Below are 57671 nucleotides of genomic sequence, written 5' to 3' on the forward strand. Positions count from 1 at the left end.
GGCCGCCCGTTCGCCCCCCCCCCCCGCGGGCCCCGGGGGGGCCCCGCCCCCCCCCCCCGCGCGCCCCCCCCCCCCCCCCCCCGGCCGGGGGGCCCCCCCCCCCCGGGGGGCCCCCCCGCCGCTCGTGTTCCCCCCGGACCGGCGTCCCCGCGAGTCCTCCCGCGGGGAGGACTCCGTCACCCGTTCCTGGATCCTGCGGGTCCCGTCAATCGGGGCGTTGCCGCCCTGTGACGTCCAGCTCAGAACCTCCCGCGCGCCGGAGGCGGCAGGGTCGTAACCGTAAAAGGTGCGTCCGATGATCTCGTGGGCCGGCTGCGCCGGAGGGGACGCGGTCCGCACCGGCGAGGCCACAGCACCGGCGTCGGGTGGGCCGCGCCCGGTCAGAGGCCCAGGAGTCGTTCGGCGGTGCCGTGGGCGATCCGGTTCTTGTCCTCGGCACTCAGGTCTGCCTCCTCCAGGAAGGCCGCGGCGCCTTCGTTCCCCACGAACGGGTAGTCGACCGCGAGGACGATGCGGTCGGCGCCAAGCGTCTCCACGCAGAACCGCAGCTGCGCCTGGTTCCACATCCCGCTGGGCGTGATGTGGACGTTGTGCCGGACGTAGTCCGCGAAGGGCCGGTCCAGCTTCGTGATCCCCTGAGGCAGCAGCTCCTCGATCCTGTCGAGGTAGAAGGGGATCATTTCTCCCCAGTGGCCGAGAATGATCTGGAGGTCCGGGTACCTGTCGAAGACTCCGGAGAGCACCATGTGGATGAAGTGCTCCGCGGTCTCCACGTGCCACCCCCACGCCGCGGTCTGCAGCCGGCCGGTCACGAGGGGGGAGAGCCCCCCGTAGCTGGCCTCGGTGACGGCGCGCGGCGGCATCGAGGGGTGCAGGTAGACGGGCACCCCGAGTCGGCCGGCCGTGGCGAGGACCGGGTCGAATCGCGGGGCGTCCAGGAACTCGCCCTCGGTCCGTCCGTTGATCAGCGTCCCGACGAAGCCCAGTTCGGTCACGCAGCGGTCCAGTTCCCTGGCGGCGGCCTCGGGAGCGGCCGTCGGCAGGGCGGCGAACGCGGCGAAGCGCCCGGGGAAGGCCCTGACCGCTTCGGCGGCGGTGTCGTTCGCGGCGTGGACGAGTGCCGGCGCCACGTCGGCCGGGGCCTGCTGCGCCCACAGGCAGGACAGGACCTGGGTGGTGATGCCGTTCCGGTCCATGTCCGCGATGCGCTTCTCCCCCACGTCCAGCAGTACGGCCTCACTCTGCAGCGAGCCCGCGAACCCGCTTCCGGGGGCGTAGGTCGCAGCGAAGTCGGGGGCGAGCAGGTTGATGGCCGGACTGCTCGCCGCGGTGAGCGCGGGGTGGGCGAAGTGTTCCTCGAGCGTAATGATCTTCATGGCGGCGGCCCCAAATAGAGGACAAGTTAGTTTCTTATCTGTACGGTACCGCGCCGCCCGACGTGCCGCGGGCCTGAACGAGGGGCTATAACGGGGAGGATGAGCCGCTCCCCCTCCACCCGCCCGAAGGCCCGTGCGGCCGGCGCCGCCGGACCGTCCACACGTCGGCGCGGCACAGAGCTGACCCAGGCGATCTTCGAAGCGACGCTGCGTGAACTGGCGGAGAAGAGCTTCGAGGAGCTGAGCTTCGACTCGATCGCGCCGGCGGCGGGCACGGGGAAGTCCGTGCTCTACCGCCGCTGGAGCACCACCGCCGAACTCGTCCTGGCTGCGCTCAAGGACCACGAAGCCGGTCTGGGCAGGCCCGTGGTGCCGGACACCGGCACGCTGCGCGGAGATCTGATCGTGATCCTCTCCACCCTCGCCCGGATCCTGGACCAGCCGCGCGGGCGTGCGCTGCGGCCCCTGCTGGCCCAGCGCGCCCGCCACCCCGAACTCTTCGAACAGATCATGGACCAGGTCGTCCGCCCCCACCGGGCCACCATGCTGGAGTGCATCCGCAGCGCCGCGGACCAGGGCCAGGCCGATCCGGCTCGGGCCACGGAGCGCATCGCAGCCGTGGGGCCGCGCCTGATCATCGCCGAGTGCCTTGAGACGGGGAGCGTGTCCGATGCCGACGTCGTGCTCGTCGTGGACGAGGTTCTGCTGCCCCTGCTGACGCCGTGACACCCCGAGGGCGCGTGGAGGATGCGCGCGTCGCTCCCTGTGATGCGGCGTGCCGGTCCGGGGCGGGCACCGCCGATGCCGGCGTCCGGCACGGCCGCGATCATCTGCCCGGCCGGTGCGGGTCCGAGGGCCGGTCACCCGGCCGGTGGGGCAGAACGGTGGGTGGCGAACGGCCGTGGAGTCGCGGATATGACAGGTGAGCGGGCGGTGATCGGCCGTCAGGCGGAGACCGCCACTGTCCTGCGCCTGACCAGCGGCGTCCTGGTGGTGACCGGTGAGGCCGGTGCGGGCAGGACCACCCTGCTCGACGTCGCCGCGGAGGCCGCCGCGGCCGGCGGGAGGGTTCTCCGGGCGACCGGTAGCCGCGGGGAGTCGAACCTTCCGTTCTCCGGCCTGCACCAGCTGCTCAGGGACGTCCTCGGCGATGTCGATCGGCTGCCCGAACGGCAGCGCTCGGCGCTGTCGAGCGCAATGGGCACGGAGACCGGCGTTCCGGAGCCGATGATGGTGGGGCTCGCGGCGCTGACGCTGCTGTCCGAGCTGAGCGAGGGGTCTCCTGTCCTCCTCGTCGTGGACGACATCGGTCTGTTCGACGACTGCTCGCGCGACGTGCTGGCGTTCGTGGGCCGGCGTATCGGCGGGGAACCGCTGGCCATCCTGGTGGCAGCACGTGACGAGGCACAGTTCCCCGGATTCGGCTCCCTCGCCCTGAGCCCCCTTGAGCCACTGGCCGCCGTCGAACTGCTCGACGCGCAGCCGTCGCCTCCCACCGGAAGGCTGCGTGCCCACGTGCTGGCGCAGGCGGCGGGAAACCCACTGGCCTTGATCGAGCTGTCCCGAGCCGGATGCGACGACGACATCCTTCCCGTACCCGATCGGCTCGCACGCATCTACGCCGCCGATCTCGACAAGCTGCCCTCGGAGACCCGGTCGGCTCTGCTGCTCGTGGCTGCCGACACGGCCGACCTCGTAGCCGGCATGCGGCCGGATGCCCTGGCTCCCGCCGAGAAGGCGGGGCTGATTCGGCTCGCCGGTGGCCGGGTCCGGTTCCGGCACCCTCTTGTCCGCTCGGCCGTGTACCACTCGGCACCGCTGGCTGAGCGCCTCGAGGCACATCGCGAGCTCGCGGAGTTGCTGGCAGGCGAGCCCGATCGCCGCGCGTGGCACCTTGCGGCGTCCACCGTCGGCCAGGACGAGGGCATCGCCGCCGCGCTGGAGAGGACCGCGGCCCGCGCCCGCGCCCGCGGCGGCCACGCGGCCGCCGCAGCGGCGCTGGAACGGGCCGCGCACCTCAGTCCCGCGCGCGCCAGCCGAGCGCGACGGCTGCTCGCGGCGGCCGAGGCGGCGGCCTGGTCGGGGCAGGCCACGTGGGTCGAACAGCTCGCCGGCGAAGCGCGCAGCCTCACCGACGATCCGTCGTTGATCGCGACCGCTGCACTTCGTGTGGGACACGTCCTCAGCCTGACGCCCCGACACGAGGCCTCGGTGGGCCTGCTCATGCGTGCCGCGGAGGACCCGGCGCTGACCGGGCAGGCACTCTTCTCGGCCGCGGTCAGCGTCTTCCACTCCGGTGACGAACGGGATCGGGCGACGGTGCGTGCGCGGGCCCGGGACGATCCTTTCGCGAGCGCACTCGTCGACCCGTTCGCGGCTCGGAGCCGGTTTGCGGCGCACCTGCCCGAGATGATCGAGCGGGCCGGACCGGATCCCGCGGCCCTCACCTCGACCGCCGTGGTGGCGTGGGTCCTCGGCGAAACCGCCCTCGCCGTACGGACCTTCGACGGTGCGCGGGAGCGCCGACGCGCCGCGGGCAGGGCGCCGACGGCCCTCGACTGTTCGCCGGCCTGGGCGTATTGGGACCACGGGCAGTGGGCGCAAGCCCGACTGGCGGCGGCCGGAGCCAGGACCTCCCTGGCGGATGCCGGCTTGCCGCAGCTGGCCGCCGGCCACCTGGTACTCGAGGCCACCGCCGCCGCCCATTCCGGAAGGACCGTTTCCGCGCGCGAACTCGTCCACCGCGCACTGGCGACGATCGACCCACAGACCGGTCGTGCCCTGTTCGTGCGGGCAGGGTGGGTGCTCGGCACGGCCGCCGTGGCGGACGGCGACCACGTCACGGCGTACCACGAGTTCCGTCGGCTCTTCACCGCCGACGGGGAGCCGGTCCACTACTACTTCTCCTCCCTCGCCGTGGCCGAGCTGGTCGCCGCGGCGGTGCGCACAGGCCAGGGGGCCGAGGCGCGCGAGGTCCTCGCGCGGGTCGAGAAGGAGCTGACGGGCAGTTCGTCGGCCCGGGTGCACGCCCTGCTCCGGCGCAGTCACGCCCTGCTGGACGGCCACGACGCGGAGGGGCATTTCCGGGAGGCGCTCGGCGATCCGGCGACGGAGCAGTGGCCGTTCGAGCGCGCTCAGGTCCAGCTCGACTACGGGGAATGGCTTCGGCGTCGTCGGCGGGTCCTGGAGGCACGCGCGACGCTGGCGGCCGCCGGCCAGGTGTTCAGGCGACTGGGTGCCCTTCCGTGGCTCGAGCGGGCCGAGGCGGAGTCGAGGGCGACGGGGGCCGATGCCGGGCCCACAGCACCGCACGCGTTCACGTCCCTCACCCCACAACAGCAGCAGATCGTCAGGCTTGCGGCGCGCGGGTTGACGAACCGTGAGATCGGCGAGCGCCTGTTCCTGTCACCCCGCACGGTGAGCTCCCACCTGTACCGGAGCTTCCCGGTGCTGGGCGTCGGCAGCCGCGCCCAACTCCGGGACATCGTCGACCGCGCCCCCTGGCCGGGATCCGCCGCAGCGGACTGACCGCCGGCGGTTGACGTGGACGGGCGTCCGGCAGGGTGCCGATCCGGGCTTCCGCGCTTCCGTGCCAGGTCCAGTCACATGACCGATACCGCGCGAGCGGGGGGGGCGACGAGGCTCGAGGACATGGAAACTCTCACGCTGGGCGACATCGACATCACTCCCGTCGTCGATGTGCCGCCGTCGCCGGTCCCTCGCAGCTTCGTCTTCCCGGACGTCCCCCTCGATGCCTGGCAGGCACAGGAGGAACTGCTGGTCCCCGCGCACTGGATCCCGGATCCGGACGTCATCCGTCTCGTCATGCGGACGTGGCTGGTCCGCAGCGAGGGCAGGACGATCCTGGTGGACACCGGGGTCGGCAACGGCAAGGACCGGCCGAACCTGCCCTTCCACGCGAACCTCCGGACGGACTTCCTCGCCAACCTCTCCGGCACGGGGGTGCAGCCGGAGGATGTCGACCTCGTCGTGCTGACGCACCTGCACGGTGACCACGTCGGCTGGAACACCTCCTTCGACGGCGCGGCCTGGGTGCCGACCTTCCCGAACGCCCGCTACGTCGCGCCTCGGGCGGACTTCGACTTCTTCAACCCCGCGAACGGGATCGCGAGCCGCTGCGCCCCGCTCATGGTGAACGTCTTCGAGGACAGCGTCGCCCCGATCCGGGAGGCCGGCCAGCTGACCTTGTGGGAGGAGGAGTACGTCGTCGACGGCGGTCTCCGGATCCGGCCGGCGCCGGGCCACACCCCCGGCTCGTCCGTGATCACCTTGACCTCCGGGACCGACCGGGCCGCATTCGTCGGCGATCTTCTGCACAGCCCGCTGCAGCTGTCGGAGCCGGACTGCTGTCCGATGCTCGACGAGGACGAGCCCCGGGCGACCGCCACGCGCCGCCGGCTGCTGGGCTGGGCCGCGGACAGCAACGCCCTCCTGCTGCCGGCCCATCTGACCGGCTCCGGAGCCATGACGATCGAGCGGGACGGCGCCGGCTTCGCGGTCAAGGACTGGGCCGGCTTCTGAGCGGACGGCGGTGCCGATGGTGCGCGCTCCCCCTCCGGCTGCGGGGCGCACGTTCTCCGAGCGCCCCTCACCGCGGCCCCGCCGGGGCCCGGAAGCTCCCGACCCGTCGTCCGCCACGCCCCCGGCGTCCGTACGACCCGGCGCGGGCGGCGGTCTCCGACCGACATCACGGTGACGTCAGTGCCTGACATCAGTGCTACGGTTATGTCAGGCACTGACATAAGGGCCCCGCCCTCCGGTGGTGAGCCCGCAGCAGGAAGGCGCTGACCATGCGCGTATTCGTCACCGGAGCCTCCGGGCACCTCGGCTCCGCCGTCGTTCCCGAACTCCTCCACGCGGGACACCAGGTCGTCGGCCTGGCCCGCTCGGACACATCCGCCGCCGCGTTGACGGCTGCCGGAGCCGAGGTGCACCGAGGCGACCTCGACGACCTCGACGGCCTCGCCGCTGCCGCAGCCGCGGCCGACGGCGTCATCCACCTGGCCTTCAAGCACGAGGCCATGTTCGCCGGCGACTTCGACAGCGCCGTCACGGCGGATCTGCGCGCCGTCGAGGCGCTCGCAGACGCGCTCGCCGGCACCGGCAAGCCCCTGGTGGCCACCTCGGGAACCATGCTGCTCGCCTTCGCGGGGCTCCAGGGCGCCGCCACCGAGGCCGACGTGATGGACGCGGGGCCGCGGATCGACGCCGAGAACGCGGTGGTCGCGCTCGCGGAACGCGGCATCCGGTCGTCCGTCGTCCGGCTGTCCCCGACCGTGCACAGCACGCTGGACCACAAAGGCTTCATCCCGACCCTGATCTCCCTCGCCCGGTCCAAGGGGGTCTCCGCCTACGCCGGCGACGGGGCCAACCGCTGGCCCGCCGTGCACACGCTCGACGCGGCACGCCTGTACCGGCTGGCGCTGGAATCCGCGACGGCCGGGTCACGGCTGCACGGCGTCGACGACCAGGGCGTCCCCTTCCGGGAGATCGCCGAGGCCATCGGCCGCGGCCTGAACCTGCCCGTGGCCGGCATCCCGGCGACCGGGGCCGACGCCCACTTCGGCTTCCTCAGCGGCCACGTCACGGCCGACAACCCGTCCTCGAACGTGCTGACCCGGGACATCCTCGGCTGGAAGCCCGTCCAGCCCGGCCTCATCGAGGACCTCGGCCAGGGCCACTACTTCGAGGTCCCGGCGACGCCCGCAGGCTGAGCCCGCCCCCCAGGCCATCCCCCTCCCGTGCCCGCCCCTGCTCGGCCGGTCACCGAGCCACTCGGGCCTGCTCGAAAGACGTCGCTGCGGCGGCCACCCCGTCGCCCCGACGGTCCGACCACCCTCCCGTTCCCTCACCCAGAACACCCCCAAGGAAGTGGAACCGTGCCCCGCTCCCGTCCCGCGATCGACCGCGAACTGGCCGCAGCGCTCCAGGCCATGCCGATCGGCCCGAACGGCGTCTTCGACCTGACGGACATCGCCGCCACACGCGAGGCCGTCCTCGCACTCGCCGAAACCGTCGCCGCCACCATCCCCGACGAGCCCACCGTCACCGCCCACGAGATCCAGGTGCCGCGCGCCGACTCCCCCGACGTCCCCGTCCTGCTGCTGCGTCCGCGGAAAGCTCCCGGACCGCTGCCGGCCGTCGTGTGGTTCCACGGCGGTGGGCAGCTGCTCGGCTTCGCCGCCCAGGACGCACCCTGGCTCAAGCAGCTGTCCGCGGCACTCGGCTGCGCCGTCGTCGCCGTCGACTACCGCCTGGCCCCGGAGACGCCCGCGCCCGGCGCCGCCGAGGACGGATACACCGCCTACCGGTGGATCAGCGACAACGCCGCCGAGCTCGGCCTCGACCCCACCCGCATCGGCCTGGCCGGCCAGAGCGGGGGCGGAGGCATCGCCGCCGCCACCGCGCTCCTGATCCGCGACCGCGGCGCAGCGCCCCCTCTCTTCCAGCTGCTGCAGTACCCGATGCTCGACGACCGCAACACGACCGACTCGAGCCGGGAGATCACCGACATCGGCATCTGGGACCGCGCGACCAACCTCCTCGCCTGGCAGGCGATCCTCGGCGACCGCGCCGGCACCGAGGACGTCCAGCCCTACGCCGCCGCCTCCCGGGCGAGTGACCTCGCCGGCCTTCCCCCGGCTTTTATCGGTGTCGGCGAACTCGACGTCTTCCGCGACGAGAGCCTCGACTACGCCGCGCGCCTGCGCGCCCACGGCGTCGACGTGGAGCTGCACCTCTACCCCGGCGCCTACCACGCCTTCGACCTCTTCGCCCCGCAGTCCCAGCTCGCGGAGAGCTTCCGCCACGCCTGGAACAGCTACCTCGCCCGGCACCTCACGAAGGCCCCGGCGACGCCGGCTGCCGCGTAGACCCGCAGGCCCGACGGCGTGCCGGCGGTCCGGAACCCCACCGGCGCCCCCGAGCCGATCGCCACCCCGCGCGGCTCGAAAGCGCCTCGCGGGTCAGGTGAAGCTGCTGGGCGGCGGCTACCTCCCGGTGGTGGTCCAGGAGGAGACGCCCCACAGTCGTCCGGCAGCTGCGCGAAGGCCACCGCCCGCCGCGTGGCCGCGCCCCGGGCGCAGGCCCGCGTCCACAGCGCGCCGGACAGGCTGCCCCGGGGGCGGCGTACCGCGCGACCGCCCGGACCCCGCCGGGGGTCAGCCGGCCTTCTTGCGGGTGGTCTTCTTGGCCGCCGTCTTCTTCGCGGTGCGCTCGGCCGGCTTCTTCTTCGCCGGGGGCCGGCCTTTCATGGGGTGGACCTGCGCGTCCTCGCCGCGGTCGGCGCGGGCCTGCTCGGTCGCGCGCTGGAGCGCGGTCATCAGGTCGGTGACGCCGGCTTCCTCGCGCTCCGGCTTCTCCGGGGCCGGAGGGGCCTTGTGCCCGGCCTTCGCGGTCAGCAGCTCCTGGACCGCGGCGGCGTACTCGTCGTGCATCTCGTTCATGTCGACGTCGCCGACGGCGCCGATGTAGTCCAGCGCCGCCTGGACCTCGTCGTCGGACAGGTCGACCTGCCCGCGGGGCGCGGCGTCTTCGGCCGAGCGCAGCTCGTCGGGCCAGTGCAGCCGGTGCAGCACCAGCACGTCCCCCTGGGCGTGGACGACCGCCAGCGTCTCACCGGTCCCGCGGAAGGCCAGCTTCCCGACGGCGCCTTTCCCGGCCCGGGCCAGGGCCTCGCGCATCAGGATGTACGGCTTGTTCGCCGCCGGGCTCGCCGGCGCGAGGAAGTAGGGGGTGCCGAACTGCTCACCCGGCACGTTGCCGAGATCGACGAAGCCGCTGACCTCGACCGTCTTCGCCGTCGGCAGCGGGAGGTCGTCGAGTTCCTCGTCCGAGACCGGCACCAGCGTGCCGTCCGGGGTCTCGTAGGCACGGCCGATCTCGTCCGGTCCCAGCGGCTGCGCACCGTCGTCGAGCTCGAGCTCGCACACCTTCCGGTACCGCACCCGCCCGTGGTCGTCCTTGTGGATCTGCCGGAAGGCGGCCTTGTGCGAGTGGACCGCGGGCTCGACCCGCACCGGTATCGCGACCAGCCCGAAGGTGATCGTCCCGCTCCAGATCGGCGGCATGGGGTGGTCCTTCCCGTCGGCGGCCCCCGCCTCGCAGGCTAGGCTGCACGCGCGCGCCCCGCAGGCCGAACAGGGGCCCCACCGACCCGGCGGCACCGGCCGCGCGCCGCCGCGCCCTCCGGGGCGAGGGCCGCGGGGCCGAGGGGCGGGCGGTGGAGCTGCTGTTCGCGTGACGGCCGGCCGGTACGGCAGACGGGTGACGACGGTGCCGGCAGTCCCCCGTCGTTTCCGGCCCGGGGGCGGAGCCGGCGAAGCATCGGCTCGGCGTGCGCCAGTGGCACCGGCTCGGCGAACGGACCGGCAGGCGGCCGCTTCGTTCACGTCGCGATGGGCTGACTCCGCTCGCCGTCCCGTCGGGCATCCCCGGACAGGCCGGGCCTCGTCGCGCCCGGCCGCTCACGGTATGGCCCAAGGCGCTGCGCCGGAGGTCAACCGCTGTGCGCGGACGGTCAATGCGGGGCGTCCCCGCCGGGGCGAGGATCGGTGCACCCGTCGTACCTGGACCGAGCGGAGGCGGTGCGCGGTGCGGATCGTGTACGTGGACGAGGACGGCGAGCGGGACGCGGAGCTGCGGTTCGGGCGGCCGGACGCGACACTGGGCGATCTGGCGGTGGCACTGGGGCTGCCCGGGCGGGTGCTGGCGGTGGACGGGCGGCTGCTGCCCGAGGACACGGTGCTGGGCGAGTCCGGGCTCCTCAACGGCTCCCGGGTGGCGGGCACCGCGCGGCCCGGCGCTCTCGGGCTGCGCAGGCCCGGGGCCGTCCTGCGGGTGGTGGGCGGGCTGGAGGCCGGGCGGGAGGTGCCCCTGGCCGCCGGCCGTACCGTCGCCGGCCGGGGCCGGGAGGCCGGCCTCCGGGTCGACGCGACGGGCGTCTCGCGGCGGCACGCGGTCTTCGAGCTGCTGCCCGGCGGGCGGGTGACCGTCACGGACGCCGGCTCGGCGAACGGCACCGACGTCAACGGCGCCCGGATCGGCGGGCAGGCGGCTGTCGGGCCGGACGACCTGGTGTGCCTGGGCGGCGAGGTCCTGGTCCGCGCCCTTCCGTCCGGCCCGCCCGGCACCGTCCAGTCCTTCGACCCGGTCCGGCAGGCGGGTTCCGCCGGGACGCTGCCGTTCAACCGGGTGCCGCGCGGCGGCCTGACGCCGGAGCCGGCGCCGCTCGGCGTCCCGGAGCCGCCGCCGCGCAGGGACAGGACCCCGTTCAGTGTGTCCGCCATGGTCGGGCCGCTGCTGCTGGCCGCGGCCACGGTGGTGCTCACCGGCGATCCGCGGTTCGCCGCCCTCGCGGCGCTGACGCCCCTGATGTTCCTGGGGAACTTCGTCGAGGAGCGGGTCCGCGGCAGGGCCGGCGGCAAACGGGGCCGCAGGGACTACGCGGCCCGGCTCGCCGGGTTCGCGAAGGCGGTGGACGAGCGGCGGACCGCGGAGGCCGGTCGTCGGCGGTCGGCGGTCCCCGATCCCGCGGAGGTCGTCTTCCGGGCGACCGCCCCCTGCGTCACGCTGTGGGAACGGCGGCCGGGCGCCGAGGACTTCCTGCGGCTCGCGGTGGGGTGGGCGGATCTGCCCTGGACGCCGCCGCTGGCCGACGGCCGGGCCGGGCCCGCCGCCGAACCGGCCGCGATCCTGGCCGGGCGCGCGGTGCTGCCGCAGGTGCCGGTCGTGGTCACGGTCGGGGCGGGGCGGGCGGTGGGGTTCGAGGGTGAGCGGGCCGCGTCACTGGCCGTCGCCCGCTCGCTGCTCTGCCAGGCCGTGGTGGGCAGCGGACCCGCGGACGTGACGGTGGCGCTCTTCACGGACGCCGACCGGCTCGCGGACTGGGACTGGACGAAGTGGCTGCCGCACGGCGCCGACCCGGGGCCGGGGGCGGCCCGCCTCGTGGCCGTCGGCACCGAGCAGAGCGACGTGCTGGCCCGCCGGCTGCTCACCGCCGGGCCCGCGGACGCGGAGCCCGGACCGGCCCGGGCCGCGGACGGCACCGGGAGGGCCGGGCCGGTGACCCTGGTCGTGGTGGACGGCGCGGCCCTGCTGGAGGGCCGCCCGTGCCCGCTGCGGGAGCTGATCGCGGGCGGGGCCGTGCGCTGCGGGGCGCTGGTGCTGACCACCCGGCTGCCCGCGCTGTGCACGACCGTGGTCACCGCGTCGGCGCCCGGCGGCGGCCGGGTCCGTGACGTCGCGTCGGGCGAGGTGGTGGCCGGCGTGCTGCTGAACGGCATGCCGGTGCCGCAGGCGCGGGAGACGGCCAGAGCGCTGGCCCGCTTCGAGGACCCCGAGCTGGGGCTGCCCGGCGCGGGCCTGCCCGACCGGGTGTCGCTGCTGCCGCTGCTCGGCCTGGAGCGCGTGGACGGGGCCGCCGTCGCCGGGCGGTGGCGGCGGCGGGCGCCCGCGCTGCGGGTACGGGCGGTACTGGGCGTCACCGAGCGGGACGTCTTCGCCGTCGACCTCGACGACGACGGGCCGCACGCGCTCATCGCCGGAACGACCGGTTCGGGCAAGAGCGAGCTGCTGCGCACGCTCGTCGCCGGCATGGCGGTGGACGCCGACCCCGAGCACCTGACGTTCGCGCTGGTGGACTACAAGGGCGGCGGGGCGCTGGACGAGTGCGCGGCGCTGCCGCACGCCGTGGGCCTGGTCACCGACCTCGACGAGCAGCTCGGCGAGCGGGCCCTGCGCTGCCTGGAGGCCGAACTGCGCCATCGCGAGCGGCTGCTGCGGGACACCGGGCTGAGCCACGTGCGCGACTACCAGCGGCTGCGCGACAGCGGCCGGCCCGAGCTGGAACCCATGCCCCGGCTGGTCGTGGTCATCGACGAGTTCGCCACGCTGGTCAAGGCCCTCCCGGACTTCGTGGACTCGCTCGTCGGCATCGCCCAGCGCGGCCGCAGCCTGGGCGTGCACCTGGTGATGGCCACCCAGCGGCCGGCCGGCTCGGTCAGCGACGCCATCAAGAACAACGTCAAGCTCCGGATCGCCCTGCGGCTGGAGAGCGTCGCGGACTCCCAGGACGTGATCGACGACCCGGCTGCCGCCACGATCGGCACCCGGCAGTGGGGCCGCGCCTACTACCGGCTCAGCGCCCGAGAGGTGCTGCCGGTGCAGACCGCCCTGTCCACCGGCGTCACGGCCGCGGCCGGTGCGACCGCCCCCGTGACCGCCGTGCCCTTCGTCCTGGGGCCGCCCGCGGCCGGCCAGGAGGAGGCGGACCCGGACGGCACCACCGACCTGCAGCTCCTGGTCGCGGCGGCGCGCGACGCGGCCGCCCGGTCCGGCTTCGCGCCGCCCCGCCGCCCGTGGCCCGATCCGCTGCCGCCGGTGGTGCCCGCCGCCGGCCTGCCGCCCACGGCGGAACGCGGCCTGCAGACCGACGCCGCGGACCTGCCCGCGTACGCCCTCGCCGACGACCCCGACCAGCAGCGGCAGTACCCGGTCGGCTGGGACCCGGCGGCCGGCAACCTCGCGGTCTACGGGGCGGGCGGCGCCGGCACCTCCACCGCGCTGGCCGCCCTCGCCCTGGCCGCGGCCGCCGCCGCGCCGCCGAACCGCTGCCAGCTGTTCGTCCTCGACCTGGGCAAAGGTGCCCTGCGGCCGCTGACCGGCCTGCCGCACACCGGCGCCCACGTCGGTCCGGCCGAAAGGGAGCGGCAGATCCGCCTGATCAGGCTGCTGCGCCGCGAGCTCGACACGCGCAAGGGCAGCGGCATGTCCGCCGCACCCGACTGGCTCGTGCTGGTGGACGGCCTGGGAGCGCTGCTGTCGGACTTCGACAAGGACATCGCCGGGATGAACCTGGTGGACGACCTGGCACGGGTCTACGCCGACGGTCCGGCGGTCGGCATCCGCTTCGCGGTCACCGCCGACCGCTCCGGGGCCGTGCCGTCGTCCTGGGCGGCGCTGACCCAGCAGAAGCTGCTGATGCGGCTGGCCGACGCGGGCGAGTACGGCTACTTCGACGTGCCGCGCGCCGCCGTCCCCGGCTACGTGCCGGGCCGGGCCCTGGTGGCCGCGACCCGCCAGGTGATCCAGATCGCCTGGCCCGGCGACGACCTCGCCGCGGCCGTCGCCGCTGTCGCCGCCCTCCGGCCCGGGGCGGCCCGCACCGCGCCCGGGGTCGGCCTGCTGCCCACCGACCTCGCCCTCACCGGTCTGGACGCGCCGGCCTCGGCCGGCGCCGAACCGTGGTCGCTGCCCCTGGGGCTGGACGACAGGACGCTGCACCCGGTGGGCCTGCGGCTGTACGAAGGTGACCACGCGCTCGTCGCCGGGCCGCAGCGGTCGGGCCGCAGCACCGCGCTGTGCACGCTCGCCCGCATCGCGGCGGCCGCTGCCGACCCTCCCGCCGTCGTCGCGTTCGCTCCCCGCCGCTCCCCACTGCGGGAGATGCCGGGGCTCACCGCGCTCGTCACCGACTACGCCGAGCTGGCCCCGGCCCTGGCCCAGCGGTCCGGGCCCGTCCTGCTGCTGGCCGACGACGCCGACACCGTTCCGGACGAGCTCGGGGTGCTCGGCCGCTGGCTGGCCGAGGCAGGGCCCGGCGCCCACCTGGTCGCCGCAGGCCGCTCCGACGCCCTGCGCCGGCTGTACGGCCACTGGACGCAGGTCCCCCGCGACAGCCGCTGCGGGGTGCTGTTGTGCCCCGACCACGACCTCGACGGCGAACTGCTGGGCACCACGCTGCCCCGGCTGGACCGCATGGCCGCGCTGCCCGGCCGCGGCTACCTCGTGGTCGACGGCGTCGCCGGCGGCGTGCAGCTGGCCCGCTGACGGGATGTGCGCCGGGCGTCAACGACGGTGCGCTGTACGTCAATGACCTTCCCCGGCGGGGCCGGAAGACTGCAGGGGACATACCGCAGCACCCGAGGGGAGAAGCACCATGACCACGGTGAAGTCCACCGACCTGGCGCACCAGGAGGCCGCGAAGATGCTGAGCCTCGTCAACAGCCAGCTGCCGGGGCTCATCCAGCAGCTGAACGCCCACGGCCAGACACTGAGCGACCCGAACAACTGGGACGGCCCGCTCGCCCAGCGGTTCCGCGGCGAGGTGTGGCCGCAGGCCAAGGGCGACCTGGACCGGATGAGGGCGTCGCTGGAACAGCTCCAGCACCAGGTGCAGAACATCCTCACCAACATCTCGCACGCCGGCGGCGCCTGACCGGCCCTCGGGCGGCGCTGCCAGGACGGCCGATACGGGAGCGGAGGGGGAGGTTCACCGTGGCGCACATGTCCGGCCCGGGCGCGGGTCCGGAAGGGGGCGGGGGTCCCGGGGCGGCCGGTGTCCGGGAGCTGGGCGCCGCCGACCTCGACGTGCTCGGCGCGCGGGAGCTGCGCCGCTCCGACCCGCCGCAGGCCGGGCCCTACCGGGTGCTGGCCCGGCTGGGCGGCGGCGGGATGGGCCGGCTGTACCTGGCGCGCGAGGCGACGCTCACCGGCCCGTACCAGGCGGGATCCCTCGTCGCGGTCAAGGTGATCCGCCCGGAGTACGCCGAGGACGAGCGCTTCCGCCGCCGTTTCTCCCGGGAGATCGAGGCGGTCCGGCGGGTGCACGGGACCTACACCGCCGTCCTGCTCGGGCACGGTTTCGAGGACGACGAGCTGCTGTGGATGGCCACCGCGTACGTGCCGGGGCCGAGCCTGGCCGACGCCGTCGCCCGTGCCGGACCGCTGCCGCCCGCGTCCGTCTGGCGGCTGGCGTACGAGATCGCGCAGGCACTCACCGCGATCGCCGCGGCCGGCATCGTCCACCGCGACCTGAAGCCGTCCAACGTGGTGCTGGGCCCGGACGGCGCCCGGGTGATCGACTTCGGCGTCGCGCACACCGCCGACGCCAGCGCGCTCACCATGACCGGCCAGCAGCTGGGGACGCCGGCCTTCATGTCGCCCGAACAGGCCGAGGGCCGCCCCGTCGGCACGCCCTCCGACGTCTTCTCCCTCGGCTCGGTGCTCGCTCTGGCCGCCACCGGCTCCCCGCCCTTCGGAGAGGACTCCACCGGCGGGACCGTGCACCGGGTGATCCACGCCCCTCCCCGCGACGAGGTGCTGGCCGAGCTGGCGCGCCAGGACCCCGCCATGGCCGAGACGGTGAGCCGCTGCCTGGACAAGGACCCGGCCCGGCGGCCGAGCCCCCAGGACGTCGCGGACACCGCCCGGGCACGTGCCGGGGCCGCCGGGCCATGGCCGGAGCCGGCCGCCGGGGTGATCCGGGCCCGCGCGGGCTGGGCCGGGAGGGCGGTCACGGTCCCCGTGGCCGACCAGGAGACCGTCCTGCGGCGCGCCCCCGTCCCCGACGCCGGGCCGCCCGCCCGGGTACGCCGCCGCCGGCCGCTGATCGCGGCGGCCGGGGTCACCGCCGTCGCGGCGGCCGCTGCGACGGCCCTGCTGGTCCCGGGCGGCGGTTCCGGACAGCACGACGGCTCCGGCACCACCCGGGCGGGCGCTACCGCGGCCCCGGCCCCGGTCACGTCCTCCGGCCCCCCGCGCGCCCACCACCGCGACGCACGGGCCGCCGGCCCGGCGCACCCGAGCTCCGCCGCCACGCCCCGCCCCGGACCCACCGCGGGCGACGGCACCTCGGCCCGCACCTCCGGAGGCGTGACGGGCGGCGCCGGCGCCGGTTCGTCCGCAGGCGCCACGGGCGCCGCCACCGGTGGCGCGTCCGCGGGCGTGGGGGACGCCGCTTCCGGCGGCGCGTCCGCGGGCAGCTCCTCCGGGGGCGCCGCGAGGACCGCGCCGCCGCCGGCGACCACCCCGGCGGCCCCGGCGCCCGCCAGGTCCCCCGCGGTGTCCAGGAGCTGCGGCGGCTGGAGCCACCGCGACCCGAACCCGGGCACGTACGGCTACATGGCCGGCACCTTCCACCTGGACGCCGGCCCGTACGCGAACTGCCCGGACGTCGTGCTGGTGCGCTCCGGCCAGATGGTCTGGTACCACTGCTGCGTCAGCAACGCCTACGGCCACAGGTGGTGGTACGTGCGGATCGCGGGGACGCACACCGCCGGGTGGATGTCGGCGGACAACCTGCGGGGCCAGACCGGCCCGAGCACCCGCTGCTGACCGGCCCGGGGCTCCCGGAGGGCGGCGGGCCCCGGTCCGTGCGGAGGTCAGAGCCGGCGGCGGCGGTACTCGCCGGGCGGGACGCCGTACGCCGCCTTGAAGGCGCGGCCGAAGACCGCCGCGTCGGGGAAGCCCCAGCGGGCGTGGATGCGGCCCACGCTCCAGTCGGCGAGGTGCGGGCTGGCGAGGTCGGCGCGGCAGTGTTCCAGGCGCTGGGCCCGTACGTGGCCGCCGACCGTCAGGCCGTTCCGGCGGAAGAGGTGGTGCAGGTAGCGCACCGAGATGTGGTGGGCGGCGGCGATACCGGCCGGGGACAGCCCGGGGTCGTTGAGGTGGCAGTCGATGTAGGTCTTGATGTCGAACAGCAGCGCGGCTCCGGGCGAGGGCCGGTCCGGCGCGTCCCGTAACAGGTCGGTCAGGAACGCGGCGCACAGCTGGGCCACCGCCGTGCCCAGCCGCATCGCCTGCGGCGGCGGGACGTCGCCGGCCGCCTGGCCGGCCAGGGTCTCCACGAGACCGGACAGCAGCGCGCCGGGCCCCTCGTCGGCGGGCAGCGGAAGGGACGCGAGGTGCTCCAGCGCCCGGTCGGCGACCGGGACGGAACCGCCGGGCAGATGCACGACGACCACCCGGGGGGACGGGCCGTCGGCGTCCGCGCCGGCCCGGCACGGCCGGGACGGCTCCCACAAGGCCAGCTCGCCGGGCCGCAGCCGCGTCGTGCCCCGCTCTCCGCGCAACACCAGCGGGCCGCCGAAGGCCAGCGCCAGGCGCCAGGCGCGCGGCCACGGGCGCACGGGCAGCACCGCCGGGGGGCGCAGCTGCGACAACCGGACCGGCCCCAGGTCCAACTCGGTCCAATGACACGTTCCCTTGCCGTTCCCCACCCGGGCGGCCGGCGACTGTGCACCGTGCATGCGCGGTCGTGCCTTTCCCGGGGTCCGCCCGGCTGGCACCGGACTCCCCCGTGCGTTCGGCGGCGGGCCCCGCCGGCCCCGGCCCCGTACACGGTCCGGTCCGGCACGCCTCACCTGGACACCCACGAGGCTAGGCCGGGGCCGGCCGCGGGCGCGCCGTGCAGCGGGTGGACTTCCCCGTCGAACCCCGGCGGTAGCCCGCGCGCGGGTAAACCTGCGCAGTAGGCGCACGGGACCGCGGAGCCGGACGCGCTTCCCGTGGACGAGCCGCGCGGGCACGCACCCGGCGGTCACTTGAAGTTCGCCCCCATCGCGGCGAGCAGCATTTCGAGCCGGTGACCGGGACCCGTCCGCAGCGCCTGCCTACGCGCCCACGCCTGGCCGGCCGGATCCGGCCAATCGCCGTGCCCGGCCGAGGACAGCACGTGCGCCAGCCCCGGGTCCTGCAGGATCTCCGGCAGCGTGCGCTCCCCGAGCCCACCGCCGTACGTCCGCAGGACGAGGGCCAGGATGGCGGCTTTGTACAGGTAGTTCATCGGGGCGTGCTCCGCCGTGGGGCCGCCGGGTCCGGTGGACCAGCCCACGAGGCGGTCGATCAGGGACTGGAGCGTACCGGCCGTGCCGCCGTACACGCCGTTGAGCACCACCGCCGCGGCCCCCTCTCCGGGCAGCGCGGTGCCGAGGGCGCCCAGCACGATGTTCTCCACCAGGGCGTGCAGCGCCTGCTGGTCCCCCTGGTGCTCCTTGTAGATGTTCTCCAGCCACGTCACGTAGTGCCCCATGGTGTCCCCCAGCACCCGGCCGTAGCCCTCGGCCCACGTGAAGAGCGCGGGGAAGTAGTTCTCGTCCGGCTTGCGCGGCGGCAGCTCCGGCAGGGCGCGGCCGGCCCCGGCGGTCAGGAACGCCTGGAACGCCCCTTCGACGGAGCGCTCCTGCGACAGGTCCAGGTGCGGCAGCTCCGGCCAGACCGCGGCGAGCAACCCCTGCACCTGCGCCGGGTCCATGACCGTCACGGCCTTGGAGAACATCAGCAGGGCGTCGCGCAGGCCGTCGGTGCCGCCCTGCAGGACGGTCTTCATCTCGCCGGGGTGGGCGGACAGGTACCGCGTGAAGGCCGCGGCTGCGCGCGGGTCCGCGGCCAGCCCGGTCAGGATCGCGTGCGACGCGCCGGGCTGCGCGCCGTACCGGATCTCCTGGACGAGCCGGGCCCTGGTGCCGCCGGTCAGCAGCCCGCCGGCCATCGCGGTCGCGAGCGCCTGCACCGTGGCGCCGTCCCACGGGACGGCGTCCAGTTGTGCGGGGGTGAGGGCGTTGAAGAAGCCCGAGCTGAACAGCGGATCGTCGGCGTGCAGGGCCAGTTCTCTCAGATCGGCCGGGTTCGCCGGGTCGAAACCGTGTGCCAGCCCGGCCCCGAACCTGATGTCGAGGGCCACCAGCGTCCCGTCGCTGGTGCGGACGACACCGTCCTGCGCGCCCGCGAACGGGGGCAGGTTCCCCTCGGGGAGGCCGGTCAGGGGGCCACCGGAACCGACAGCCCGGAACAACTCGCCCACCTGGCGTACCCGGCGGTCGGTGTAGTACGCCGACGCGACGTGCCGCATGACGTCGCCGCCCAGGCCCTCGGCGAGGCGCGACGCGGCGCCGACGTCCACGGCCTGGAAGCCGGGCCGGGCACCCGCGCCCTGCAGGAAGGCGTGGACGGCGGGAACGAAGACCGCGCGCACCCAGGCCTGTACGTCCTGCGCGGCCTTCGTGGCCTGGTCGGAGTAGCTGAGCAGGTGCGCCGGGTCGGCCGACGCCTGGCCCTTCTCGGTCACGGCGACTCTCCCCTCACGTCACTTGTCGGAGTCGGCAAAGAGGATCTTCCTGGCCATGGCCGTGGCGTTCTCCGTCGCGGTGTCCACGTGCGCCATCAGGGTCAGGGCCTGATGGGCGAGTGAGTCCAGGGCGCGCTGCTCCCGGCCGTGGTCGCCGTCGAAGGCCTCGCGCTTGCCGCCCGTCCAGGAGTCGGGCCGGTCGTTGAGGTAGGTCGCGACGCCGGACGCCCGCACCCGGACCAGCCACGCGATCTTGTCGTGGAGCTGGCGGCATTTCGCGCTCAGGTCGGAGGCGGCGGCGAAGTCGTAGGCGACGGCTTTCGGTTGTGTCACGGATCCGCCCTTGTCCGAGGGAAGTGGCTGTACGTCCTCCGAGTGGACCGCACCCGCCCGCGCCCGGTCATTGACGCTGGGCGCACCGCCGTTGACGCCTGGCGCACTCCCGCCCGGCAGGGACTCCGGTCGGCAGCGCGCGCCTGCACACGTGCGGCCGGGCGGCGGTCCGTCCGTCCTCTCTCCAGCGCCCGGGCCGGCAGTCCTGCGGGAGCCGACTCCGTTGTCACTGGGGGCGCCTAGAGTCTCTCCCACTTGTCACGGTGCGTTGCCGTCGACGGGTTTCATCAGCGTGCCGCCGGTTCGGCGGCCGTTAGGGACAACGGGAGAACAGCGCATGGGGTGGGTTCCGGCGGGCGACTACGAAGTCGCCCTGGAAGCGGGCAAGGTGGTCTGCCGCAACGGGAAGGGCCGGCGGCTGAAGTCCGTTCCGGCCAGGTTGAGGGACGACCCGGCGGTCGTCGGGCTGCGGCAGTTGACCGAGTGGCTGGAGCGGCACGAACACCGGTGCCTGACCGACGTCGAGCAGTGGATGGTGCGTTCGTTGCCCGTCCCCACGGCCGTGCTCGCCCGGGTCTGGCCCGACCCCGCGTGGCAGGCGGCCCTGCGGGACGTGGTGGTCACCGGCGCGGACGGCGGGGTCGCCGGGTTCCTGCGCGACGTCGACCCCGACCGCGGTCTCGGACTCGTCGACCTGGACGGGGACACGGTCCGCATCACCCCGGACGTCGTCAGCGTGCCCCACCCCGTCCTCCTCGAAGACCTCGACGAACTGAGGGAGTTCGCCGTCGAGCTGGAGGTGCGCCAGAACGTGGAGCAGTTGTTCCGCGAGGTGTGGCGCCGCCCGCCGGGCCTCGCCCCGGACACCACCTCCGTCGCCACCTACGCCGGCGGCGCCTTCAAGGAACTGCGCTTCCTGCACGGCCGTGTCACCCAGCTCGGGTACCGGTCGCGCGGCGGATACGCGGTCTGCCCGGTCGTCGAGGACGGCGCCACCGTCGAGGCGCGCATCTGGATCGGCGAGCACGACGGGTACGGCGAGTACGGCACCGAGACGGGCCCCCTGGGCTGGACCGACCCCGCGGGGCGCGCGCTGACGGCCGCCGAGGTCGGCCCCGTCGCGTGGTCCGAGGGCATGCGCATGGCGGCGGCGCTCTACGCCGGCCGCGACGTGGAGGACGAGGAGCGGGCGGCATGAGCACCACGACGACGAACACCACCGCGGGCACGGCGGCAGCGGGCACGGCGCTCCTCGCCACCCGGGCCCGGGGCAAGGGCGCGCCCACCCCCGCCGCCGAGGCACGCGCGGCGGCCCTGCTGGACGCGGGCGCGATCCTCCCGGCCGGCACCACCGACCGGGACGACGCCGACGCGCTGACCGCCCGCACCTACGCGCACACCGCCCTCGGCGACCGCCCCGTGGTCCGGCTCGTACCCGGCACTCTCGGCGAGGCCGAGGACCTGGCCCTGGAGTTCCTCGGGCTGGCCCGGACCGCCGAGGCCCCCGTCGTGGGCCAGGTGCGCCGCGAGACGCTGGGCTTCCCGGCCTGGGCGCTGGTCAACGACCCGGCCAACGGGCACCACGCCCTGGCCCTGGTCAAGGACATCGAGCGGCTGGGCCGACAGGCCAGAACCCGTGCCGGAGCGGCCAAGGAGGGCTTCGACGCGCTCGGCACCCGGCTCGGCCGGGCCGTGCCCCACTTCCTCCCCACCTACTACGAGCAGGTGGCACGCCTCTTCCTCCAGGCCGAGAACACCGGCTACGCCGCCTCCTTCTTCGGCAAGGCCCGTGAGGCCGAGCGGGTGCACGGGCTGGCCGTGGACGAGGACCGGCAGCGGGCGGTCTTCCTGGAGTTCGCCTTCGCCGGCGCGCTGACCGTCAAGGCACTGCGGCAGTACGTGCGGGACCTGGCGGCCCGGCTCGCACCGGCGAACGCCTGGGCGCAGTTCCGCCGTCTGCTGGTCGAGCGCTGCGCGGCGGGCATGCCGCCGTATGCGGCGCTGCCGCAGGACGTGCGCGCGCTCGTCAAAGCCGCCGGGCTGGACCGCGAGGCCGCCGAACGCGAGCTGGTGGCCGATCTGATCGCTTCCCCGGGGGTCGTCCGCGCCCCCGTCTCGTTCTGGGCGACGTACCGCTCCGCGCTCGTCGCCCTCGCCCGGCGGGACGCGGCCGTACGGTCCCGGCTCCTCGGCTTCTTCCCGGAGACCTTCAGCGAGAGCGGCCAGGACACGGACGGCGAATCCGGGTGGCTCGCGCTGCTGGCCGAGTCCGGCGCCGAGGACCTGCTGACCGCCCTCCCGGACACCACCGGCGGTGCTCCCGGCGACCCGTCCGTCTCCCCGGCGGACTGGATCGCCCGCTGGGAGGCACACCGCCGGCGCCGCCGGGCCGTCCCGGGCCGCAGCCCGCAGACCCTCGACCTGGCCGCACGGATGGCGGACCGGCTGCGCGCCGACGGACGCCCCGTCGAGCTGTTCCAGGGCCGCTGGCAGCGCAACGCCGACCTGGATCTTCTCGACCTCTTCCTGGCCTGCGGCGTCCCCCTCGCCGAGCCGGACGACCAGGACGCGGGCAGCGCGTGGTCCCCCGGTCTCCCGGTGGGCCCGTGGCTCACCGACACCGCGCCGGGCGCGCGGGATCTCGCCGCCGTCGCCGAACGGCCGTCCTTCCGCGCCCTTCTCCTGCAGAGCGTCGGCAGTCTCGGCGGCGGTCACCAGCGGCTGGACGACGCCGGCATGGCGAAGCTGGCGGCGCACCCGGTGCTCTCCGGCATCCTGCGGGAGTGGCTGACCGCCTGCGCCGAGGAGTACGCGGCCGCACGAGGGCTCCCCGGCCTGTACACCGCCCTCACCAGGCTCTCGGCGTTCCGCGCCGTGGTCGCGAACGTCGCCCCGGAGGCCGTACGGCTCCTCAGGGGCCGCGACGTCGTGCCGCTGCTCGCTGCCACCCTGCGGACCGGAGTCCTCGACGAACTGGGCTGGCCCGCGCTCGACGAGACCTACGCCGAACTGGCCGCCGAGGCCGCCACCGCGCGTCAGCGGCACCACAGTTCGGAGAGCGTCGGTGTCACCGGCGCCTGGCCCGCCCTGATCCTGAACACTTCCGAACGGGCCGTCGTCATCGGCCCCGAAGGCGTTCTGCTGCGGCACACCCTGCGGCTGCCCACCACCGTCGACCGCTGGCGGACGCCCGCCTTCCGTTACGTCGACGGCGAGTTGCTGGTCATCTGGTGGGAGGAAGGCACGCAGCGCGGCTACTGGTCGCACCGCCCCGCCGAGGTGTTCACCGTCGGCGGCGAGCAGGTCCCCCGCTGGGGCGGTTCCGGCCCCTCGGACGACGTCTGCCTGCCGCTGCCCACCGGCGGCCGCGCCACCGGCGGCAAGGCCCTGCACGCGGGCGACACCTCCCTCCCGCCCCAGCGCGCCGTCATCTCCGACGGCACCGGGCACTGGCGGGAAGGCCACCAGGGCACGCAGCGGGTGTGGCTGGAGTACGACCCGGTCAGCGGCACGCACGGCCGCGCATCCCTTCCCGCCTTTCTCCGCTCCGGGGTGCAGGACGGCACCCGGCTGCTCACCGAGGTGTGCCAGGTGCTGCCCCTCCAGCCCGGTCTGGAGACCACCCCGTTCGGCACGGACGGCACGGTCCTCGGCCGCTGGGTCCGCCGCACGGTCGCCGAGCCCGGCACGGCTGCCCCCGCCCACGGGCACCGGATCGTCGCCGGCACCCCCGACGGTCACACGGTCAGCCTGCCGCACCCGCTGCCCGGCGGCAGCTCCGCGGTGCCGCTCGGCGCCCTCACCCTGCCCGGCGGATCACGGCCGGTCGTGACCCTGCACCACGGCTGCGTCGAAGCGCGCCCGGCGGACACGGACGGCACGGGTGGCGGCCTGTGGTCCGTCACCCCCGGCTCCTCCGGCGGGAAGGACGCGGCGGGCACTCCCTACGTGCCTCCCGTCGCCTACTGGCACGCCCTGCGCCCGAGGGACGAGCGGGGGTCCTCCGCCCTGCGGAATCTGACGGACTCCCGGGCGGAGGAGCTGTTCCACGAGGTCGCCGCCTCGGTTGCCCGGCACCTGGAGGCGTTCCGGGCTGTCAAGGAGTACACCGGTCCCTCGTCGTGGGAGCTGAGCCGGGAGGCCGTCGCCCGGGTGCTGCCCGAGGTGACCGACGCACGGCTCCTCGCGGGCGTCACCGCGCTCGTCCGGAACGCGGTGGACCGGGCTGCCGCGGCGGCGCGGTATCTGGAACCGCCCGCGCCGGTGCGGCCGGCCACTCCCCTGGACGCCGCGCACACCCAGGGCATGTTCTTCGACCACGAGCCCGAGCACGGCGACGACACGACCCTGCGGAACGCCTCCGCCTGGGGCTCCGAGCGCATGCAGGGCTGGTGGGGATTCGAGAACCGGTGGACCGTGATCCGGCAGATCCTCGCCGTCAACCATGTCTTCGGCGGTGAGCCGGCGTTCGGCCCGCCCACGCCGTCCAAGGCCCCCTTCACCCCCGTGGACGGCTGGCAGCGGGACGAGCGCACCGTGCCCGGCAACTCCCTGACCTGGACCTCCCTCCTCGACAAGCTGCCCGAACTGGCCTACCGGGCCGCCTCGGCGACCACCTCCCCCGAGCACCGCACCGGGCTCCTCGTCCTGCTGGACGCCCTCGCCGCAGGCCCGCTGGCCGGCCCCGCGGGCACGGTCCGGCAGGTGGAGCTCGTCGAGCCGATCGGCGCAGGGGCACCCGGGCCGGGACACCACGAGATTGTGCACCGCCTCGGCCAGGTGCTGCGCAGGGGCCCCCGCACCGTCGTGGTCATCGCCGGCCGCGGCCGGAACTCCCGGGGCGACGCGGCACGGTGGCTTGCCCTGGACCACGACCCGACCGGCGCCTTCGGCCCTGTTCCCGGCTTCACCCTGGACCACGAGCACGTCTACCGGCAGGGCATCGCGCGCGACCGGCTCACCAGGCTCACCGCCCTGATACGGGAGCAGGGCCCGGCACCCTGGCGTCCGGAGGCCGCCGAGGCGTTCCACACGGCCACCGGAATCGGCCCCCTCCAGTCCGCCGCCCTGCTGTCGGCGGCTGTCGAGGAGCCCGGCGCCGAGGCGCTCGCGTTGCTCGGGGTGAAGACACGTGCCTTCGTGGCGGCCCGGGCCCGGGTGGACGCCCTGCCCCGCGACGACCGGCGTGCCCTGCTCCGCGCACTGCTGCCCGCGGACCCGGCCGAGCTGTGGTCCACGGGCCCCGACGTCCGGGCCGCTGCCGGGGTCTGGCAGGAGCGCCTGGCCTCCCTCGTCCGCGTCCCCGAGGAACTGGACCTCGACCTGTCGGGCACCAGCCCGGGCTCCGTCGACCTGATCCTCAACCCCGGCTCCCGGACCTGGCTCGCCCACGGCACCGGCATCCAGGACGGCACCGGTCGCCCGGGCCTGCGCCTGGTGGGCGCGCACGGTGCGGTTTCCTCGGCCCTGACCGCCCTGCGCACCCTCGCCTACACGTTGCCGTACGGGCACCCCCTGCGGGCGCACCTGCCCGCCGGGCTCGCGGCCCTGCGTGGCCCGCTCGCCGACCCGGACCTGGTGCTGGACCTCGGTCTGGAGTGGACCGAGTCAGGGGGCTCCATCGGCACCGCGGTCCGCGCCGCCCACGGGCTCCCCGAGTCCGGCGGCGCCGGCGCCGACGGCCTGGTCCGGGCCGGCACGGCGCTGCTCCTCGCACCCGGCCACGGCAGCAACGAGAAGCTGCTGGTTCGCCCGGCCGGACTGGCGGGCCCCGACGACCCGGCGTTCGGCCTTGTCGAGGGCATCGCGGGCCGCTACGGCACCGGCGATCTGCTCGCCCTGCGCGCACTGCTGGACGAGCAGATCGACGCCCTGGCCTCGGCCGGCGCCCCGGACGGCTCCCCGCACCACCCGGCCCAGGACCCGACCCGTGCGGTGCCTGACCTGCTGGCCGAGGCCGCCGAGGCCCTCGGCCTGAGCGCGGACGCCGCCGCCCTCTACCTGATGCTGCTCGCCCTGCCCGACCCGACGGACCGCAACTGCGTCCGCTGGACCGGGTGGACGCCGGCACGGGCCAAGAAGGCCCGGGCGGAACTCGCCGCCACCGGCCTCGTCGTGGAGGCGAAGCGCTCCCGCGCCGGACGCACGCTGTTCCTCCCCTGCGGCTGGCTCGAACGCGGCGCCCCCGGACTGCCGCTGGAGACCTGGAAGGAACGCCTCTACCCCGTGGCCGGATCCGCCCGGGTCCTGCCCGACCTCCCCGTTCCCGCGGTGTTCGCAGCCGCCTGGGCACGGGTCCGCGGCGGCGACGCCCCCGCCTTCGAAGAGCTGGACACCCGCGCACCCCGGAAGGGCCGCCGCCGATGACGACCGACACCACGACCACCACGGACGGCACCGCCCCGGGCGGCGTCCCGGACCAGGCGACGGCGTCCGGCCGCAAGCACCGCCAGGTCACGCCGCCGGAGGACCGGTACGCCACCGAGCTGGCCTTCCTCGCCGCCCACGACTCCGGGCCCCGCCCACCCGGCTGGCTGCTGACCCCGCGCGCCGTCGTCACCTTCGTGACGGGCAGCGCGGGCGAGGCGCTGAGCCTGCCGAAGGGCGCCCGGCCCGGAGCCGGGGTGCCGCGCCGCCTGGTGATCGAGCAGAAGTTCGTCGGCGAGCGCGCCCTGGTCGAACGGTGCGTGGTCACCCTTGCCGGAGAACGCGGGCTCCTCCTCGTGGGCGAGCCCGGCACCGCCAAGTCCATGCTCTCCGAGCTGCTGTCGGCGGCCGTCTGCGGGACCAGCGCGCTCACCGTGCAGGGCACCGCGGGCACCACCGAGGACCAGCTCAAGTACGGCTGGAACTACGCGCTGCTGCTCGCCCAGGGCCCCACCGAGGAGGCCCTGGTGCCCTCCCCCGTGCTCGCCGCCATGACCCGGGGGGCCGTCGCCCGCGTCGAGGAGGTCACCCGCTGCCTGCCGGAGGTCCAGGACGCCCTCGTGTCGCTGCTCTCCGAGCGGCGGATCGCGGTCCCCGAACTCGCCGGCAGCGAGGGCGCCCAGGTGCACGCGGCCCCCGGGTTCACCCTCATCGCCACCGCCAACCTGCGGGACAAGGGCGTCTCGGAGATGTCCGCCGCCCTGAAGCGGCGCTTCAACTTCGAGACCGTGGGCCCCATCGGGGACGTGGACGCCGAGACCGCGCTCGTCCGGCGCCAGTCGCGGGCGGCCGTCGAACGCGCGGGCGCCACCTGCCAGGTGGACGACGCGGTCCTCGAAGCCCTGGTCACCGTCTTCCGGGACCTGCGCGAGGGCCGCTCCGCCGAGGGCTGGGAGGTCGAGCGCCCCTCCACGGTGATGAGCACGGCGGAGGCCGTCTCCGTCGCGGGCGCCCTGGGGCTGGCCGCCGCCTACTTCCCCGGCGACCGGGACGTGCTGTCCCTCCTGCCCGGCCACCTGCTCGGCGTCGTCCGGAAGGACGACCCCGCCGACGCGGCACGGCTGCTGGGGTACTGGGACGGGCCGGTGCGCAGGCGCGCGGAGCAGGGGGCGGCCACCTGGCGTGCCCTGTGGGACCTGCGCGCGGTGCTGGAGAACTGACGGATGAGCGAGTCGACCACCCCTGAGCCGCGGTCCACCACCGAGCTGCCGGCAGCCGCCGGTGCACCGGCCGTTCCCCCGGCGCAGGGCCCGGCGGCCGGGCCCGCCACCCCGGAAGCAGCGGTGGCGGCCCTCGCGGCGACCGGACCCGGGGTGCCGTTCCTGATCGGGGTACGCCACCACGCACCCTCGCTGGCGGCCGCCCTCCCGGCGCTGCTGGACGCGGCGGCCCCCGACGTCCTCCTCGTCGAACTGCCCGCCGAATTCCAGCCCTGGCTGGACTGGCTCGCCCACGAGGAGACAGAGGCCCCGGTGGCGCTGGCCGCCGTGCCCGCGGACGGGCCCGGTGCGACAGGCGAACGGGAGCCGGCCTTCTACCCGTTCGCGGACTTCTCGCCCGAACTGGTCGCTCTGCGCTGGGCGGCGAGAAACGGGGTTCCGGCTGTGGCCTGCGATCTGCCACTGGCCGACCGGGCGTGGGCGGGGAGCGGTCCGGACGCCCCCGCCCCCGCCCCCGGCGCCGGCTCCGTACCCGTACCCGTACCCGGGGAAGGGCACGGGCTGTCCGCCGCGCTCCGGGCCCGCCTCACCGGCCGACCCGGCGACGACCTGTGGGACCGGCTGGTGGAGGCACTCGCGCCCGGTTCGACGCCCGAGGCGCTCCGCCGTGCCGCCCTGCTCACCGGCTGGGCGCTGCGCCGCGAGGCCGAGGCGGGGGGCGGGGTGCACGGGACGGACCTGGTGCGCGAGGCGTGTATGCGCGGACATCTCGCCGAGGCCCTGGCGGGCGGGCGGCGGCCCGCCGTGGTGGTGGGAGCCTTCCACACCCCGGCGCTGCTGCCGTCCGCCGCCGGCGGATCCGCGCCGGCCGCGTCCGAACCGGGGGCGTCCGAACCGTCGGCGTCCGATCCGTCGGCGTCCGATCCGTCGGCGGAGGGCCACGTGAACGACGCCGCCCCGGCAGCGGCGGTCACGGTCTCCCTCGTCCCGTACACATACCCGTTGCTCGACTCACGGTCCGGCTACCCGGCCGGCATCCGCGATCCGGAGTGGCAGCACACGGTCCTGGACGCCGCCGGGAGCCCGGCCGCGCTGCACGAGGCGCTGATCCGCACCGCGGTACGCATCTGCGTCGTCCTGCGCGAACAGGGCCACCCCTACGGCCCGGCGGACGCCCGGGAGGTCGTCAGGGTGGCGGGTGACCTGGCCCGCCTGCGCGGCCTGCCCGCCCCGGGCCGCGGTGAACTCCAGGAAGCCGTGCAGACGGTGCTGGGGCGCGGCGAGACCTACGGCACGGGCCGCGCGGTCGCCCGGGCCCTCGAACACGTACTCGTCGGAGTCCGCACCGGACGGCCCACGCGCGCCGCTCCGCGCAGCGGGCTGGGCCCCGCCGTCGAGACCGAGACCGCGGCACTCTCCCTCCCGGGCCCGGAGGACGCGCACGAGAAGACACCGCGCGACCTCCGGCTCGACCCTGCGCGCTCCCCCCTGGACCGGCGCCGCGAACTGCTGCTGCGCAGGCTGACGGTGTGCGGCATCGCCTACGCGCAGGAGCAGGAGGTGACCGGCGCGGCGGGCGCGGAAGGACTCACGACGCGCTGGCAGGTGCGGTGGACCCCGGCGACGGCCGCGACGCTCACCGCGGCAGGGGCCCGCGGCGTCACCCCGGCCCAGGCCGCCGAGGGCGTGCTGCGGCAGCGGCACGCGGCCGAGCGCGCGGACGGCGGCCCGACGGCCGCCCAGGTCATCCGCGGCCTCACGGAGGCCGCCGGGTGCGGGCTCCCCGCCCTGGCCGACGAACGGCTGACGGAACTGGCTGCCGTACTTCCCGCGAGCGGCACGCTTCCCGAACTCCTGGCCGGGCTCGACCTGCTGGACCGCGTCGACGCCGGCCACCTTCCGGGCCTGGCCGCGCCCGACGGCCCCGCGGCCCCGGAGGCCACCGCCTCCGCCCGCGCCGCCCGCACCGCGCGCGCGGCCGAACTCCTGACCTCGGCTGCGGTCCGCCAGGTCGACGGCCTGACCGGCTCCGAGGAGCCCGAGGACGCCCGGGCGCTGCTCGAACTGGCCCAGCGGGCCGATCGGGTGGGCGGCATCCGGCTCGCCGGCGCCCTCGCCCGGCTGGCCGCCGACGGCACCCCGCTGATTGCCGCGGCCGCCGGAGCGGTCAGGGTGCTCACGGGCCACGAAGAGGCCGGCGCCTTCGGGGTGCGCGTCGCCTCCTGGGTGGACGGAGCCGTGGACGGCGGCTCCCGGGCCGCGCTCACCGCCCGCCTCACCGGCGTCCTGACGGTGGCGGGCCCGCTCCTGACCGTCGGCGCCGGCGCCCTGGACCCGTTGCTGCACCGGGTCGTCGAGCTGGACGACACCGCCTTCCTGGCCCGGCTGCCGGCCCTTCGCGGTGGCTTCGACACCCTGAGCCCGGCTGCCCGGGACCGGTTGCTGGACACCGTCGAGGAACGGCTGGGCGAACGGGTGGGCACCCTCGACGCGGACGACCCGGCGGAACTGGCCCGCCGAACGGCCGCCGACCTCGCGGCCCGCGAGCTGCTGACCGGACTCGGCCTGCCCGTCCCGCCCCCCGCGCACGACGACGGATTCCCACCGCCGTCCGGCCACCCCGCCGGCACGCGTCCCGCCGGCACAGCCGCCACCGCACCCTCCACCGGGGCCGCCCCCGCACGGACCCTCGGGCCCGCCGACCGGTGGCGGCTCGTGCTCGGCCGGCGTCCCGGCCGGCTGCCCCCCGGTGCAGCCCGCCTGGCGACCGCTCTGGACGAGCTCTACGGCACGGGACGCGGCGAGGGTTCCCGCAGCGGCCTGCCCGGCCACGGTGGCGGCTCCGGAGCGCGCGGCGGCCGGGAACCGTCGTTCCCCGGCGTCCGCGAGTGGTCCGAGGAACTGGCCGCGCTGTTCGGCCCCGGCATCCGGGAGGAGGTCCTCGCCGCCGCGGCCGCGACAGGCCGGCAGGACGTCCTCGCCGAACTCGACCCGGCGGCCGCCACCCCCTCCGTGGAGCTGCTCAGGACGATCCTGCAGTACGCCGGCGGCCTGCCCGAAGCCCGCCTCGCGGCGCTCCGGCCCCTGGTCCGCCACCTGGTCGACGAGCTGACCCGGCAGCTGGCCACCCGGCTGCGCCCCGCCCTCACCGGCACGGTGTCGGCCCGGCCCACCCGCCGCCCCGGCGGTCGGCTGGACCTGGCGCGCACACTGCGTGCCAACCTGGCCACCGCCCGCCGGACGGCCGGCGGAAAGGTCCAGGTGGTCCCCGAGAAGCCGGTTTTCCGCAGTCGCGTGCGCCGGTCGGCCGACTGGCGCCTGATCCTGGTCACCGACGTCTCCGGATCCATGGAGGCATCCACCATCTGGTCGGCGCTGACCGCCTCCGTACTCGCCGGCGTACCGACCCTGAGCACTCACTTCCTGGCCTTCTCCACGGAGGTCGTCGACCTCACCGGCCATGTGCACGATCCCCTCTCCCTCCTGCTGGAGGTGAGCGTGGGCGGCGGCACGCACATCGCCGCCGGACTGCGGCACGCCCGCAGCCTGATCACGGTGCCCGCCCGCACCCTCGTCGTCGTCGTCAGCGACTTCGAGGAGGGCGCGCCGCTCGGCGGACTGCTGGCCGAGGTGCGGGCCCTGGTGAACACCGGCTGCCACCTCCTCGGGTGCGCGAGCCTCGACGACGCCGGCCGGCCCCGCTACTCGACGGGCGTCGCCGGCATGCTCGTGGCCGCCGGCATGCCCGTGGCGGCACTCAGCCCACTCGAACTGGCCCGCTGGATAGGGGAGAAGACCGCGTGACCGCCACCCAGTTGCCACCCGTCGCGCCGGAGGTCACCGCCACTCTGGTGGAGGGCCTCTCGCCCCGGCTGCGCAAGCGGCTGGACGCGACGGCCGCCAAGCTCGGCGCCCTCCCGACGCAGCGTGCCGGGGACACGGTGACGATCGCGCTCGACGACGAGACCGAGTTGCGCCTGCACGCCCCGGGCGGCGTGGTGGTGACGGCGGACGCCATCGCCTGCGGTTGCCTCCTCGCCCCGGCGTGCGTCCACCGCGCGGCCGCCGCCTGCGCCGCCCCCACGGCGGACCCGGCACCGGAGGTCGGCCGGGCCGCCCAGGAGATCCCCGAGCCCGCCCCCGCAACGGGCCCCGCACCCACCCCCGACTCCGCCTCCCCGCCCGAAGTGGCGAGCCCGGCCCAGCGGGCCGCGGCCGGCGCCCTGTGGGCGGCGGGCACCGCCGTGCTGGAGGCCGGTGTCGACGGGGCCGGCGCCGTCACCCAGTCGGCCCTCCTCCGTGCCGCCCACACCGCTCGGCTCCAGCACCTGCCGCGCGCCGCGGGCGCCGCGCTGTCCGTCGTCACACTGCTGCGCGCGGCCCGCGCCGGGGACCCGGCCTACCGCACCGCCGACCTGGTCACGGCCCTGACCGAGCTTCTGGACACCGCACGCCGGGTGGGGACGGCGTCCGGGGCCGAGCTGGCCGCCGTCAAGGGCCGCGCGCGCCGCCCGTACAGCCCGGACGGCTCGCTGCGCCTGTACGGCCTGTTCACCGAACCCGTGGTCACCGACTCGGGGCACGGCGGCGTCCGCACCTGGGTCGCCGGAACCGACGGCCGCCTCTGCACGGTCGACGACGTGGCGCCCGGAGGTGTCGGGCGCGCCCTGGGCGTGGCCGACCGGGCCGTACGCCTGGGGGACAGCGCGCTCACCCACCGGGAGCTGGGCCGGGCCGGCCTGGCGGTCTCGGGGGCGACGGTCTCCCCGGACGGCAGGCTGGGCGCCGGCAAGGGCGTCAAGGCCGTCACCGCCCGGGGCGCCGCGTGGACGGAGCAGCCGCTCGCCGCCCTGTGGGAGACGCCGCCGTCCGAACAGGCCGCCCGCGCCCTGCGATCCACCTCCCGCGACGCGGACCAGGACGGGGGCGGCAGCGACCTGCTCTTCCTCGACGTCGAACTCCTCGGCCCCGTACGGGAGTCGGGCGGCACCTGCCTGCTCGCGCTGGGGACGGGAGGCATTCCCGTCCGGCTCACCGCCGCCGGCGACGACCCCGCGCTGGCCCACCGCGACAACCTGATGCTGCTGGCCACGGCGCCGGGGACACGGCTGAGGATCATCGGCCGCCTGGTGCCCGCCCCGCACCCCCGGCTCACCCTCCTCGCCTGCTCGCACCCCACCGGCGAGGGCACGATCGACCTCGGCCTCGACCGCCTGCGCCGCGCCGACCTCCCGGGCGCGGCTGCCCCCGTGCACCCCGCCCCACCACAGCACGAGGAGTCCGGCGCCCACTCACCCCTGTACCTCCTGGAGCGCCGCGTCGAACAGACGGTCCTGGCGGGCCGCGCCGCCCTCGGCATGCTCGGCGACGTCACCGCCGAAACCGGCCGCATCCGCCGCGCGGGCCTCCCCACGGCAGCCGGGCTCCTCACCGCCCTGTGCACCTCGGCGGCCCAGCGCGAACGCGACCACTTCGGCCGCCTCCTCCCCGCCGACACCGATGGATTCGCCACCTACTGGCTCAGCGCCGCCCGTTACACGGCCGCCGTGACCGAAGCCCTGTGCGCGGCAGCCTGGGAACCGGCGTAGCCGGGGCCGGCCGCAGCGCCACCCGTCCCGGACCAGGAGCCGGAACGGGCCCGGGCGCGCGAGCCGCGTCTCCCCCGGCGGCGTCAGCACCCGCCGCCCAGGACGCCACGCGGCAGAACACCCCGGCGATCCCGACCGACCGGCCCGACCGGGTGCCACACCATGACCGCGTCCTGGACGTGGCGACCGCCGAGGACGGCGCCGTCTCCGAGATGGCGTTCGTGTCGAGGACGATCACCCGAAGTCCACCGATCGCGCGGAATCCCTGCGCCCAGGGATCGGCAACGCGTCGACGCCCCCGACCTCGCGAGCGGCCCGCAGGAGCGCGAGCCCGGCATGCGGCCGGGACGCGGCACGCGTGAGGATGTCCCGGACCTCGGCCTCCACGGAGAGCCCGTGCGGGCCGAGAGCGCAAAAAGGCCCCGCCGCCCACCCCGTGGGAAACGGGGGGGACGGCGGGGCCGGGGGCGGTCAGCTGATCGCGGCCGCCAGGTCGGGCAGCAGCTTCGCCGCGTTGGGAGTGCCGAGGCCCGTGACCGGGTCCCAGCCGGGACCGGCGGAGTAGCCGGGGACGGTCGGGTCGGTCTGGTTGTTGCCCACCGTCACGTCGTTGAAGTCCGCCGCGTACGTCGCGGGGTTGGCGCCGAGCCGGTACAGGGCGGCGTTGATCGGGCCGAGGCCGCCGCCGTGGATCTGGTCGGCGATCGCGACAAGGCCGGCCCACTCCGGGCAGGCGAGCGAGGTGCCGCCGATGTCGTACCAGCCGGTACTGCACGGGCTGGTACCGCACTTCAGGCCGCCCTGGCCGTCCGGCGGCAGGCTGAGGAACACCAGGGCGCCCGTGCCGGGAGCGGCCTGCAGGCCGATGTCGGGGACACCGCGCATCGTGCCGATGGCGGTGCTGCCGGCCGGGAGGGCGCCGCTCTGGAAGTCCGGCTTGGCGAAGACGTGGCTGTAGCCGCCGCCGGAGCCGACCCACGCGGTCTCCGCCTGGCCGGGCGTGGTGCGGCAGGCGGCCGCGGACGTGCTGTCGACGACGCGCGAGGTGGTGTTCTGGGGGGCGGTGCACAGGTTCGTGCCGCCCACGCCGGTCACCAGCGGATCGGAGGCCGGCCACTCGACGGTCGGGTACGGGAGGTCGCTGCCGCCCTTGCCGACCGGCGACTTCACGGAGTTGGCGGTGCCGCCGTCACCGGAGGAGCCGAGGACGGTGACGCCGTTCGCGGCCGCGTCCTGGAAGGCGTACCGCAGGGACTCCAGGGAGTTCGCGTTGTGGAAGGCCTCCTCGGACGAGGCGAAGGACTGGGAGATGACCGTGGCCAGGTGGTTCTTCACCACGTAGTCCTCGGCTGCCATCAGCTGCGGGAAGCCCTGCACGCCGAGGGTCTCGGCGGTCGGGGTGGTGACCAGCAGGATGTTCGCGCCGGGCGCCATGGCGTGGGCCGTCTCGACGTCGAGCGCCACCTCCAGGGCCCAGGCGCTCTTGTCCTCCTGCCCGGTGCCCTTGCTGGTGGGCGGCGGCGCCTTGGTGGCGGGGCTGCCCTGGACGTGCAGTTCGCTGAAGGTCGGCATGCCCGGCGCGCACGTCACGCCTTCCTCGCCGCACATGGGCGCCACACCGAACGCCTGGTCGAAGACGTGCAGGTCGTGGGCCATCGTGTCGCTGCCGTACGCGTCGATGATCGCGATCGTCTGGCCGCGGCCGTCGAGCCCCTGCGCGTGCAGCGGACCCACGTTGTACGACGCGCGGATCGCCTGGGGCGAGAAGCAACTGCGGTTGACCGATGCGCACTGAGCCTGGGTCGGCGGGGTGTCGCTGGTCGTGAGCTGGGTGAAGTCCGCCACGGCCGGCCTGACGTGTGGAAAGGCGGCCTGGGCCGTGGCCGGCACCGCGAGGGTGCCCGCCGCGGCAAGGGCGAATATCCCCGCCCCTGTGGTGAGCCAACGTTTGACGGTTTGTGCCATTCTTGTCGGTCCTTCCGGGGAACAGCCGGAATGCTTCGGAGAAGATCATGTGTCCGCGTTGGCGGGAGATGGGGGGATCGCGTGACACAACCGGTGGTGCGGACGGCCAGAGCGTAGTGTCGGCGTACCTCGCGGACAAGGGGTGGCACCACTCGGCGTGGTGGCAGTCCTCCCGGGGTAGGCGGGGAAACGGAGCGGGTCGTACCGGCGTCAGTGCCCACCGGTCGCGTCGCCGTCGTCCGGGAACACGAGGAGAGGTCCCTGCCCGACGGGCGGCAGCCCGCGCGGTGACGGCCGGCACGCTCGCCGAGGGACCGGTCCCGCGTGCACCATGGGCGCATGGCGGTGACGAGTGCGGTGATCGGCCGGTCGCCGGAAAAGGCCGGGACGGCCTCCAGCAGTTTGTGCGACCTGTTCGGCCTGGAGCGGTTGCGCCCGCGCCCGCGGCAGTCGCCGGGGCGGATGCGTGCCTCGGCCGACTGACCACACCAGCAGCGCCGTAGGGCGCCCACCGGGGTGCCGGGACGGGCATCATGGGCCGGCAACCACCCGCACGCCACAGGAGGGGGCCGGATGAACCCGGGGCTGACCGTGGAGGAGCACCAAGAGCTGGCCTCGGCGCTCTCCGGTGTTCGGGCAGAGCTGCAGAAGCGGAGTGCCCAGCTCGCCGCGGCCTACCCGGACGCGGGACCGGAGGCCGTGCCGGAGCATCTGCTGACGGAGGCCCTGAGGATCCTCGAGTCCGTGCGATACGAACTCGACGCCATCGTGGGCCGCGAGCATCCGGATGACGACACGCGTGAGGTCTACTACCCGGGAGACGGGCAGGGGGAGACCTGGCGCCCGATCAGGCGCCCGTAGTCCGCCGGACCGATCACGACCGGGTGGGGTCGCTCTCCACTCGCGGCTGTCCTCACCGGCCACGAGGGCTTCCGGCCCACCGCAGGAGTGGCCCGCGGTGGCACCTCGGCCTGGGTTGCCGTCGGGGTGGCGGCTGCGGGCGGGGACGGGCGCCCGGCGAAGCCCCGGGCCCTGCGCACCCTTGCCGGATGCCAGGGCCCGTGCTCCTCGGCGCCACGTCGGTCACTGAGGCGTCATCCGCGCGGCGACAGCTTCAGGATGATGTACTCGTAGGCCTGGCTGTTCGGCGCGGGGTTGATGTACGGGTCCGCCTCGGTGGGCCAGCCGGCGAAGTGGGTGTCGTTGTACTCGTACCAGGCAGCGCCGTAGAAGAGGGGGACGGCGGGCACGTCCTCGGACATGATCTTCTGCAGCGTGTTGAGCGCCGCCTGCTCGGCGGCCGGGTCGGCGGCCGTCTCGAAGGCCTTCACCGCGTCCGTCGACTTCTTCGGGTCGTACTTGCTGAAGTCGCCCGCCGCGACCTTGCCGGTCTCGGCGCCCATCCGCGGGTCCAGCACGTACTGCAGCCGCTGGTACGGGGTGTTGCCCTGGCCCCAGTGGATCGCGGCGTCGTACTTGCCGGTGGTGATGGCGGTGTTCCAGCTGTTGAAGTCGAACGCGCCGTTGGCGCTGACCTCGAAGCCCTGGGCGTTGAGGTCCTTGGCGATCGCCTGCGCCCCGCACCAGTAGTCGGTGAAGGAGTTCGGGTCGATGACCGTGAACTTGATCTTCTGGCCGTCCTTGGTCCACTTGCCGCCGGTCTTCGTCCATCCTGCCCCGCTCAGCAGCGAGTCGACCTTGGCGGAGTCGGCCGCCGGCTTCAGGTCGTTCTTGAGCGAGGGCTCCAGCGCCTTCTCGTCGGTGGGCAGCAGCAGACCGCCGGAGGAGGTCGCGGGCAGCGCGTAGTCGGTCTCGCACTGGCTGGCGTACGACTGGCGGTTCATGGCCGCGCTGATCGCCTGGCGGACCGCCGGGTCGGCCAGCGCCGGAGCGGTGCTGCTCTTGGTGTTGAGGAAGAGCGCGGCGGTGTTGGCCGCCGGGAAGTACGGCGCGCCGTTCTGGAACAGGTGGTGGTGCTGGGGGTCCTTGGCGACGAAGGTGCCCTGGACGTTGCTGATGTTGTTGCCGGTGAGGTCGATCTGGCCGGAGCTCAGCGCCAGGGTCGCCGCGTCGTTGGTCGCGTACGCCGGGAAGGAGATCCGCTTGACCTTCGGCGTCTCACGGAACTTCGGGTTCACCTTGAAGGTGATGTTCTGGGCGGTGAACTTGTCCAGCAGGTAGGGGCCGGTGCCGACGAGCTGGTCGGCCTTGATCACCGCGGTGGCGGGCTCCTTGACGCCCTCCCAGATGTGCTTGGGCACGATGAGCTGGTTGGCGATGCCGACGAAGTTGGCCTTCTGCGGGCCGTCGAACTTCATCACCACAGTGGTGGCGTCCGGCGTCTCGATCGAGGTGGGCAGCGGCGCGCCCCCGCTGTTGGCCGCCGGGTTCGCCTTCAGCATCTCGAAGGTGAACTTGACGTCGTCCGAGGTGAAGGGCTTGCCGTCGCTGAAGACGATCCCCGGCTGGAGGGTCAGCTTCAGCGACGTGTTGCCGTTCGACCACTCGTAGCCCTTGGCCAGCCACGGAATCGGCGGCTGTTCGGGCCTGAGGCTGTTGATCTGGAACAGCGGCTCCCACACCAGCGAGCGGGCGTTCTCGACGCTGACGAAGGAGTTGCTGTCGAACGGGTTGTAGTTCTCCGTGAAGGACGGGACCGGGTTGGACTCCACCACCAGGGTGGCGTCCTTGGAGCCCTTGCCGGAGTCCTTCGCATTCGAGTGGGAGGAGTCGGTGCAGGCGGTCATGCCGAGGCCGATCGTCGCTGCCAGGGCGACGAATCTCAGAGCGGTGGTACGGCTCATCGTGACGTGATCCTTCTCTGTCGACGCAGACGCAAATGCGGACGCCGATGTCCGGGGGACACGCGTCCGTCGGATGTGGACGGGACGGGTGGGCGCCGTACGCGGGTGTACGGGGTCGGTGGGTGCCACGAGCGCGGCCGCCGTCATTCGGCGGCGGCACCCTCGGCGGGCCGCGGTCCGGGCCGGTGGTCCGGGCTCAGCAGCCAGCAGGAGGCGACCTGGTCGGGTCCGGCCGGAAGCGCCGGCGGTGCGGTCTGCGAGCAGACCGGCATGGCGAGCGGACAGCGCGGATGGAACCGGCAGCCGCTCGGCGGGTCGATCAGGCTCGGGGGGGCGCCCCTGCCGCGCAGGACGACCGGACGGTCCCGGTCCGGGTCGGGCGCCGCGCTGAGCAGCAGTTGGGTGTACGGGTGCGCGGGCGCGTCGGTGATCTGGACCGCCGGCCCGGACTCCACGACCTCCCCCGCGTACATCACCACCACGGTGTCCGCCAGGTAGCGGGCCGAGGCGATGTCGTGGGTGACGTAGAGGATCGCCAGCCGCTCCCGCTCCCGCAGTTCGTCGAGCAGGTTGAGTACGCCCAGGCGGATCGAGACGTCCAGCATGGAAACCGGTTCGTCGGCCAGCAGCACCCGCGGGCGCACCGCAAGGCCGCGTGCGACGGCCACACGCTGTCGCTGCCCGCCGGACAGCTCGTGCGGGAACTTGTCGATGTAGCGGTCGGCCGGGCTGAGGCTGACCTTCTCCAGCAGCTCCTTCGCCAGGGCGTCGAGTTCGGCCTTGGCCGGCTTGCGGTGCAGCTTCAGCGGCCGCTCCAGGTGGTAGCGAATCCGGTGCACGGCGTTGAGCGAGGAGAACGGGTCCTGCAGCACCAGATGGACCTGGCTGGTATACGCGCGGCGTGCCCTGGCGGAGCGGCCGACGGGCTCGCCGTCGAGCAGCAGCTCGCCGGAGGTGGGGGTGATCAACTGGGTGAGCAGCCGCGACAGCGTGGACTTGCCCGAGCCCGACTCGCCGACCACCGCCGTCACGGTGGCCTCGGGCAGCACCAGCGAGATGTCCTCCACGGCGTGCACCACCCGGTTGCGGCGCAGGCCCTCGTGCACAGGGAAGTGCTTGGTCAGGTTGCGGGCCTCCAGCGCGGGCACGCCGGGGCGCTTGGGCCCGTGCACCACGCGCGGGATGGTGGCGGCGGCCGTGCCGGCGGGGGCTTGCGGGGCGGTCACAGGGCACTCCCAGTGGATCGGGCCAGCGGTGCCGGCAGGTCGTTGCCGTCCGCGTGCAGCCAGCAGGCGGCAAGCCGCCCCGCGGAGTCGCCGGCCAGGGCCGCCGTGGGCGGGAACTCCTCGCGGCACCGGTCGAGCGCGTACGGGCAACGCGGGTGGAAGGAGCAGCCGGTGGGCAGTGCGGTCAGCGACGGCGGCGCCCCGGGGATGCCCTCCATCCGCACCCGCTCGCCGTGCAGCGCGGGAAAGGAGTTGAGCAGCCCGAGCGTGTACGGGTGCCGGGGGCCGCGGAACAGCTCGCGGGCAGGTCCGTGCTCGAGGATGCGCCCGGCGTACATGATCGCGATGGTGTCGGCCAGTTCGATCAGCAGCGACAGGTCGTGGGTGATGAAGACGACGGCGAAGCCCAGGCGGTCCTTGAGCAGCATCAGCTCGTTGAGGATCTCCCGCTGGGTGACGACGTCGAGCGCCGTCGTCGGCTCGTCCATGATCACGACCTCGGGGTCGAGGACCAGCGCCATCGCGATCATGACCCGCTGCCGCATACCGCCGGACAGCTCGTGCGGATAGCTGCGCAGGCGGTCCTCGCTGATGCCGACGAGGTCCAGCAGCTCGATCGCCCGCTGCCTGCGCTGCTCGGCGGTCATCTCGCGCCGGTGCGCCCTGAGCGCGTCGGTGAGCTGCGCGTCGATCCTCGCCACCGGGTTCAGGGCGTGCATCGCGCTCTGGAAGACCACGGAGATCTGGCTCCAGCGCACCCTTCGCAGTTCGGCGGGGCCGGCCGCCAGCAGGTCCAGGGAGACGTCCCTGCCGGTGAAGCGGACGTCGCCACCGGTGATGACGCCCGGCGCGCGCAGGAGCCTGGTGATCGCGTAGGCGAGGGTGGACTTGCCCGAGCCGGACTCGCCGGCCAGCCCGAGGACCTCACCCCTTCGCAGCACCATGGAGGCGTCGGTGACGGCGCGGACGCCGTCTGCCCCCAGTCCGTAGTCGACGCACAGGTCGCGGACTTCGAGAATCGGATCGCCGGTCACGGCTGAGCCTCCATCCGGTGCGGTGCCGGCCCCGCGCCGGGCTCGGACTTGGTCGTGGTCTCGGACGCGGAGCCCTCGGGGCCGGCCTGGCCGCCGTCTGCGGCGGGCACCTGCCCGGCGGAACGCAGCACCGGGGTCAGGCCCAGCGTGAAGCGGACCCTGTCGCGGCGGCCGGTGCGGGCGGACGCCAGCCGCGGGTTGGTGACCTCGTCGATGCCGAAGTTGATCAGCGCCAGCGCGATGCCGACCAGGGCGACTGCCAGCGCCGGCGGGAGGTACCACCACCAGTAGCCGTTGATCGCCGCCCCGGACCCCTGGGCCTCGTTGAGTACGGTGCCCCAGGTGACCGACGCCGGGCTGATCACGCCGAGCCAGGCCAGTGCGGTGTACGTGCCGATGCCGTAGATCACGGTGAAGATGAAGGCGGAGGCGAGGATCGGCAGCAGGTTGGGGACGACCTCGAAGAGGATGATCCGCCAGGTGCGCTCGCCGATCACCCTGGCCGATTCGACGTAGTCCTGGCTGCGCATGGCCATGGTCTGCGCACGCAGCACCCGCGCACCCCAGGCCCATGCGGTGAGCGCGATCACCGAGCCGATCAGCAGCGGGTTCGAGGTGTCCTCCGGCGGCAGCGGCTTCATGATGACCATGAGGATCAGCAGGCCGGGCAGCGCCAGGAAGATGTTGGTCAGCGCGGACAGCACCTCGTCGGCGACGCCGCCGAGGAAGCCCGCCGTCACGCCGACCAGCACGGACAGCACGTTGGCCAGCGCGCCCGCCAGGAAGGAGATCAGCAGGGTGTCGCGGCCGCCGGCCAACAGGCGTGAGAACAGGTCGTGCTGCTGCTGGTCGGTGCCCAACCAGTGCGCACCGGACGGCCCCAGCGGCAGGCCGCTGCTGCGGTTGGCCTGCCAGTCGGGCGAGTGCGGCGCGATCAGCGGGCCGAGGAGGGCCACCAGCACCAGCACGAGCAGCAGCAGCAGGCCGATGGCCACCTTGCGGGAGCGGAGCATACTGGGCATCGCTCAGGCCTCCTTGCGGGAGCGGGGGTCGAGGGCGACGTAGGCGATGTCCGCGATCAGGTTCACGGCCAGCACGGTGAGGACGACGACGAGCAGGATTCCCTGCAGCAGCGGGAAATCGCCGGTGAGGATGGCCTGGTAGATCTGCCAGCCGACGCCCGGATAGGTGAAGACGATCTCGGTCACCAGCGAACCGGTGACCACCAGGCTGATCGACAGCCCGAAGTTGGCGATGGTCGGCAGGAGTGCGTTGCGGGCTGCGACGGCGGCCACCCGCCACTGCGGCAGGCCCTTGGCAGCGGCGACCAGGACGTAGTCCTCGTCCATCGTGGTGATCATCAGGTTGCGCATGCCGACCACCCAGCCGGCCAGCGAGGCGAGCACCACCGTCAGCACCGGCAGGGCGGCGTGCTCCACCACGCTGGTGACGAACGGTCCGTTCCAGCCGGGCGTCAGGTCGGAGTCCCGGCCGATGTCGTAGCCGTTCTGGTAAGGGAAGAGGCCGCCGAAGAAGCCCAGTGTCATCATCACCAGGAACGCCAGGATGAAGTAGGGCACCGACTGGAAGAAGGTCGTGGCCGGCAGCAGGCTGTCCAGCAGCCCGTTGCGCTTCCAGCCGATGACGATCCCGCCCACCGTGCCGATCAGGAAGGCCAGCACGGTCGCGGTGCCCACCAGGCCGAGCGTCCACGGGAGGGTGTTGCCCAGGATCGTCGACACCGGCGCGGACTGCGAGGTGGAGACGCCCAGGTCGCCGCGGAGCAGATGGCTCAGGTAGGTGAGGAACTGCGACGGCATGCTCTGGTCGCCCGCGCCGTACTGCGCCTCCAGCGCCTTCATCGCGTCCGGGTCGAGGTTGGCCGAGCGCAGCTTGGACAGCACGTTCTGGAGCGCGCTGCCGGGCAGCAGCCTGGCCAGGAAGAAGTTGACGGTCACCGCCGCGAAGCCGGCCAGCGCGTAGAAGCCGAGGCGGCGGACTATCGTTCGCATGGGGGCTTCTCTCCTTCAGCGCGTTCTGCTGGTCGGCACGGTCCGGCAGGGCGGTCCTGCGGGCGGTGCGGAGATGTCGGCTCTGGTCATCGGTGGGGGGCCTCAATGTTTCGGGCGCCGGGCTGCGGACTGACACGCTGTGGTCAGCCAGGGGCCGGGCGGTGTGGGAGCGCCTGCCGGCAGTGGGCCCGGCAGGCGCTGGGGTCGAGAGGGCTCGGCGCGGCGGCGAGGGCTATCCCACCGCCGCCGGGCGGCGCACGGTCACGGGAGCCGGGAGATACCGTTGCGGCGGATGGCCCGTGCGTACCAGTGCGCGCTCGCCTTCGGAGTGCGGCACTGCGACGGGAAGTCCACGTAGACCAGGCCGAAGCGCTTGGCGTAGCCGTAGGCCCACTCGAAGTTGTCCAGCAGCGACCAGGCGAAGTAGCCGGAGACCGGGACACCGGCCTCGATCGCCTGGTGCACCGCGCCCAGGTGCTGGTGGAGGTAGGCAATCCGGTCGGTGTCGTTGACCTCCCCCTCGGGCGGGCGGTAGTCCTCGCAGGCCATACCGTTCTCGGTGATCACGACGGGCAGGTCCGGGTGGTCCTGGTGCACCCGGTCGATCAGGTCGCGCAGGCCGGTGGCGTCGATGCTCCACTGCATCGCGGTCAGCTCGCCGGGCGGCTGGTGGAAGGCCACGTCCTCGGCGCCGGGCCACGGCGAGTGGTCGCCCCCGCCGTGCGCGTCCTCGCGGACGCCGCCACCCGCGGAGACCACCGCCGGGGTGTAGTAGTTGATGCCGAGCTGGTCGATCGGGGCGGCAGCGGCCTCCAGGTCACCGGGGCGCACGAGGTCGTCCCAGTCCACCAGGTGCGCGGTGTCCTGGAGCAGGTCCGGGTCGTACGCGCCGCGCAGCATCGGGCCGAGGAAGATCCGGTTGCCGACCGCGTCGATCCGGCGGGCGGCCTCCAGGTCCTCCGGCTCGCCGGTGAGCGCCCGGACCTGGTGCAGGTTGAGCGCCACCGACAGCCGGGCGGTGCGCGGGAGTACGTCGCGCAGCGCGGCCGTACCGAGTCCGTGCGCCAGGTTGAGATGGTGCGCCGCCCGCAGCGAGTCGCCCGCGTCCGTGCGGCCGGGGGCGTGCACACCGGAGGCATAGCCGAGGAAGGCCGAGCACCAGGGCTCGTTCAGCGTGGTCCAGTGGGACACCCGGTCGCCCAGGGCCCGGGCCGTCAGCAGGGCGTAGTCGGCGAAGCGCTGAGCTGTGTCGCGGCGCGGCCAGCCACCGGTGTCCTCGAGGTCCTGCGGCAGGTCCCAGTGGTAGAGGGTGGCCAGCGGGGTGATCCCGGCCTCCAGCAACTCGTCCACCAGACGCCGGTAGAAGTCCAGGCCTCGCTCGACCGCCGGACCCCGCCCGGTCGGCTGGACCCGGGGCCAGGCGATCGAGAAACGGTAGGCGTTCAGGCCCATGTCCTTCATCAGCGCGACGTCCTCGCGCCAGCGGTGGTAGTGGTCGGCGGCCACTGCACCGGTGTCGCCCCGGTGGACCTTGCCGGGCGTCGCGCAGAATGTGTCCCAGATGGAGGCGCTGCGCCCGTCCTCGTTCGCCCCGCCCTCGATCTGGTAGGCGGAGGTGGCGCTGCCCCAGAGGAAGCCCTCGGGGAAGCGGCGGAAGTCCTCGGCGGCCGCCGCATCGGCGACGGGCGCCGAAGGATCGGCCTGTCGGGCCTGGACAAAGGTCATGTGGGAGCGCTTCCATGATGACGCACGTCGCAGAGTCGCGAAGTGTCGCTCGGACGGGTGAGTGAACTGCCTTCAAGGGCACGACGAGGGTCTGGGGACCCTGGAACTGGGAGCGCTTCCAGCGCCGCGTCGGAAGTTTCCGGCGCGCAACGCCCAGGTGTCAAGGGTGGTGACTGGAATAATCCGGGAGCGCTTCCAGTCCCCTGCGGCAGCGCCTTGCGACGTGCGGAAGGTGGCGGCCCGAAGGGCCGCTTCGGGGCATGACCAAGCCCCCGAAGCGGCCCTCACCCCGGCCGCGCTCCAGGTGGTGTCCGACGAATCCCGTCTGCCTAGCGGGGAGCCGGGGAGGGCGCGGGAGCGGACTGCCGCACCACCAGCCGAGTCGGCAGGATCAGCGGGCTCGGGTCGTTCCCGTCGATGGCACCGACCAGCATCCGCGCCATCTCGCGCCCCAGCGCCCTGACCGGCTGGTGGACGGTCGTCAGCGGCGGATCGGTGTGCCGGGCACTGGCCAGGTCGTTGAACCCGATCACCGCCACGTCCTCCGGCACCCGCCGCCCCCGGCGGCGCAGCGTCCGCAGGGCTCCGATCGCCATCCCGTCAGAGGCGGCGAACACCGCGTCCAACTGCGGGTGTGCATCCAGGAGTTGCTCCATGGCCTCGACACCCCCCTCCTCCTGGAAGTCACCGGAGGCGACGTCCAGGAGCGGGATGCCGGCCAGCATCAACCCCTCGCTGAAGCCCTGCTCGCGGGCGACCGAGACGTGGGTGTCCACCTGGCCGGTGATCATCACGGGCATGGTCCTGCCGGTGCGCGCGAAATGCTCGGCAGCCAGCCTGGCCCCACCCCTGTTGTCGGCGTCCACGTACCGGCGCGGCTCACCGGTCAGCGGCAGACCGCCGAAGACCACGGGGATGCCGGACTCCTCGCCCAGGCGGCCCAGCGGGTCGTCCCCGCGCAGCGCCATCATCATGATGCCGTCCGCCCGTCGGGAGCGGACCATCCTCTCGAGGCGGTCGCGACCGCGGCGGGTGTTCGCCAGCACCAGGAGCAACTCCAGGTCGGTCTGCTCCAGGGCGGCGCTCACGCCCAGGACGACCTCGGCGAAGAAGGGGTCGGCGAACAGCCCGTCCTCGTCGCTGGAAGCCGCCAGCACCACGGCGCCGACCTTACGGGTCGCCAGCGCCCGAGCGGTCGGGTTGGGCACGTAGCCCAGCTCCCGCACAGCCCGCTCGACCGCCTCGCGCTTGACCCGACTCACGTGCGGAACGTTGTTGATCACACGAGAAGCAGCCGTGCGCGACACCCCCGCTCGTTCGGCTACCTCGTCGAGGGTCGGCATGCGCCTGGGCGACGGCTCCATCGAACACTTGCTCCTCGGCTTCACATAGCGGGGACACGGGCAATGATCCCACGCGCCCTGCCGCCCCAGGCGTGGCTCCTGGGGCGGATCGGAGCGGGAGAGGCGGCCCGTGTCGAAGGCGCTCCGGTAGCGCTTCCGGTGACTGCTTCACGTGTACCTGGAAGGCCGCCTCACCGGGAAGGGGCCCGGCCGGGACGGGCGAAGGTCAGGGCCGGATCGGCGTTGCGCACCAGCGTCAGGGCTTGCTCGGGCCACCAGGCGCCGGCGGGCGGGTCGACGATTCCGTACTCCGGATCGATCGTGCCTCCAGGGATGCTGCGGTTGCACTGCCCGTCGGACTGGCCGACGGTCTTCACCCACAGGTAGGCGTCCGCGAGGGGGGTGCCGGTATCGGCGGTGGGGCGGTTGCCTATGCCGCGTCCCGGCGCGTTGCACCAGGTCTGCGGGTCACCGGTGTACCTGCCCGCCGGGGGTGTCCAGGCGCCCTGGCCATTGCGGCTGGTGTCGACGACGAAGTGGGTGAGTTCGTCGGCGGGCGGTGTGCCGACGTTCTGCTGGAACCACTGGTCGGTCCAGTGCCACGTACTGGGGTCGTCGGCGTCGACGGAGTTCCCCGGCCGGCCGTCGTTGGGGGCGGCTGGGGAGTAGTACTGGCCGGCACACCAGTCCGCGTGCCCGCGCGCCCAGTCCGGCCCCTTGCCGGCGAACCACAGGCAGTTCGAGACCCAGGTGCCGTAGTGGTTCAACAGGTCGGTGGAGAAGTAGTTGGACACGTTGAGGGAGAAGCCCTGGGCGCGCTCGACCCCTGCCTGCAGCAGCCGCTGCGCGATGGCGCCCACACTCTGCCAGTGGCTGTTGCCCGCGTCCAGGTAGACGGTCGTGTTCGGCTGCTTCTCCAGGGCGTCGACCGCGTAGTTGAGATCCGCGAGGCGTCCCGCCGTGAGCGTCCCCGTGGGGTCGCTGTCAGCGGAGCAGTCCGAGGGAAGGTTGGCCAGGGCGTCGGGTTCGAGGATGATGAGCCCCCTGCTCTGGCCGATGCCGCGGGCCAGCCCCGCAATCCACGCCTGGTAGTCCGCGTCGGACTGTGCGCCCCCGGCCGAGTATTGGGAGCAGTCCCGCAAGGGGATGTTGTAGGCGACCAGGACGGGGACGGTCCCCGTGCGATCCGCTCTGCGGACCAGGGACCGCGTCCGGTCCTCCACCTGTGCAGGTGTGCCGTCGGTGAACCACTGGGCTTCGGGCCAGCTGGCGAGTTCCGCCATGGCGGCGGCGTCGGCGAGGTTGTGGTGCTTCAGGTCGGCGGCGGCCTGCTGGGCGGCGTCGCTGTTCGGGTCGACGTAGAACCGGGTGTCGGCCGGCAACGTGTGGCCGGCGGTCTCCTGGGCGTGAGCCGGCGCCGCGGCGGCAAGAGCCGCCAGGAGAGCAGTGACGCCCAGGGACGTCAACGAGCGTGGGAGGTGGCGTCGCATGCAGTCTCCTCTTTCCTTCTCGGATCGGGGGTTCCGGGCCGGGCTCGGACGGCCTCGGCCCGGAACGGGGGCCACGGTCAGTAGCCGTAGATCATCTTGTAGGCGACCTCGGGCAGGAACTGTCCGGCGGTCGATCCGGCGCCCGTGCCGCAGTTGCCGTCGGACTCGCCGGGAGTCTTGACCCACAGCAGCATCTCGGCGCCACCGCCCAACTGCGTACGAGTCCCGATCTTCCGGCCCGCCGGGTTGCACCACGTGCCGTTGGAGCCGTTGCCGTTGCGGCTGGTGTCGACGACGTACGGCTTGGTGAACCCCTTCGTCGACTGCAGGGCGGCGTTGACGGCGTTGCCGTACGCGGTGTTCTGCGCGGTGGTGTAGAAGTTGGACACGTTCAGGGAGAACCCGTGAGCCCCGCTCACCCCGGCCGCGGCCAGGTGCTGCGCCATGGTCGAGGCGCTGATCCAGCCCGGGTTGCCCGCGTCCAGGTAGACCCAGGTGTTCGGGGCCTTGGTGTTGAACTGCGCGATGGCGTTGCGCAGCAGCGAATCACGCTCCGAAACCTGAGCCGCGGTCATGCAGCTCTCGTCCCCCAGCGAGTCCGGTTCGAGGACGACCACCGCCGGCCGGTTGCCGATGCCGCTCGCGAACGCTGCGATCCAGGTGTTGTAGGCGGCATCCGAACCCGCCCCTCCACCGGACTGGCCCGCGCAGATGTCCCGGTTGGGGATGTTGTAGGCCACCAGAATCGGCAGCTTGCCGACGGCGGCCGCCGCACCGACGAAGGACCCGGTGGCCGTGCCGATGGTGCCGCTCCAGTTGCCGAACCAGCGTGCCATCGGCACGCCGGCGATCGACGCCCCGATCGCGGCGGCCCGGCCGTCGCCGGGATTGGCGCTGACCCACTGCCGCGCACTGGAGTTGGGGTCGACGTAGAAACCGCTGGTCATGGTGGTGGGATCGGCCGCAGAGGCGGTCCCGGGACAGAAGGATGCCAAGAGGCCGGTCAGTGCTGCCACCAGAAGCAGCGACAGCCTGCGGTGCGGACGGCGCATGGGGATTCCTCACTCTGTGGGGGGACGAGAGAGACTGGAAGCGCTTCCAGGTGCCAGATGATTGGTGATCCAAGAACCTCGTGTCAAGGACCACGACACTGCGCATGGTTGATGTGCGGCGGCAAAACTGGAAGCGCTACCAGTCACTGCGGTGTCCGGGGAAGCTACGCGCCAGGGCCGACAAGGCCTGGAGCCCGGGCCCCACCGCTGTCCCGCCGGTCCGTGCGACCCGGCACGCCCGCGGGCGCTGGGCCCAGGGTTGATGCAAAGCCCTGGGACCGGGGTCAGGTCACGTCCGTTGAGGTGGTCGGTCGACGGCCACTCAGCACGAGCGGCCCAGCACGGCCATGCGATCACTACCCGCCGGAGCCGCACCCCGGTCCGGACGTCGCCGGGGCAGGACCGTCAACGCCTCCCACCGACACCGCCCGCCCACGACGGGTGAGCCACAAGAACCACGGCGCCTCGGTCGGACACCGCCGTCCGCCGCGGCGGACGCCTGCGACCGCGCCCGGGACAGCGCGCGACTGACAATTTCCGCGAGACACCGCCCCGGACCCGCCCCCGGGATCGTTACCGTCCGTCAACGCTTCGCGAAAACCGACGCTTTGCGGCTCCCGGAATGTTGACCCCGATCCTCGTTGCCCGGGACGGTCGTCCCCGGGTTACGGCTCGGCGAGTTCTTCCAACTGCTGGACGACGCGCTCGATCGGCGCGGTGGCGTCGATCTCTGCGGTCGCGGTCGCCCTCAGCAGTGGCTCGACGGTGGCCAGGTAGTCCATGACGGCGTCACGTTCTTCGGGCCGCTTGCCGTAGGGGTTGTTGGTCCGTGCTGCGATGCGGGTCAGCAGCACCTCCGCGGGAGCGCTGAGGAGCACGATGTGGTCGAACAGCGGACAGAACCGGCCTTGGTTGGCCTTGCAGCCGGCGACGAACAGGCTGCCGGTGTCGTGGCTGGTGAGGAGGTCTGTGAGGGCCCGCTCGCGCCAGATCCAGTCGGTGGACCCGTCCGGCAGCGTCACCCAGTGACTCCAGGCATCCGTGTCGGTGTCGACCGTGCGGTGCCCGCGCGAGTGCAGGCGCTCCAGCGCCGTCGATTTGCCGGTTCCCGACATGCCGGTGACCAAGACCTTCGTCATGCTCAGAGGCTGTGGGAGTTGCCGCAGCGTCCGTGGTCAGCCGTGACCTGCACGGTGCTCCTTGGCCGGCAGCTCGCGCCGCTGGCGGGTTCGGCAGGAATCGCCGGTGAGGGTCAGAACCTCGGCGTGGGGGCCGAGGCGGTCGATCTTCGCGGCGGCCACGACATCGTCAGAGAAGGTCTCTCCCCACCGCCCGAACGGCAGGTTCGGAGGTGAGCATGTCGAGCCCTGTTCGTAGCGGGATGCGACAAGCTGGAAGAACAGGTTCGCCGCGTCCTGATCGAACGGGATGTAGCCGACCTCATCCATGGTGATCAGCTTGTAGCGGCGGATCTTCTTCAGCTCGGCCTCCAGCCTGCCGCCTGGTGCGCGGTGGCCAGCCGGACGATCCAGTTGCTCGCGGTGTCGAACAGCACCGAGTAGCCGGCGTGTGCGACCTTCACCCCGAGTCCGTTCGCCAGGTGGGTCTTGCCCGAGCCTGGCGGCACCAGCGCTGCCGCTCCAGAGCGCCCGCCCATGGCCAGAACGTCGCTGGCGTGATGGTTCTGCCTTTCGCCGTACACCTGAACGTGCGCCGGTAGGTACGGCTCAACCTGCATGAGGCCCCGGAGCCTCTTCGGGCTGCTGCTGATACTTGGCCACGCTGATCGCTGGGGGCCTGTTGTCTCGCGGGCCGCGGCTTGATCGGTAGAAGTTCAGTGACGAGGATGCGAAAGGCGAGATCACCTGGGGAGGCGTGGTGCGTCTGGGGACGGTTGCGGTGACGGGCGCGGCGGGGAACATCGGGGCCGTCGTGCGCAAGGCACTTCGAGGTGAAGCGGGGCGTGTGCTCCTGCTTGACCGAGCGCCGCTGCGGCCGGAGGCTGACAACGAGGACGTGCACACCGTCGAACGCGGCATGGCACGGCTGAAGTCCTGGCAGATCTTCCGCAGATCCCCCATCAGCCCCAACCGCATGACCGTCATCATCAAAGCCGTCCTCACCTTGGAGAGGCAACGCTGAAAACACTCAGCGATACAGCCGCCAGGCAACAACCGTCAGCCCCTATGACTCCACGAGTTCAATCTCAGTACCACCTCAACTCCCGCTGGCGTAGACGAAATACGCGATTCCGGAACTGGCAACTGCCCTGCTTCGGTTGTGGTCACGTGAACTCGACACTCACATGATCAACGAGACCGTGCCAGCATCTGCATCTGGGCCCGCTCCGCACAACCGGCCATCACCGGGCGATCCCGCCCAACCCGCAAACACGCAGGGTCCCTGCCTTCGACTGGTTACGTCACACTGGCTCCCTCCGGCCAGTCCTCGAGGCCCGGCGGCCTGACCAGCGAAGCAATCACAGAATCACAAGACTCGTTCAAAAGGAGGAGCATTCTCCACTCGCCACCCCGCACAGCATGCATCCCGACCGACCCACTGGACTCATCCAACGCCTGAAAGAATCCATTCCAACCAAAGCGGTTCTCCCGAAATTCTTTGATTGCATCATACCGACCACGGTACGTGGGGACGAGGTTGGCCGCCGGCCCCATTCCGAGGGCGATGGTCTGCTCGAGACCTTCAAGGACCGCTTCGAGAACTGCAGGGGGAATCATTTTCATCGCCTCACAGCTGGATGCGCGAACCGTCCCCTCGATTTGCTCCTTCGAAATTTCGAGCAACATCAAAATCTTCCCCACTTATTCGACGAATGTTGACTCCCCCAGCATTTCACCTTGAATATCCACCTCGAACTCGGTTCGATAATCCTCTTCCACCCACGGTTCATCGTTCGAGTAAACATGGAATCGATCCGCTGGAATGGCGCTCTTCAGTACGGTGCCGCCTGTATCTTCTTTCAGAGCCGTCCTCTTGGCAGCAGCCTCCGAAATGGACGAGCTCGTGAAATCACTGTCAGCGTGACCGAGATGATGGAATTCAGGAGTTCTGGTGCCACCCCGCGGTCGTGCAACACCATTGGCCGCGTCATCGTGGGCCGGATTGTGCTCAACCGGTCTGGCCGCTGATCCTCGACACCCCTCGGTAAACGGTGATGCCGCCTACGCGGTTGTGAACCAGAATCGGCGTGGCTCCTGCGAGTACGAAGTACGTGTGCAGGTTGTCCACCGCGAGGTTGTACGTGACCATTTCCGCGGTGTAAGCACGTAGCGCCACGACGGAGACCGTTGCACCGTTCTCGGTCTGAAGTCTGTGCCCTACGCGAAGCTGACTGGCAGGCACCCGGCCTCGACAACCCACACGAACAGCTCAGCTGCCGGATTTCGAAGGCGCTCTGAGAGGCAACCACGCCGGGGGGTCGGCTCGTCCTGCCTCAGACGGGCCGCATCACCTGGGCCCCACCCTCGGGAGTGTCCTTCACCTCCGGGGGCGGGCCTGGGTTGCTCCAGTAGGTCACACCACCGATCGTGACCTTCCCCGCTGCCTCGGACAGCGGCAGATACTCAGTGCGACCGTCGGCCGGCCCACCGACGAAGGTCACCAGAACACTGATCCCACTCGGCTCCATCGAAGCTGTCGCCTCCACATTCTTCGTTTCGCCCGAGGGCGCGGCACCGCCGCCGGAACTACCACATCCCACGAGCGCAACCAGCAGGCCAACGCAGCCCACCGCTCTCAAGATCTTCACTCAGGCATCCTGCCAGGACCACGTCAGACCGCCTACAGCAGAGGTGATCTCGTCCCAGCCAGACCAAGATCGCGAACCATCAACTGGGGACGTTCATCCGTACGCAATTGGGGAGCTGAGGGCGTACGCCGACACCTCCGTGAGCAGATCATCCAGCAGTGGGGTGGTGGACCCCCACGGGTCGCCCAGGGCTGATTCAGCTGAACCGTCTCGACGATCTCCAGTTCACCCCCGGCATCCGGTTCTGCCCGTCCCCATGTTCCGGATCCCCCGCCGAGGGTTCGAACCTGCGCGGTGTCCCCCTGCATGCCGCGCCGATCACTTGGTCGCGGAAGCATGCCGCACCAACCGGACCCTGCCTATCCCCCTCCCGGGGAGAAAGAGGAGGGCGACACCACGTGGGCGCCCGCCCGGCATCCAGCGCCGATCCAGCGTCGGTAACGATAACCACGGACGACGACAGGTGACGAGACGTCAGTCCAACCCCCGCGGACCCAGCGCCCGGTACGCCGACGGGGCTCACCCCCAATCGGGCTGACCCCATCTGACCTGCGGGTTTGCGAAACCCACCTACGCCAAGGACACCCGCTACACGTTGAAGCGGAACTTTGACCGCAGACCTGCCACCTGCGCAAACAGGCTCGCCGGTGTGCGCATCCAGCACCGATCCAGCACAGCGGGGCTTCATCCAGCCAGCTCACGGCACCTGACCACCGGGCAAGCCAACCCAGCTGACGCGCCACACAGTTCGGGTTCCAGCTGAACTGACGGCGCGGATGGGGTCTTGTGCGGAGAGTGGTTCGTACTCGACGGGGTGCGGCAGCCCAGTGCTGGCTGTCGCCTCTGGCGGTTGTAGCAGATTCCGATGAACTCGAAGATCGCATTGCCCACCAGCGTTTCCGGCGCGACACACTGCAGGGTGTCGCGAATCCCGGTGGGCGCGCCAGCCAACGCTGTGGTCATCGTTCCGAAGGACAGCGCTTCGCCAGTCCCACATTCGCAGGGCCGCCTTCGCAGGGCCGCCGCCGTCAGAGTCCAGGTCGTCCGTCCTCAGTCCCGGCGACACGGCCACCGTCCGTACCAACACGGTTCCCCCGCCCGGCAGTGCCAGCTCGACGATCTCACCTTGTTTCCCCTGGGCAAACGCGCCCACCTGCCGGGACGCGATCGTGCCCGCAGGCACCACCACCGTGGCACGCGCCGACCGCACGGCGGCCACTTTCGCCACATCCCCGTATGTCCGCCATGTGCCTACCGCATGGCCTATTCGCTCTCCAGCACGGCAGACGGTCACGGAGGCCGTCTGGGGAACGCTGACCGGGAGGGCCGAACAGGATCTTCGGCATGTCGCCGGCCTTGGCTAACGGACTGTGGAAGACGTCGCTGTGCGCGGCGTTTGCAACCCACCACGTTCGGCGCACCATCGCCCGCGCAGCGTTCCTGACCCGAATTGCTTGCTGCGCCAGGGATGGTTCGAGACCATCGTAAGACGTCCCAAGCACCACAAGGGGCGCTGGGACAACTCAATAGGGGCAGGCGAGTCACATGTTGACGAACCGGGACGCGAAGGGCTAATCAACCATGTGGGCCGACGTCTTCGAAATGATCAAGAATCATCCGCTGACGCTCGGGCCACTTGCAGCTCTGGGCCTCTTTGCCGTGGACGTAGCAACTCTTCTGGGCGCCTATGTGGCGAAGTTGCTCGGGTTCCACGGTGAGGCGCACGGCCGGTTGATGCACCTGAGCGTCACATGGGGCGGCAAGGAAGATGAAGGTGTTGATATCGCACCAGATTCAACCGAGCCTCCTCCAACGAATCCCTGAGGTCGTCATGCGAGCCACGCATGGCGGAGGGGACTGCATCATGCATATGCGGTCCCGGAACAGTGCGCTCCTCTTGCTGTTCGATAGGCAGCATCGTGTGCTGTGCGATGAGCAGCACCTGACTCCTCTGACGGTGAGATGCCACAGCATCTCCACAGCCGGATGCTTCCGAGCATTGCGGTTGGACGCCGGTGACGAGGTGCACAGCGACCGGACTCCTATACCCAGAATCGGGTCGCGCTCCCTCTTTACCGAGGGAAACTCTGTGCTGGTCCGAGCGTCGCTCCGATAGTTCGGGGGACTGTTCGGAAGCGGAGTGCAGGCGTGGCCCCGAAGTCATCGGGGCCACGCTCCGCTCCCTGTCCGCAGCCGGAACGGGACACCGCTCTTCCGCAACACCGCTACCAACGGCAACCAGACCCTGAGCCCTTGTCGCCATTGCGGGCCCGGCTTCCGATCGTCCTCGACCCCGCTGGCTCCTGTAGCCGTCCGCCCAGCAGCGTGGACACCGCCCACTTGTGTGGTGACCGACCAGCCCATATCGCGGTCCCGGCGCCTCCGATCGACTCGCGACTCCAACGACCTCACCCTGATCGTAGAGACTGCGAACGGCCCGTACCTGCGGCGCATACCGCCGCCCCTGCCGCTGTCGCCCGGCGTCGGGCACGGCACGGGCGCCGAAAGGTTTGCTCACGCCGCAGCGGCCACCTGCAGGATGCCCGACTTCGTCTTCGAGAACCCGCAAGTCAGCAAAGGCTCCGGGCGCCGCGAGCTGGGGGAACTCCTGCTCCTGGCTGGGCAGCAAAACGCGGTGGCGCAGATCGGAGCGCGCACGATCGGCCATGCGGTTCCTCGCCCATCTCCCCCTCGACGTCCGCGTGGTCGCGGTGTTCTGCTGCCAGAAGGAACTCGGTCGCAGCACCGCCTGGGAATGTGTGAACCTCTACCTCCCAGACGCCGAGCGAGAAGATAGTGATGGCCAGCGACGACGAAGCTCTCAAGCAACTCAGCCACATCGCACGCGCGAGGGCATTCGGCAGGCACGTCGGGTCAGACCAGCTCATCCAGGCTGGGCTGGACGCCCTGATCGCCGGGGTCGAGAGTCCCTCCCTCGCCATGCTGGCCGGTCTCCTCCGGAGCGAAGAACCCGAGGCTCCGGCACTCTTCGACCAGGTGCTTGAGGAGTTGGGACTGGGCTTCCGCCCGCCCGCTGACCCTAGGGCTGCGAAGTGGGCAATGGCCTATTGGATCGCCGGCCAGATCGCCGACGGAACCCTGGATCCCGCCGTCGGCACCCACCACATCTGGGCAGACATCGCCTACGACCTCGGCTATCCCCAAGAGCTGGAACCGCTCGTCCACTGCGCACACAACCTGGACGGCTGGGAGGAGAGCTGGGGAGTCTCCGTCGAGGAACTCAACAGGGAAGCAATTGAGGCAGCGAAGCAGTTCGTGAGCACGGCGCCGACAGCACAGGTGGGGGAATGAGCCGACGCCTCGACGACATCGTCACGGAGCTGGCCACACGTACCGTGACGGCGATCACCAACATGAGCGACGAGCACGAACGGTGGGCGGTCTACCAGACGGCCTTCGAACGGGGCGACTGCTCCGACCTACTCTTTGACGCCGTGGCCGCCGAACCCGTACCGAGCGTCGCACTGTCAATCGTCCTCCAGATGCTCGGAACGCTCCCAGTATTGGCCCGCCCCGCATGGATCGAACAACTCGCCCTACCGGACAACCGGGAGTACGCGACCCGGCGTGCCAACGACATCGCGATCCTCCAGTCCGCCGAGGTGACGCAGCTGCTCGTGGACGAGGCCGTCCAGGACTCCTGGTCCGACTGGTTGCAACTGCGGCTGGCGGAGTTCTCCAAGGAACCCGACGTACTGAGCAGGCTGACGGCGAGAGGACGCACCAGGCGAATCAGGCGGTATGCCATGCAGCGCCATGCTGCCGTCGAGCGCGGACTCTTCTAGGTGTATTGATCACGAGCGTTGTTGCCGCGCGGGTCTTGATCATGGCGAAGATCTCCGGTGTGGTGGAGCTGTCTAGGAACACACCGCCCGGAGGTCTTCGTGTCTCACCGTAATGCCGGCTGACCGTTCACGGCAGACGGATCCTGGTCGAACGTGTCCTGTCGGGACGGCCGGTCGCGCATGTCGCAGGCAGAGATGGGCGTCTCGCGGGCAACCGGGCACAAGTGGGTGCGCCGATGGCGCCGAGGGCGATACGGGCCTGGCCGACCGCTCCAGCCGGCCCCGGGCAACACCTCACCGCACCTCCGCAGCGGTTGAGGCCCGCGTATGCGAGCTACGGCAGGCCCGCAAGCTCGGCCCGGCCCGTATCGGCCCGATCCTGGGCCTGCCCGCCTCGACGGTCCACCGCATCCTGACCCGCCACTGTCCGAACCGGCTGGCCTGGCTGGACCGCCCGACCGGCGAGCCGATACGCCGCTACGAACGCGACCGGCCCGGCGAGCTGGTCCACGTCGACATCAAGAAACTCGGCAACATCCCCGACGGCGGCGGCTGGCGCACCGTCGGCAGAAGCGCCGGCGCCCGCAACCGGCAGGCCACCACCGACCTGCGCAAAAGCAGCAAGCCGGTGATCGGCTACAGCTACATCCACTCCGCCGTCGACGACCACTCCCACCTGGCCTACAGCGAAGTCCTGCCCGACGAGGGCCAGCCCACAGCGATCGCCTTCCGGGCCAGAGCCCGCGCATTCTTCGCCACCCACGGCATCACCGTCGAACAGGTCCTGACCGACAACGGCTCCTGCTACAAGTCGAAGCTCTTCACCCGCAGCCTGACCGCGGCAGGCATCACCCACAAGAAGATCCGCCCCTACCGGCCACAGACCAACGGCAAGGTCAAACGTTTCAACCGCACCCTGCTCGACGAGTGGGCCTACCAGCGGCCCTACACCAGCAACGAGCAGCGGACCGCAGCCCTGGCAGACTTCCTCCACACCTACAACCACCACCGCAGCCACACCGCAATCGGAGGCCAGCCCCCGATCACCCGCGTCAACAACGCTGCGGGTCAATACAGCTAGACGCCCACCGTCTCCCGCAGGGTGAGCGCGGAGGCGGGGCGGGCGTAGGTCAGGGCGATGTCGCCGTCCGGTGCCAGCGCCGCCGTGGGGACGTCGGCCGGGCAGGGCAGGGTGCCCAGGGGCTGGAAGGCGACCGGGGCGGAGGGGGCGGGCTGGGCCCAGTGGTGGACGGTGTCGCGGCCCGCAGCGAAGACGTGGACGCGGCCCTGGCGGTCGGTCACCGTCGAGATCCCGTCCTGCACCTCGGAGCCGCCGAGGTCGGTCCACGCCCCCCAGGTCCCGCCGGGCTCACGGACCCGGGTGGTGAGCCCCTTGGCGGCGTTCCGCACGAACACGTGCACCCGGCCGTCGGCGGTGCGTACCGCGGTCGGCGGGCCGACCCGCCGCCCCCGGTCCTCCGTGTGCTCGGGGTTGCCGAGCGATGTCCAGCGGCCGGCGTTCCCGACCACGATCTCCCGCGCGTTGCCGCCCCCCTGCCCGTCGAGGGCCGCGAACCGCAGCCCGAACACGAACGTCCCCTCGCCCGGCATCGCCACGCACGCCAGCTGCGGTGCGAGCGGCCCGCCTCCCAGGTCCCTGGCGGGGCCCCACCGCCCGCTGCCGGGCGCGGTCTCGTCGCGTACAACCGCGTGCAGGCCCAGCACCTCGTACGCCGTGCCCGGCGCCCCCGCCGCGGCCGCGGCCGCGGGGACGACGACCTGACCGGCGCCCGGGTAGCGCCGGTGGGTCGAGCGTATCCAGCCCTTGCGGTTGGCCAGCGGCTCGTTGCGGCCCTGCCCGTAGTCGCCGCAGCCGCCGGGGTCGCCGCACGCCCAGTCGGGGTCGCCGCCGTACTGCAGCAGGAAGCGGGCCTTGAGCGCGACGGTCGCGGGCGGCAGGTTGAAGGGCCAGCGCTGGTTGTAGTAGCCGCGGTAGGCCGTGGTGGTGAAGCCGCGCGCACCCGACTCCGACCACCGCTTGAGCGCCTTCCACGCAAACAGCGCCACGGGCGTGTGGTCGCGGTGGTCGGAGTAGCCGACCTGGTCGCTGCCCTTGGGGTGCTGCTTGTCGTGGACCTGGATGTCCGGGTCGGGGTCGAGGGTGCGCACATGCGTGGGCGTGTACCGCTTCAGCAGCTCCACCAGGACGTCGACCAGCTTGTCGTGGGTGTACGTGCCGGTCGCGTCCGACGGCGACGGGCTGTCCAGGGCGGGCAGGTACGGCAGGGTCGTGCCGGGCTTGTCCCACAGCATCTGCACGCTCGCGCTCTGGTTCTGCTCGTGCATCGACACCTGGAGGAAGACCAGGCTGGCGCGCTGGGCGCCGTTGGCGAGCGTGTCGATCTGGGCGTGGAGTCCGCCCGGCAGGCTCAGCACCTCGCTGTGCCAGCGTGTGAAGTGCGGCAGCCCCAGCATGGTGGCGTACGCCTGACGCAGCCCCTGGTGCCGCGCCGCCGAATACGCCGCCGTGTCGGCGTGGTGGTGCTTGTGCGAGCCGCCCGGCGGGGTGTTCCACCCCACCGACTCGCCCGCGGTCACGTACACCGACACCACCGGGGTACCCGCCTGGATGTCGTGCAGAATGTCGGGGTTCATGAAGAAGAGGTCGTCGTCGGGATGCGCGAGCACCTGCATGG

At 72.9% G+C, this 57671-nt stretch carries 38 protein-coding genes and 3 pseudogenes (1 of these 41 only partly in view); 20 read left to right on the forward strand and 21 right to left on the reverse strand.

Annotated elements, in window-relative coordinates; all coding sequences use genetic code 11:
* Positions 1–380: 380 nt before the first annotated feature.
* Entirely contained in the window at positions 381–1376 is a 996-nt protein-coding gene (locus ACH4SE_RS27865) for an amidohydrolase family protein (RefSeq protein WP_398546244.1), read from the reverse strand.
* 99 nt (positions 1377–1475) lie between these two features.
* Here ACH4SE_RS27865 and ACH4SE_RS27870 point away from each other — a divergent pair, with 99 nt between their 5' ends.
* The 5 genes from ACH4SE_RS27870 (at position 1476) to ACH4SE_RS27890 (ending at position 8269) form a co-directional block, all read left to right on the forward strand.
* Positions 1476–2102: a TetR/AcrR family transcriptional regulator gene (locus ACH4SE_RS27870; RefSeq protein WP_398546245.1), complete on the forward strand. Its 627-nt coding sequence runs from the start codon at positions 1476–1478 to the stop codon at positions 2100–2102.
* Between the two features lie 189 nt (positions 2103–2291).
* Positions 2292–4904 carry a LuxR C-terminal-related transcriptional regulator gene (locus ACH4SE_RS27875; protein ID WP_398546246.1) on the forward strand — a complete coding sequence of 871 codons (2613 nt, stop codon included), beginning with the start codon at positions 2292–2294 and terminating at the stop codon, positions 4902–4904.
* A gap of 123 nt (positions 4905–5027) precedes the next feature.
* Positions 5028–5918 (forward strand): MBL fold metallo-hydrolase, encoded by an 891-nt coding sequence (locus ACH4SE_RS27880; protein WP_398546247.1) that lies wholly within the window; start codon positions 5028–5030, stop codon positions 5916–5918.
* 269 nt (positions 5919–6187) lie between these two features.
* Positions 6188–7111, forward strand: coding sequence for an SDR family oxidoreductase (locus tag ACH4SE_RS27885; RefSeq protein WP_398546248.1), 924 nt, complete (start codon positions 6188–6190; stop codon positions 7109–7111).
* Between the two features lie 165 nt (positions 7112–7276).
* Complete coding sequence (locus ACH4SE_RS27890) at positions 7277–8269, forward strand: alpha/beta hydrolase (RefSeq protein ID WP_398546249.1); 993 nt, start codon at positions 7277–7279, stop codon at positions 8267–8269.
* Between the two features lie 288 nt (positions 8270–8557).
* Here ACH4SE_RS27890 and ACH4SE_RS27895 read toward each other — a convergent pair whose 3' ends face one another.
* A complete protein-coding gene (locus ACH4SE_RS27895) occupies positions 8558–9466 on the reverse strand; it encodes a Ku protein (RefSeq protein ID WP_398546250.1) in 909 nt (302 codons plus the stop codon).
* Positions 9467–9989: 523 nt separating this feature from the next.
* On the opposite strand from ACH4SE_RS27895, the gene ACH4SE_RS27900 reads away from it, so the two are divergent.
* The 3 genes from ACH4SE_RS27900 to ACH4SE_RS27910 all read left to right on the forward strand — a co-directional run bounded on the left by ACH4SE_RS27900 (position 9990) and on the right by ACH4SE_RS27910 (position 16511).
* Positions 9990–14225, forward strand: a complete 4236-nt coding sequence (locus ACH4SE_RS27900) for an FtsK/SpoIIIE domain-containing protein (protein WP_398546251.1) — start codon at positions 9990–9992, stop codon at positions 14223–14225.
* A 109-nt stretch (positions 14226–14334) separates the two neighbouring features.
* Positions 14335–14613, forward strand: a complete 279-nt coding sequence (locus ACH4SE_RS27905; RefSeq protein WP_398546252.1) for a hypothetical protein — start codon at positions 14335–14337, stop codon at positions 14611–14613.
* A 68-nt stretch (positions 14614–14681) separates the two neighbouring features.
* Positions 14682–16511, forward strand: coding sequence for a serine/threonine-protein kinase (locus ACH4SE_RS27910; RefSeq protein WP_398546253.1), 1830 nt, complete (start codon positions 14682–14684; stop codon positions 16509–16511).
* Between the two features lie 47 nt (positions 16512–16558).
* Here ACH4SE_RS27910 and ACH4SE_RS27915 read toward each other — a convergent pair whose 3' ends face one another.
* The 3 genes from ACH4SE_RS27915 to ACH4SE_RS27925 form a co-directional block, all read right to left on the reverse strand.
* On the reverse strand, positions 16559–17425 hold the full coding sequence (locus ACH4SE_RS27915; RefSeq protein ID WP_398546254.1) for a helix-turn-helix domain-containing protein: 867 nt from the start codon (positions 17423–17425) through the stop codon (positions 16559–16561).
* 290 nt (positions 17426–17715) lie between these two features.
* Positions 17716–19242, reverse strand: a complete 1527-nt coding sequence (locus ACH4SE_RS27920) for a hypothetical protein (protein ID WP_398546255.1) — start codon at positions 19240–19242, stop codon at positions 17716–17718.
* A gap of 18 nt (positions 19243–19260) precedes the next feature.
* The gene (locus ACH4SE_RS27925) at positions 19261–19575 is read right to left on the reverse strand and encodes a hypothetical protein (RefSeq protein WP_398546256.1); all 315 of its coding nucleotides are present in this window, start codon (positions 19573–19575) and stop codon (positions 19261–19263) included.
* Positions 19576–19912: 337 nt separating this feature from the next.
* On the opposite strand from ACH4SE_RS27925, the gene ACH4SE_RS27930 reads away from it, so the two are divergent.
* Genes ACH4SE_RS27930 through ACH4SE_RS27950 form a run of 5 tightly spaced genes read left to right on the forward strand, consistent with a single transcriptional unit; the run spans position 19913 to position 32749 of the window.
* Entirely contained in the window at positions 19913–20773 is an 861-nt protein-coding gene (locus tag ACH4SE_RS27930; RefSeq protein WP_398546257.1) for a DUF4132 domain-containing protein, read from the forward strand.
* Positions 20770–25941: a hypothetical protein gene (locus ACH4SE_RS27935; RefSeq protein ID WP_398546258.1), complete on the forward strand. Its 5172-nt coding sequence runs from the start codon at positions 20770–20772 to the stop codon at positions 25939–25941. Before ACH4SE_RS27930 ends, ACH4SE_RS27935 begins: the two co-directional genes overlap by 4 nt.
* Positions 25938–27161, forward strand: coding sequence for an AAA family ATPase (locus tag ACH4SE_RS27940; RefSeq protein WP_398546259.1), 1224 nt, complete (start codon positions 25938–25940; stop codon positions 27159–27161). Before ACH4SE_RS27935 ends, ACH4SE_RS27940 begins: the two co-directional genes overlap by 4 nt.
* A gap of 3 nt (positions 27162–27164) precedes the next feature.
* Complete coding sequence (locus ACH4SE_RS27945; RefSeq protein WP_398546260.1) at positions 27165–30965, forward strand: DUF5682 family protein; 3801 nt, start codon at positions 27165–27167, stop codon at positions 30963–30965.
* Positions 30962–32749, forward strand: a complete 1788-nt coding sequence (locus ACH4SE_RS27950) for a hypothetical protein (protein ID WP_398546261.1) — start codon at positions 30962–30964, stop codon at positions 32747–32749. Before ACH4SE_RS27945 ends, ACH4SE_RS27950 begins: the two co-directional genes overlap by 4 nt.
* A 471-nt stretch (positions 32750–33220) precedes the next feature.
* Here the strand turns inward: ACH4SE_RS27950 and ACH4SE_RS27955 are convergent, their stop codons facing one another.
* Positions 33221–34714: a hypothetical protein gene (locus ACH4SE_RS27955; RefSeq protein WP_398546262.1), complete on the reverse strand. Its 1494-nt coding sequence runs from the start codon at positions 34712–34714 to the stop codon at positions 33221–33223.
* Positions 34715–35053: 339 nt separating this feature from the next.
* On the opposite strand from ACH4SE_RS27955, the gene ACH4SE_RS27960 reads away from it, so the two are divergent.
* Both ACH4SE_RS27960 and ACH4SE_RS27965 read left to right on the forward strand, forming a co-directional pair.
* Positions 35054–35197 carry a hypothetical protein gene (locus tag ACH4SE_RS27960; protein WP_398546263.1) on the forward strand — a complete coding sequence of 48 codons (144 nt, stop codon included), beginning with the start codon at positions 35054–35056 and terminating at the stop codon, positions 35195–35197.
* 108 nt (positions 35198–35305) lie between these two features.
* The gene (locus ACH4SE_RS27965) at positions 35306–35575 is read left to right on the forward strand and encodes a hypothetical protein (RefSeq protein WP_398546264.1); all 270 of its coding nucleotides are present in this window, start codon (positions 35306–35308) and stop codon (positions 35573–35575) included.
* Between the two features lie 233 nt (positions 35576–35808).
* Here ACH4SE_RS27965 and ACH4SE_RS27970 read toward each other — a convergent pair whose 3' ends face one another.
* From ACH4SE_RS27970 to ACH4SE_RS28020, 11 genes and pseudogenes are all read right to left on the reverse strand, one after another.
* Positions 35809–37518 (reverse strand): ABC transporter substrate-binding protein, encoded by a 1710-nt coding sequence (locus ACH4SE_RS27970; RefSeq protein ID WP_398546265.1) that lies wholly within the window; start codon positions 37516–37518, stop codon positions 35809–35811.
* A gap of 143 nt (positions 37519–37661) precedes the next feature.
* On the reverse strand, positions 37662–38744 hold the full coding sequence (locus tag ACH4SE_RS27975) for an ABC transporter ATP-binding protein (RefSeq protein ID WP_398546266.1): 1083 nt from the start codon (positions 38742–38744) through the stop codon (positions 37662–37664).
* On the reverse strand, positions 38741–39778 hold the full coding sequence (locus ACH4SE_RS27980; protein ID WP_398546267.1) for an ABC transporter ATP-binding protein: 1038 nt from the start codon (positions 39776–39778) through the stop codon (positions 38741–38743). Before ACH4SE_RS27980 ends, ACH4SE_RS27975 begins: the two co-directional genes overlap by 4 nt.
* On the reverse strand, positions 39775–40800 hold the full coding sequence (locus ACH4SE_RS27985) for an ABC transporter permease (RefSeq protein WP_398546268.1): 1026 nt from the start codon (positions 40798–40800) through the stop codon (positions 39775–39777). The genes ACH4SE_RS27980 and ACH4SE_RS27985 overlap by 4 nt, the downstream gene beginning before the upstream one ends.
* Before the next feature lie 3 nt (positions 40801–40803).
* Positions 40804–41790: an ABC transporter permease gene (locus ACH4SE_RS27990; protein WP_031519384.1), complete on the reverse strand. Its 987-nt coding sequence runs from the start codon at positions 41788–41790 to the stop codon at positions 40804–40806.
* 261 nt (positions 41791–42051) lie between these two features.
* On the reverse strand, positions 42052–43515 hold the full coding sequence (locus ACH4SE_RS27995) for a GH1 family beta-glucosidase (protein WP_398546269.1): 1464 nt from the start codon (positions 43513–43515) through the stop codon (positions 42052–42054).
* Between the two features lie 329 nt (positions 43516–43844).
* Positions 43845–44879, reverse strand: a complete 1035-nt coding sequence (locus ACH4SE_RS28000; protein WP_398546270.1) for a LacI family DNA-binding transcriptional regulator — start codon at positions 44877–44879, stop codon at positions 43845–43847.
* A 170-nt stretch (positions 44880–45049) separates the two neighbouring features.
* On the reverse strand, positions 45050–46348 hold the full coding sequence (locus tag ACH4SE_RS28005; RefSeq protein ID WP_398546271.1) for a glycoside hydrolase family 6 protein: 1299 nt from the start codon (positions 46346–46348) through the stop codon (positions 45050–45052).
* Positions 46349–46425: 77 nt separating this feature from the next.
* Positions 46426–47400, reverse strand: coding sequence for a glycoside hydrolase family 6 protein (locus ACH4SE_RS28010; RefSeq protein ID WP_398546272.1), 975 nt, complete (start codon positions 47398–47400; stop codon positions 46426–46428).
* 665 nt (positions 47401–48065) lie between these two features.
* Positions 48066–48539: an AAA family ATPase gene (locus tag ACH4SE_RS28015; protein WP_398546273.1), complete on the reverse strand. Its 474-nt coding sequence runs from the start codon at positions 48537–48539 to the stop codon at positions 48066–48068.
* 36 nt (positions 48540–48575) lie between these two features.
* Positions 48576–49138, reverse strand: a pseudogene (locus ACH4SE_RS28020) (ATP-binding protein).
* A 287-nt stretch (positions 49139–49425) separates the two neighbouring features.
* On the opposite strand from ACH4SE_RS28020, the pseudogene ACH4SE_RS28025 reads away from it, so the two are divergent.
* A pseudogene (locus tag ACH4SE_RS28025) lies at positions 49426–49542 on the forward strand (IS5/IS1182 family transposase); the annotation flags it as partial.
* Between the two features lie 275 nt (positions 49543–49817).
* On the opposite strand, the gene ACH4SE_RS28030 reads toward ACH4SE_RS28025, so the two are convergent.
* The 3 genes from ACH4SE_RS28030 to ACH4SE_RS28040 all read right to left on the reverse strand — a co-directional run bounded on the left by ACH4SE_RS28030 (position 49818) and on the right by ACH4SE_RS28040 (position 51169).
* A complete protein-coding gene (locus ACH4SE_RS28030) occupies positions 49818–50207 on the reverse strand; it encodes a hypothetical protein (RefSeq protein ID WP_398546274.1) in 390 nt (129 codons plus the stop codon).
* Positions 50208–50529: 322 nt separating this feature from the next.
* The gene (locus ACH4SE_RS28035; protein ID WP_398546275.1) at positions 50530–50781 is read right to left on the reverse strand and encodes a polymorphic toxin-type HINT domain-containing protein; all 252 of its coding nucleotides are present in this window, start codon (positions 50779–50781) and stop codon (positions 50530–50532) included.
* 73 nt (positions 50782–50854) lie between these two features.
* The gene (locus tag ACH4SE_RS28040) at positions 50855–51169 is read right to left on the reverse strand and encodes a hypothetical protein (protein WP_398546276.1); all 315 of its coding nucleotides are present in this window, start codon (positions 51167–51169) and stop codon (positions 50855–50857) included.
* Between the two features lie 1581 nt (positions 51170–52750).
* Here ACH4SE_RS28040 and ACH4SE_RS28045 point away from each other — a divergent pair.
* The 4 genes and pseudogenes from ACH4SE_RS28045 (at position 52751) to ACH4SE_RS28060 (ending at position 56056) form a co-directional block, all read left to right on the forward strand.
* On the forward strand, positions 52751–52993 hold the full coding sequence (locus ACH4SE_RS28045; RefSeq protein WP_398546277.1) for a hypothetical protein: 243 nt from the start codon (positions 52751–52753) through the stop codon (positions 52991–52993).
* Positions 52994–53968: 975 nt separating this feature from the next.
* On the forward strand, positions 53969–54481 hold the full coding sequence (locus ACH4SE_RS28050; RefSeq protein ID WP_398546278.1) for a hypothetical protein: 513 nt from the start codon (positions 53969–53971) through the stop codon (positions 54479–54481).
* Positions 54478–54975 (forward strand): hypothetical protein, encoded by a 498-nt coding sequence (locus tag ACH4SE_RS28055; protein WP_398546279.1) that lies wholly within the window; start codon positions 54478–54480, stop codon positions 54973–54975. Before ACH4SE_RS28050 ends, ACH4SE_RS28055 begins: the two co-directional genes overlap by 4 nt.
* A 99-nt stretch (positions 54976–55074) precedes the next feature.
* Positions 55075–56056, forward strand: a pseudogene (locus tag ACH4SE_RS28060) (IS481 family transposase).
* On the opposite strand, the gene ACH4SE_RS28065 reads toward ACH4SE_RS28060, so the two are convergent.
* Positions 56053–57671 carry the 3' portion of a PIG-L family deacetylase gene (locus tag ACH4SE_RS28065; RefSeq protein WP_398546280.1) on the reverse strand. Its footprint extends 58 nt past the window's final position, so the window shows 1619 of its 1677 coding nt (coding positions 59–1677); its start codon lies off the right edge, out of view — the gene reads right to left on this strand; its stop codon occupies positions 56053–56055. The pseudogene ACH4SE_RS28060 and the gene ACH4SE_RS28065 sit on opposite strands and share 4 nt — an antisense overlap.

This window comes from Streptomyces sp. NPDC020983 (assembly GCF_044333485.1).
Lineage (GTDB): Bacteria > Actinomycetota > Actinomycetes > Streptomycetales > Streptomycetaceae > Actinacidiphila.

What these genes read in the sequence shown, in the direction of transcription:
- ACH4SE_RS27865 (WP_398546244.1), bottom strand. Translation starts at nt 1,376, where the DNA reads ATGAAGATCATTACGCTCGAGGAACACTTCGCCCACCCCGCGCTCACC.
- ACH4SE_RS27870 (WP_398546245.1), top strand. Translation starts at nt 1,476, where the DNA reads ATGAGCCGCTCCCCCTCCACCCGCCCGAAGGCCCGTGCGGCCGGCGCC.
- ACH4SE_RS27875 (WP_398546246.1), top strand. Translation starts at nt 2,292, where the DNA reads ATGACAGGTGAGCGGGCGGTGATCGGCCGTCAGGCGGAGACCGCCACT.
- ACH4SE_RS27880 (WP_398546247.1), top strand. Translation starts at nt 5,028, where the DNA reads ATGGAAACTCTCACGCTGGGCGACATCGACATCACTCCCGTCGTCGAT.
- ACH4SE_RS27885 (WP_398546248.1), top strand. Translation starts at nt 6,188, where the DNA reads ATGCGCGTATTCGTCACCGGAGCCTCCGGGCACCTCGGCTCCGCCGTC.
- ACH4SE_RS27895 (WP_398546250.1), bottom strand. Translation starts at nt 9,466, where the DNA reads ATGCCGCCGATCTGGAGCGGGACGATCACCTTCGGGCTGGTCGCGATA.
- ACH4SE_RS27905 (WP_398546252.1), top strand. Translation starts at nt 14,335, where the DNA reads ATGACCACGGTGAAGTCCACCGACCTGGCGCACCAGGAGGCCGCGAAG.
- ACH4SE_RS27910 (WP_398546253.1), top strand. Translation starts at nt 14,682, where the DNA reads ATGTCCGGCCCGGGCGCGGGTCCGGAAGGGGGCGGGGGTCCCGGGGCG.
- ACH4SE_RS27915 (WP_398546254.1), bottom strand. Translation starts at nt 17,425, where the DNA reads ATGCACGGTGCACAGTCGCCGGCCGCCCGGGTGGGGAACGGCAAGGGA.
- ACH4SE_RS27930 (WP_398546257.1), top strand. Translation starts at nt 19,913, where the DNA reads ATGGGGTGGGTTCCGGCGGGCGACTACGAAGTCGCCCTGGAAGCGGGC.
- ACH4SE_RS27935 (WP_398546258.1), top strand. Translation starts at nt 20,770, where the DNA reads ATGAGCACCACGACGACGAACACCACCGCGGGCACGGCGGCAGCGGGC.
- ACH4SE_RS27940 (WP_398546259.1), top strand. Translation starts at nt 25,938, where the DNA reads ATGACGACCGACACCACGACCACCACGGACGGCACCGCCCCGGGCGGC.
- ACH4SE_RS27945 (WP_398546260.1), top strand. Translation starts at nt 27,165, where the DNA reads ATGAGCGAGTCGACCACCCCTGAGCCGCGGTCCACCACCGAGCTGCCG.
- ACH4SE_RS27955 (WP_398546262.1), bottom strand. Translation starts at nt 34,714, where the DNA reads ATGGCACAAACCGTCAAACGTTGGCTCACCACAGGGGCGGGGATATTC.
- ACH4SE_RS27960 (WP_398546263.1), top strand. Translation starts at nt 35,054, where the DNA reads ATGGCGGTGACGAGTGCGGTGATCGGCCGGTCGCCGGAAAAGGCCGGG.
- ACH4SE_RS27970 (WP_398546265.1), bottom strand. Translation starts at nt 37,518, where the DNA reads ATGAGCCGTACCACCGCTCTGAGATTCGTCGCCCTGGCAGCGACGATC.
- ACH4SE_RS27985 (WP_398546268.1), bottom strand. Translation starts at nt 40,800, where the DNA reads ATGCCCAGTATGCTCCGCTCCCGCAAGGTGGCCATCGGCCTGCTGCTG.
- ACH4SE_RS27990 (WP_031519384.1), bottom strand. Translation starts at nt 41,790, where the DNA reads ATGCGAACGATAGTCCGCCGCCTCGGCTTCTACGCGCTGGCCGGCTTC.
- ACH4SE_RS27995 (WP_398546269.1), bottom strand. Translation starts at nt 43,515, where the DNA reads ATGACCTTTGTCCAGGCCCGACAGGCCGATCCTTCGGCGCCCGTCGCC.
- ACH4SE_RS28000 (WP_398546270.1), bottom strand. Translation starts at nt 44,879, where the DNA reads ATGGAGCCGTCGCCCAGGCGCATGCCGACCCTCGACGAGGTAGCCGAA.
- ACH4SE_RS28005 (WP_398546271.1), bottom strand. Translation starts at nt 46,348, where the DNA reads ATGCGACGCCACCTCCCACGCTCGTTGACGTCCCTGGGCGTCACTGCT.
- ACH4SE_RS28010 (WP_398546272.1), bottom strand. Translation starts at nt 47,400, where the DNA reads ATGCGCCGTCCGCACCGCAGGCTGTCGCTGCTTCTGGTGGCAGCACTG.
- ACH4SE_RS28015 (WP_398546273.1), bottom strand. Translation starts at nt 48,539, where the DNA reads ATGACGAAGGTCTTGGTCACCGGCATGTCGGGAACCGGCAAATCGACG.
- ACH4SE_RS28030 (WP_398546274.1), bottom strand. Translation starts at nt 50,207, where the DNA reads ATGTTGCTCGAAATTTCGAAGGAGCAAATCGAGGGGACGGTTCGCGCA.
- ACH4SE_RS28045 (WP_398546277.1), top strand. Translation starts at nt 52,751, where the DNA reads ATGTGGGCCGACGTCTTCGAAATGATCAAGAATCATCCGCTGACGCTC.
- ACH4SE_RS28050 (WP_398546278.1), top strand. Translation starts at nt 53,969, where the DNA reads ATGGCCAGCGACGACGAAGCTCTCAAGCAACTCAGCCACATCGCACGC.
- ACH4SE_RS28055 (WP_398546279.1), top strand. Translation starts at nt 54,478, where the DNA reads ATGAGCCGACGCCTCGACGACATCGTCACGGAGCTGGCCACACGTACC.